Here is a 55,879-nt window from a genome sequence, read left to right as displayed (position 1 = left end):
TTGCAGGGCGCCGGCGACAATCTCCGAAGCCGAGGCGCTGCCGCCGTTGATCAGCACCACCAGCGGCACGCCTTCGCTGGCGTCGGCCGGGTCGGCGGAGAAGCGCAGCTCGGAGTTGGCGATGCGGCCCTTGGTGTAGACGATCAGGCCCTTGGTCAGGAAGTGGTCGGCCACTTCGACCGCCGATTGCAGGACTCCGCCCGGGTTGTTGCGCAGGTCGAGGACCACGCCGCTGAGCTTCTTGCCGTTGTCCTTGCGCAGCTTGGCCAGGGCCTTGCCGACTTCCTCGCCGCTCTTGACCTGGAACTGGGTGATGCGGATGTAGCCGTAGCCGTCTTCGAGCAGCTGGCTCTTGACGCTCTTGACCTGGATGACCGCGCGGGCAATGGTCACGTCGAATGGCGTGCCGCCGTCGCGGACCAGGGTCAGGGTGATCTTCTCGCCGATCTTACCGCGCATCTTGTCGACGGCTTCGGTCATGGTCTGGCCGCGGGTCGGCTGGCCGTTGATCTTGACGATCAGGTCGCCGGCTTCGATACCGGCGCGGGAGGCCGGGGTGTCGTCGATGGGCGAGACCACCTTGACGAAGCCGTCTTCCATGCCGACTTCGATGCCGAGGCCGCCGAATTCGCCGCTGGTGCTTTCCTGCAGTTCCTGGAAGTCTTCCGGGCCGAGGTAGGCGGAGTGCGGATCAAGGTTGCTGAGCATGCCCTTGATGGCATTTTCCAGCAGGGTCTTGTCATCCACCGGTTCGACATAGGCCGCCTTGATGCGGTCCAGGACCTCGGCGAAGGTGCGCAGCTCGTCCAGTGGCAGCGGAGCCTTGGCGGTGACCGTCGTCGGTGCGACCGCCGCCGGCTTGGCGGGCTCGGCCGCGAAGGCCAGGGACGCGCCACTGATCAGGGCAACGGCCAGGGCCAGCGAGGTAAGGCGAGGCGAATGCAGCATGTCGAACGAACTCCTGATCCTGTGTGTGCCCCGTATGGAGCATCGCGTCAGCCGCCAGGCGGCCAGCGCGTGAAATAGAGAGGCGAGACCTATCCCTGGCCACGACACCATTGCGTCGGGTCGGTCGGCCGACCCTGCTGGCGGATGGCGAAGTACAACGCCGGGGTGCTCTGGCCACCGCTGTTGCCAACGGTGGAGATCGCCTCGCCGGCCTTGACGATGTCGCCGGCATCCTTGAGCAAGGTCTGGTTGTGACCGTACAGACTGAGGTAACCGTTACCGTGGTCGAGAATGACCAGAAGTCCGGCCCCGCGCAACCAGTCGGCGAACACCACGCGCCCGCCGTGCACTGCATGAACCTGGCTACCGGCCGATGCACTGATCATCACGCCGTCCCACTTGGCCCGGGCATCATCGCCCCGGGTTTCGCCGAAACGCGCCAACAGTCGACCATTGACCGGCCAGGGAAGTTTGCCCTGTGCCGCAGAAAAAGCCCCGCCGTACACCGCGCCGTCGCTGGAAACCAGCGGGCCAGGCGTGCTTTTCGGTTTTTTCGGGGTGTCATCCTTGCTGTCGCTGGCGGCCAGGGCGGCCTCCTGCTGGCGCTTCTTCTCGGCTTCCTGGGCGGCCAGCAGCGCGCGCTGGCGGGCTTCCTCGGCTTCGCGGGCCTGGCGGGCGAGGGTTTCTTCGATGGTCTTGAGCACGCGGCCCAGCTCGGCCTGGTCTTGCTGGCGGGCGGCGAGCTTCTGGTCGTTGTCTTTCAGGGTGCCGTTGAGCCTGGCGAGGATTTCCTGGCGTTCGGCGCGGGTCTTTTCCAGATCCTGGCGCTGGGCATCGAGGGTGCCTTGCTGGACCAGCAACTGCGCCTGCTGGTGGGCGATGTCCTTCTCGACATTGGCCAGTTGGCGCAGGGTTTCGTTGAAGGCACGCAATTGCGCCAGGCGGGCCTGGCTCAGGTAGTCGTAATAGGTCAGGGTGCGGGCGAATTTTTCCGGATTCTGCTGGTTGAGCAGCAGCTTCAGGTATTCCTCGCGGCCGTTGTTCTGGTAGGCGGAGCGGGCCTGAATAGCGATCAGGCGTTGTTGTTCAGTGCGGGCGGACTGGAGGTTTTTCTTTTCAGTGTCGAGGCGCTCCAGTTCGCCCTCGGTCTTTTTTAGTTCTTTTTGCAGGTCCTCCACCTGCTTCTCCAGCTTGCCGATGTCGGTTTCGGTGCCGCGCAGGTCTTTCTGCACGCCGGATTTCTCCTCCTGCAGTTGCCCGAGCTTTTTCTTCAGCTCGGTGATGTCCTGGCGCGTGGCGTCCAGTTGCTGCTGGGTTTGCGCGCGCTCGTCGGCGAAGGCCGGGCCGAGCAGGCAGGTCAAGGCGATAAGGATCAGGGCGCGAAGCATGGAATGGCGATAACCAGGGGATGGAGACTGGCCTAGTATGCCCGCCGTTGACGCCAAAAAAAACGCCCCGAAGCAACTGCTTTGGGGCGTTGGTCTGGAATTCCGGTGATCTTGGGGCTGCTTCGTCAGCAAGCTCGCTCCCACGAGGCCCTGTGGGAGCGAGCTTGCTCGCGAAGGCCTGCGAAGCAGGCCCTCAGGTTCAGGCTTTGACGAGAATCGTGGTGCCGGTCATTTCCTTCGGAATTTCCAGCCCCATCAGCGTCAGCATGGTCGGCGCCACGTCCGCCAGCACGCCGCCTTCGCGGACCTTCAAGTCACGCTTGCCGTAATAGATGAACGGCACCGGCTCGGTGGTGTGGGCGGTGTGCGCCTGGCCGGTGCACTCGTCTTCCATCTGCTCGACGTTGCCGTGGTCGGCGGTGATCAGGGCTTCGCCACCGACCTTGTCCAGCGCCTCGACAATGCGACCGACGCAGCCGTCCAGTGCTTCGACGGCCTTGACTGCGGCGTCGAAAACGCCGGTGTGGCCGACCATGTCGCCGTTGGCGTAGTTGACCACGATCACGTCATAGCGCTGCTGCTCGATGGCCTCGACGATGCGGTCGGTGACTTCCGGCGCGCTCATTTCCGGCTGCAGGTCATAGGTAGCGACCTTCGGCGACGGGATCAGGATGCGTTCTTCGCCTTCGAACGGCTCTTCGCGACCGCCGGAGAAGAAGAAGGTGACGTGTGCGTATTTCTCGGTTTCAGCGATGCGCAGTTGGGTCTTGCCGTTCTTCGCCAGGTATTCGCCCAGCACGTTTTCCAGGCTGCTCGGCGCGAAGGCGGCAGGCGCGGCGATTTTCGCCGAGTACTGGGTCAGGCCGATGTAGGCGGCCATTTTCGGCAGGCGGGCCCGTGGGAATTCGTTGAATTCGGTTTCGACGAACGCGCGGGAAAGCTCGCGGGCGCGGTCGGCGCGGAAGTTCATGAAGATCACGGCGTCGCCGTCTTCGACCTTCACGGCGTCGCCGATGCGGGTGGCTTTGACGAACTCGTCGCTCTCGCCGCGGGCGTAGGCCGCTTCCAGACCGGCAACGGCGCTGTCGGCGCTGTACTCGGCGGCGCTGTCGACGATCAGGTTGTAAGCGGCGCTGACACGGTCCCAGCGGTTGTCGCGGTCCATGGCGAAGTAGCGGCCGATCAGGCTGGCGATGCGGCCCTTGCCCTGCTTGGCGAAGGCGGCGTCAAGCAGCTCGATGGAGGATTGCGCGCTTTTTGGCGGGGTGTCGCGGCCGTCGAGGAAGGCATGCAGGTAGATACGCTCGGCACCGCGCTGGGCGGCCAGTTCGGCCATGGCGACCAGATGATCCTGATGACTGTGGACGCCGCCGTCGGAAAGCAGGCCGAGGATGTGCACGGCCTTGCCGGCACCGACCGCCTTGTCCACTGCGCCGGTGAGCACGGCATTGCTGAAGAACTCGCCATCGCGAATAGCCTTGGTCACCCGCGTGAAGTCCTGGTACACGACCCGGCCGGCGCCGAGGTTCATGTGGCCGACTTCGGAGTTGCCCATCTGTCCGTCGGGCAGCCCGACATCCATGCCGGAGCCGGAGATCAAGCCATGCGGCTGGTTGGCGCGCAGGCGATCGTAGACGGGTGTGTTGGCGGCAAAGATGGCGTTGTACTCGGGGCTTTCGCTGTGACCGAAACCATCCAGGATGATCAGGACCAAAGGCTTGGGCGTGCTCGTCATCAAAATCTACTCACGGTTGTAGATGAGAAAGACCCGCATTTTAGGGCAAATTGGCCAGCCTTGACGAATTCCGCGCATTGGCGTCCCGACGGACAGTACCGGGAAGGTGAGAATTGCTGTCGACAACAGGGGCAAGCAGGCTTTGGCGGCCCATGGCTGCTGTGTATACTGGCCGACATTTTTAACGGCCCGGAACACCCTCCCAATGGTTGCTCACCTGATTGAATTCGCAACAAATCACTATCTGCTGGTTGCCATCTTCGCCGTTCTGCTGGTTTTGCTGATCGTCACCGAAGCACGCAAGGGCGGCCGCAGCCTGAGCAATGGCGAACTGACCGCACTGGTCAATGGCGACAAGGGCCTGGTGATCGACATCCGTTCGACCAAGGAATATTCCGCAGGTCACATCGTCGGCGCCGTGAACATCCCGCAGGACAAGTTCGCCGCACGCATCGGCGAGCTGGAAAAGCACAAGGCGAACAAGACCCTGATCGTGGTCGACAACATGGGCCAGCACGCCGGCGCCGTCTGCCGCGACCTGCTCAAGGCCGGCTTCACCGCCGCCAAGTTGTCCGGTGGTGTGTCGGGCTGGAAAGCTGACAACCTGCCGCTGGTGAAGTGACATGACCCAGGTCACCGTCTACTCCAGCGATTACTGCCCTTATTGCAGCCGCGCCAAGCACTTGCTGGCGAGCAAAGGGGTGGACTTCGAAGAAATCAAGGTCGACGGCAAGCCTCAGGTACGCGCGCAAATGGCCCAGAAAGCCGGCCGTACCTCAGTGCCGCAGATCTGGATCGGCGGCACCCATGTCGGTGGTTGTGATGACCTCTATGCGCTGGAGCGCGCCGGCAAGCTGGATGCCCTGCTCAACGCTTGAATCCAAAACCCTCTAAAGACCCTGCAAAGAAGGATCTGCCATGACTGAGCAACAGACCAACGGCGCCTCGGCTGCCGACGATAGCGCACCACAATTCTCCCTGCAGCGCATCTACGTGCGTGACCTGTCGTTCGAAGCGCCGAAAAGCCCGGCGATCTTCCGTCAGCAGTGGGAGCCGAGCGTTGCCCTGGACCTGAACACCAAGCAGAAAGGTCTGGAAGGCGACTTCCACGAAGTCGTGCTGACCCTGTCGGTTACCGTGAAGAACGGCGACGAAGTTGCCTTCATCGCTGAAGTGCAGCAGGCCGGTATCTTCCTGATCAAGAACCTCGACGGTGCGTCCTTGAGCCACACCCTCGGCGCGTTCTGCCCGAACATCCTGTTCCCGTACGCTCGCGAAGCGCTGGACAGCCTGGTGACCCGTGGTTCGTTCCCGGCGCTGATGCTGTCCCCGGTGAACTTCGACGCCCTGTACGCGCAAGAAATGCAGCGCATGCAGGAAGCTGGCGAGGCGCCTTCGCTGCAATAAGCGATGGTCTTGCTGGAATGAAAAAGCGCCTCTGAAGGCGCTTTTTTGTTTTGAGGCCAGGGCGGGGCTTCGCGCCGAACCGTCGCGATCAGACGAAACCTTGCTGCCGCCAGGCCTCGTAAACAGCCACGGCGACCGTATTGGACAGATTCAAGCTCCGGCACCCCGGTCGCATCGGCAGCCGCAGGCGCTGGCCGCTTTCCAGCGCATCCAGCACCTCCGCCGGCAGACCGCGGCTCTCCGGCCCGAACAGGAACGCATCGCCCGGCTCGAAGGCGACTTCATGAAACGGCTGCGAACCCTTGGTGGTGAACGCAAACACACGCGGCTGGCCAAGGCTTTCCAGGCACGACGCCAGGTCGCTGTGGCGCTTGAGGGTGGCGTATTCGTGGTAATCCAGGCCGGCGCGCCGTAACCGCTTGTCGTCCAGTTCGAAGCCCAGTGGCTCGATCAGGTGCAGGTCGCAGCCGCTGTTGGCGCAGAGCCTGATAATGTTGCCGGTATTCGGCGGAATTTCTGGTTGAAAAAGGATCACGTGAAACATGCACGGCTCCGAGTTTAAAGATGACGCGCATTCTACTCCTGACGAACCGGACCCGCGTTCGAAATCCTGGCCGCGGGTGCTGTTTTCCCTGGCGCTGTTCGGAATGCTGGTGGGCCTGATGATCGGTCGCCTGACCGCGCCCGAACCACGGGTGCTGGAGCGCGTGGAGATCGTCGCCGGCGGGCTGGACCTGTGGTTCAACGAAGAACCCAAGCTGCACGGCGAGATAGTCGAGGGCACGGTAGCGGTGTTGTTCGAAGCGGAAGGGAAGAGCCAGAAGGGCCAGTTGACCTACGACGGTAAGCCGGTGAGCTGGCGGATACGCAAGAGTGATCAGGGGCTGCTGTTGAGTCTGGTGGCGGCCCGTCCACTGCAGGCCCGCTGGGCGGGTGAGTCAGTGGAGGACCGCTGGCGAGTGCAGGTGAGACTGCACGAATAAAAGAGGGGAATCCCCGGCCTGCCTGTACCAAGGTCCCCAAAACTGGAGATGTCTGTATTAATGCAGGCACCGTGCCAACTTCTCGAAACCCTTTGATCGCAAGGGTTTCAGAACATTTTCATGGGTGTGGCGGGTGATTCGCGGGGTTTTTTGCCTTGAGGCGGTGCGTCGCAGGCTATTTCGGTTCATCAATGGGGCATTCGTGCCTTCACCCGGCTGAAACGACTGCGGGGCAGGCCCTCGTCACAGAAACTCTGTGGGAGGTGCCTGCCCCGCGTCATGTTCAGCGGCGAATCAGGATTCTTCGTCGTCCCCGTCATCCGCGCCATCGACCTTCATGCCCAGCTCCTTGATCTTCCGGGTCAGGGTGTTGCGACCCCAGCCCAGCAGCAAGGCGGCATCGCGACGGCGACCCGCGGTGTGCTTGAGGGCCGTCTCGATCATGATCCGCTCGAAGCTCGGCACGGCGCTGTCGAGCAGGCTCGACTGGCCACGGGACAACGCCTGGTCGGCCCATTGGCGCAGCGCCTGTTCCCAGTTGGTCACCGGCACCGCGTCCTGCGGCAGGCTCAGCAGTTCCGGTGGCAGGTCACCGATGTGCACTTCACGGCCGGAGGCCATGACGGTGATCCAGCGGCAGGTGTTCTCCAGTTGCCGCACGTTGCCGGGCCACGGCAGGTTGCGGATGAATTCCTCGGTCTCGGCCTTGAGCAGTTTGGGCTCGACTGACAGCTCCTGAGCCGCGCGGCCCAGGAAGTGGCGGGCCAGGGTCGGGATGTCTTCGCGACGGTCGGCCAGGCGCGGGATATGGATGCGGATCACGTTCAGGCGGTGGAACAAGTCTTCGCGGAACTTGCCGGCCTGGACCAGGGTTTCCAGGTTCTGGTGGGTCGCGGCGATGATGCGCACATCGACCTTGACCGGCACGTGACCGCCGACCCTGTAGAACTCGCCATCAGCCAGCACCCGCAGCAGGCGGGTCTGGGTGTCGGCGGGCATGTCACCGATTTCGTCGAGAAACAGGGTGCCGCCGTCGGCTTGTTCGAAGCGACCGCGGCGCAGGTTGGCGGCGCCGGTGAAGGCGCCTTTTTCATGGCCGAACAGCTCCGACTCCATCAGGTCTTTCGGAATCGCCGCCATGTTCAGGGCAATGAATGGCGCTGCCGCGCGCGGGCTGTGACGGTGCAGGGCGTGGGCTACCAGCTCTTTGCCGGTCCCGGACTCGCCGTTGATCAACACGGTGATGTTGGAATGGCTCAGGCGCCCGATAGCGCGGAACACCTCCTGCATCGCCGGCGCTTCGCCGATGATTTCCGGGGTGCGGGTCAAGGTCGGTGCCACGTCGCCGCCCTGTTGCTCCTGGGCATGCTGGTTCGCGCGCTTGACCAGCGAGACGGCTTCGTCGACGTCGAACGGCTTGGGCAGGTACTCGAAGGCACCGCCCTGATACGAAGCAACCGCGCTGTCCAGGTCGGAGTGCGCGGTCATGATGATCACCGGGAGCCGCGGGTGTTGCTCGCGAATCTGTGCCAGCAGGTCGAGGCCGCTGGCACCCGGCATGCGGATATCGGAAATGATCACATCCGGCTGCTGGCGGGCCAGGCGGCTCATGACGCCATCGGCACTGTCGAAGCTTTGGGTGGTCATGCCTTCCTGTTGCAAGGCTTTTTCCAGGACCCAGCGGATGGAACGGTCGTCATCGACGATCCAGACAGTTTCACTACGGCTCATGAGGAAGCGGCTCCTTGTTCCAGTGGCAGGAAGATCGAGAAGGTGGTGTGGCCCGGATGGCTGTCACATTCGATCAGGCCCTGGTGCTGGCTGATGATGTTCTGGGTGATGGCCAGGCCCAGCCCGGTGCCGTCCGGGCGGCCGCTGACCATGGGATAGAAGAGGGTGTCCTGGAGTTCCGCGGGGATGCCGGGGCCGTTGTCGATGATTTCGATCTTGGCCACCAGGCGATGGCGGATATGGCCGATGGTGAACTGGCGCATGGCGCGGCTGCGCAGGGTGATGCGGCCCAGGCGCAGTTCGTTCTGCGCGCTGATGGCCTGCATGGCGTTGCGCACGATGTTGAGCACGGCCTGGATCATCTGTTCGCGGTCGATCAGGACGTCCGGCAGGCTCGGGTCGTAGTCGCGCACCAAGGTGATGCCGCCCTGGGTTTCGGCCTCGACCAGGCTGCAGACCCGTTCAAGCACTTCGTGGACGTTGGTCAGCGCGAGCATCGGCAGCTTGTTCGAGCCGAGCATGCGGTCCACCAGGTTCCGCAGGCGGTCGGCTTCTTCGATGATGACGTTGGTGTAGTCCTTCAGTCCTTCGTCGGGCAGCTCGCGGGCCAGCAACTGTGCCGCGCCGCGGATGCCGCCCAAGGGGTTCTTGATCTCGTGGGCCATGCCGCGCACGAGCATCTTGGTGGTTTCCTGCTTGGACAGTTGCGCTTCTTCCTTGGTGATGCGCAGCAAGCGGTCGCGCGGATGCACTTCGAGCAGCAGCAGGGTACGGCCACCGTTGAGGATCGGCGTGACGGCGTAGTCGACGGTCAGGCTCTGGCCGGTCAGCGAGGTGAGCATGGCTTCGCGTTTGGTGAACGGATGCGCGTGCTCTACCGCCTGGCGCAGGGAGTGCAGTGCTTCGGTCGATTCGGTGAACAGTTCGCTGATGAACTGGCCGTGGCTGCGCTGGCCGCTGATGGCAAGGAGCATTTCCGCCGCCGGATTCATGTACTCAAGGCGCAGTTCGGCGTTGAGCAGGATGGTGGCGGTGGTCAGGTTGTCCAGTAGTAATCGGTGCAGTGCATCGCTGATGGTCATGTGGCGTCTTTGACCTCTTTTGGCACATTTCGGGCCTGGTGCTAGCCAGGGGTGCGGGCGCTGGTATTCCGCTGATGCGAGGAAAATGCAAAAAGCAAACCAAGGCTCCGAAAAGAAGCGGAATACCCGGAGAATCACCTGAATCTGCCCGAAAAAGGCCAACAAACGCCTAGGCTTGAAGAATTTATGACCCAAATTGGTGTGAGATGCTCAGGTGCATGCGATTGCATGCACCAATATAGAGCATGTGCGGAATCCCGGTCAGGCGTTACACAGATGGGCGCTGGCGCGAATCAAGGCAAGGTTGCGTTGCGGGCTGAGTTTGCGTTGCTCAATGAGCCTGGACGTCATTCGCGCGCAATGCACGGGCCGTTCGCGGTCCAGAGCGGCAAGTTTTTCCAGTAACTCGTCTTGCAGGGCATCCAGGCGGGGGCGTATCTGCGTGGCGAGGTGCATGCGCGGTATGGGCGGAGCGCCACCGTCGGCGAGCCAGCGCGCCAGTACGCTGTATTGAAGCAGCTTGTTGGCTTCGATCTGGTCATCGAAAAAACCATCGGCCCGTTGCTCGCTCAATCCGAACTGCGCCGCTCTGGTGCGCGCATTGACGATCACTTGGCGCTCGCGGGCAGTGGCTTGTACCGGTTGGCCTTTGTCCCATTTGTTCAGGGCGACTGCTTCGGCGAGGTCGAGGCGTTGTTCGATGCCGTCGAGCAGCGATACCAGCGCTTCGGTTCCGGGTTCCTGGAACTGTTCTCTCGAGTCGGCGGCCTGACTCAGCGGCATTCCCTCGCTGCCTGCGTAGAACACCATCAGTTCGGCGGGCTGACTGCCGGTCTTGCCGCGGTGCACGCCGTCGACGATTTCCGCCAGCGCATCACCCGCTTTCAAGCGTAATGATTGCCCGCCGCCTGGCTTTTCGACCAGCAGTTCGCCCGATATCAGGTAGCCGGCATTGGGGATGGGGTGGCGGTGCCAGTCGAGGGTGGTGTGTGCTGGAATGCGGATTTTCAGCAGGGTCAGTTCGGGCTGACCGTCGGGGTAGCGTGTGTACGGTGAGCCGTCCCAGGCCTGCGTGGTACGCAGCAGTACCCGGGAGTCAATGCCGGCGTGGGGGGTTGGAGCTGCACAGGCGACGAGAGGGGTGAGCAACAAAAGTAACGCAGGTAAACGCATCATGCGGGCCTCGATCAAGGGCGAGACAGCATGGGTGAGGTGTTGCGGCGGGGGGATCAGAGCAGGCTTATTCTGGTGTATGAAATGGAGCTTTCTGGATGAAGGTTGTTACTCATTTGTACTGACGCCCCGCTCAGGCCCGAAGCGTATCGCCCCGGACGGAGCAAAAAAAATGCCCCGGCAAGCCGGGGCATTTTTTGAGGTGAGCGCTACGGGCAGCATTCTCATGCTGCCCGTGGTCACGCTGGAATCAGCAGCTGTAGTACAGCTCGTATTCCAGTGGGTGTACGAAGGTGCGAACCTTGATTTCTTCTTCGGATTTCAGAGCGATGTAGGCATCGATGAAGTCGTCGGAGAACACGCCGCCCTTGGTCAGGAACGCGCGGCCCTTGTCCAGCTCTTCCAGGGCTTCTTTCAGGCTGCCACAAACCTGTGGAATTTCCTTGGCCTCTTCAGGCGGCAGGTCATACAGGTTCTTGTCGGCGGCATCGCCAGGGTGGATCTTGTTCTGGATACCGTCCAGGCCGGCCATCAGCAGTGCTGCGAAGGCCAGGTACGGGTTGGCAGCCGGATCCGGGAAGCGCGCTTCGATACGGCGGGCTTTCGGGCTGGAAACGTAAGGAATACGGATCGAGGCGGAACGGTTACGTGCCGAGTAGGCCAGCATTACCGGAGCTTCGAAGCCTGGAACCAGACGCTTGTAGGAGTTGGTCGAAGGGTTGGTGAAACCGTTCAGAGCCTTACCGTGCTTGATGATGCCGCCGATGAAGTACAGAGCGGTGTCGGACAGGCCGGCATAGCCTTCGCCAGCGAAGGTGTTCTTGCCGTCTTTCCAGATCGACATGTGAACGTGCATGCCCGAACCGTTGTCGCCGTACAGAGGCTTCGGCATGAAGGTCGCGGTGCGGCCGTAGGCATCGGCAACGTTGTGCACGACGTACTTCAGGGTTTGAACTTCGTCGGCTTTCTTCACCAGGGTGTTGAACTTGACGCCGATTTCGTTCTGGCCGGCAGTCGCCACTTCGTGGTGGTGAACTTCGACGGTCTGACCCATTTCTTCCAGTGCGTTGCACATGGCAGTACGGATTTCGTGGTCATGGTCGAACGGCGGAACAGGGAAGTAGCCGCCTTTGACGCCTGGACGGTGGCCTTTGTTGCCGCCTTCGACGTCCTGGTCGGACATCCAGGAACCTTGCTCGGAGAAGATCTTGAACATCGAGCCGGAGATGTCGGACTTGAACTTCACTTCGTCGAAGATGAAGAACTCTGGCTCTGGACCGGCGAATACGGTGTCACCGATCAGGGTGCTTTTCAGGTGCTCTTCAGCGCGCTTGGCGATCGCACGTGGGTCGCGGTCGTAGCCTTGCATGCTCGAAGGTTCGATGATGTCGCAGACCAGGATCAGGGTCGGCTCTTCGGTGAACGGGTCCAGAACGGCGGTATCGTCAACCGGCATCAGGATCATGTCGGAGGCTTCGATGCCTTTCCAGCCAGCGATGGAGGAACCATCGAACATCTTGCCGACTTCGAAGAAGTCGTCATCCAGCGCATCACGGGCTGGCATGGTCACGTGGTGCTGAGTGCCTTTGGTGTCAGTGAAGCGCAGATCAATCCATTTAACGTCATGATCTTTGATGAGTTGAACCGACTTCGACATAGTGTCCTCCGGGTGGGGTAGAGCTTGCCTGTGCAGCCCTTTAATTTGGGTGATGCCGGGCGCGAATACTCGGCCAAGGCAACCTGCCTCACAAGGGAGCAAATTGCATGCCAGTGCCCCGAAGTGGAATTTTTGCCCCAATCTCAAGCGTTTCAGGCGCTCCTGGCGGATTTCCGGCTTTTTTGTGCACTGTTTAGATGCGCAAATTTGTTTCGACGAACCAAAACAGTGCATGGAAAACCTTCTGTACAAAAGTTGGTCAAACCTTGAGCAATTTCCGCTATAATCCGCGCCCCCCTTTTTCGGCTGGCCACTCGCGCGCTGTTTTCATGAAACTAATCGTCAAAGTCTTCCCAGAAATCACCATTAAGAGCCGGCCGGTTCGCAAGCGTTTCATCCGTCAATTGGCCCGCAACATTCGCACCGTGCTCAAGGACCTCGATCCTGCGCTCGCGGTCGACGGTGTCTGGGACAACCTCGAGGTGGTTACCCGCATCGAAGACGAGAAGGTGCTGCGCGAGATGACCGAGCGCCTGAGCTGCACGCCGGGTATTGCGCATTTCCTGCAGGTTGATGAATACCCGCTGGGCGACTTCGACGATATCGTCGCCAAGTGCAAGGCGCACTTCGGCCACCTGCTGGCCGGCAAGCGCTTCGCCGTGCGCTGCAAGCGTGGCGGCCACCACGACTTCACCTCGATGGACGTCGACCGTTATGTTGGCAGCCAGTTGCGCCAGCAGTGCGGAGCCGCCGGCATCGACCTGCGCACCCCAGAAGTCCAGGTGCGCATCGAGATTCGTGACAAGCGCCTGTACGTGATCCACAACCAGCACAAAGGCATCGGCGGTTACCCGCTGGGCGCGCTGGAGCAGACCCTGGTGCTGATGTCCGGTGGTTTCGACTCCACCGTCGCCGCCTACCAGATGATGCGTCGCGGCCTGATGACCCATTTCTGCTTCTTCAACCTGGGTGGTCGCGCGCACGAACTGGGCGTAATGGAAGTTGCTCACTACCTCTGGAAGAAATACGGCAGCAGCCAGCGCGTGCTGTTTGTCAGCGTGCCGTTCGAGGAAGTGGTCGGCGAGATCCTCGGCAAGGTCGACAACAGTTATATGGGCGTGACCCTCAAGCGCATGATGCTGCGCGCCGCCAGCAACATCGCCGACCGCCTGCAGATCGATGCCCTGGTGACCGGTGAGGCCATTTCCCAGGTATCGAGCCAGACCCTGCCGAACCTCGCAGTGATCGACTCGGCCACCGAGAAGCTGGTACTGCGCCCACTACTGGCCAGCCACAAGCAAGACATCATCGACCAGGCCTACGAAATCGGCACCGCCGAATTCGCCAAGCACATGCCCGAATACTGCGGCGTGATTTCGGTGAACCCGACTACCTGTGCCAAGCGTCACCGTGTCGACCACGAAGAGAAGCAGTTCGACATGGCTGTGCTGGAGCGCGCCCTTGAGCGTGCTCGCCTGGTCTCGATCGACAACGTGATCGATGAACTTGGCCAGGATATCCAGATCGAAGAAGTCAGCCAGGCGCTGGCGGGGCACGTGGTGATCGATATTCGTCACCCCGACGCTCAGGAAGACCAGCCCCTGGAACTGGACGGCATCGAGGTCCAGGCCTTGCCGTTCTATGCCCTCAACAGTCGCTTCAAGGAACTGGATGCTACGCGCCAGTACCTGCTGTATTGCGACAAGGGTGTGATGAGCCGGCTGCACGCTCACCACTTGCTGAGTGAGGGACATGCCAATGTGCGCGTTTATCGTCCGACATAAGACGCCCGGGCTGTATGGCGGCAGTATCCGCCACCGCCCTCCCGACCGACGGGTCCGCTGAGCGCCGTTCATTCATATTCGCCACCTAGACTGGGTGGCAACCCGAATCCTCTGATCGAGATACACCACGTGATCGAAAATCTGCGCAACATCGCCATCATTGCCCACGTTGACCATGGTAAAACCACCCTGGTTGACAAACTCCTGCGTCAGTCCGGCACTCTGGAGCGTAACGAGCTCAACGACGAGCGCGTCATGGACTCCAACGACCAGGAAAAAGAGCGCGGCATTACCATTCTGGCGAAGAACACCGCCATCAACTGGAATGGCTACCACATCAACATCGTCGACACCCCCGGCCACGCCGACTTCGGCGGTGAAGTAGAGCGCGTGATGTCGATGGTCGACTCCGTTCTGCTGCTGGTCGACGCTCAAGACGGCCCTATGCCGCAAACCCGTTTCGTGACCAAGAAGGCTTTCGAAGCCGGTCTGAAGCCAATCGTCGTGATCAACAAGGTTGACCGTCCGGGCGCGCGTCCTGACTGGGTTCTGGACCAGATCTTCGACCTGTTCGACAACCTCGGTGCCACCGACGAACAGCTGGACTTCAAAGTCGTCTACGCCTCGGCCCTGAACGGCATTGCCGGTCTGGACCACGCCGAAATGGCCGAAGACATGACCCCGCTGTACCAGTCGATCGTCGACAACGTTCCAGCTCCGGCTGTTGACCGTGACGGTCCGTTCCAGATGCAAATCTCCGCTCTGGACTACAACAGCTTCCTCGGTGTTATCGGCGTTGGCCGTATCGCCCGTGGTCGCGTCAAGCCGAACACCCCGGTTGTCGCTATCGACACCAACGGCAAGAAGCGCAACGGCCGTATCCTGAAGCTGATGGGTCACCACGGTCTGCACCGTGTAGACGTTGAAGAAGCCCAGGCTGGCGACATCGTCTGCATCAGCGGTTTCGAAGAGCTGTTCATCTCCGACACCCTGTGCTCGCCAGATGCCGTTGAAGCGATGAAGCCACTGAGCGTCGACGAGCCGACCGTTTCCATGACCTTCCAGGTCAACGACTCGCCGTTCTGCGGTAAAGAAGGCAAGTTCGTGACTTCCCGTAACATCAAGGAACGTCTGGACAAAGAGCTGCTGTACAACGTTGCACTGCGCGTTGAAGAAGGCGACTCGGCTGACAAGTTCAAGGTTTCCGGTCGCGGTGAGCTGCACCTGTCGGTTCTGATCGAAACCATGCGTCGCGAAGGCTTCGAGATGGCTGTAGGCCGTCCTGAAGTAATCATCCGCGAAGTCAACGGTACCAAGCAGGAACCGTTCGAAAACGTCACCATCGACATCCCTGAAGAATCGCAGGGCAAGGTCATGGAAGAGATGGGTCTGCGTAAAGGCGACCTGACCAACATGTCCCCGGATGGCAAGGGCCGTGTACGTCTGGAATACAACATTCCAGCCCGTGGTCTGATCGGTTTCCGTAACCAGTTCCTGACCCTGACCAACGGTGCAGGCATCCTGACCTCGATCTTCGATCGCTACGACACCATGAAGTCCGGCCACATGTCCGGTCGTCAGAACGGCGTACTGGTTTCGGTCGAAACCGGCAAGGCCCTGACCTACTCCCTGGAAACCCTGCAGGCGCGCGGCAAGCTGTTCGTCGAGCACGGTCAGGAAATCTACAACGGTCAGATCGTTGGTCTGAACAGCCGTGACAACGACCTGGGTGTGAACCCAACCAAAGGCAAGAAGCTCGACAACATGCGCGCTTCGGGCAAGGACGAAACCATCGCCCTGGTTCCGCCGGTTCGTTTCACCCTGGAACAGGCTCTGGAATTCATCCAGGACGACGAGCTGTGCGAAGTGACTCCAAAGTCGATTCGTCTGCGCAAGAAAATCCTGGACGAAGGCGAGCGTACCCGCGCTGCCAAGAAGTCCAAAGCCAACTAATCCTGGCTTGAAATGAAAAAGCCCCCGGTCGAAAGGCCGGGGGCTTTTTTGTTTCTGCTGTTTATTGCCAGGGCTGCGTGAACTGTAGGAGCGAGCTTGCTCGCGAAGGACCGCGCAGCGGTCCCGAACCCTGATACACCAATACTGGCTTGACTGCGGCTCGTGCTGGATGGTTTTGGGACCGCTTTGCGGTCCTTCGCGAGCAAGCTCGCTCCTACACGGAGGGGGGTGTCAGCGAACCATCGGTTTCGGCTTGTACGCGCAATACCCCGGGCGCGGCCCGATCTTCGGGTGGTTGCGGCAGGTGTCCGGACGCTTGTCATAAATGGTGCACAGCCGGCTCTTGCGGTCCAGATAGAGGCAATCGTCGTTGCTCATCCGGGTCAGGGTGAAGATTCCCGACTTCTGGCTGAAGCGCTCGACGATGCCTTCCTTCTGCAGGCGCTTGGCAATGTTCTTCGGTGGCTCGCCCACTTCGAACTCATCGACCACGCCGATGCGGATCAAATCCTTCAACTTGACCTCCACCGGCAGGGTGCAGCAGGTGGACATGCAGCTACCGCACATGTGGCTGGCGTACTTCTGCCACGTCTCGAGACGGTCAAGCTCGGCGGCGGCGATCAGGGTCGGTTTCATCAGGGATCAGGCATATAGGTATAGGAAGGCGCGCGATCATACCGGAGTTGATCAATTTGTGAACAACCAATTGCGCGACAGCCGTCGGCCGGTCCCGCTCTTGCATCTTCTTTTCCCATGAAAGGTGCGAACCAGCGCCTACGCACTGTGTCGAACCGTCTAGGCTGTCAAATCTCCATCCGCAATCGTCATATTTGCCCGAGGACGTCGCATGTCTCAGGAAACAAACAATCGTGACGCAGAGGTGGCCGCGTTTCGCACCGCTGTGCTGGACAAACTGACCTATGCGGTCGGCAAGGACCCCGAACACGCCTTCGACCACGACTGGTTCGAAGCCATCGCCCTGGCCGCCAGGGACCACATGGTCGATCACTGGATGGACCACACCCGCCAGATCTACCGCAAGAGCCAGAAGCGGGTCTATTACCTCTCCCTCGAATTCCTGATCGGCCGTCTGCTCTACGACAGCCTGAGCAACCTCGGCCTGCTGGACGTCGCCCGCCAGGCGCTGGAAGGCCTCGATGTCGACCTGGAACGCATCCGCCTGCTGGAGCCCGATGCGGCGCTCGGTAATGGTGGCCTTGGCCGGCTGGCGGCGTGCTTCATGGAAAGCATGTCGACCCTCGGCATCGCCGCTCACGGCTACGGCATCCGCTACGAGCACGGCCTGTTTCGTCAGGCGGTGGTCGATGGCTGGCAGCAGGAGCAGACCGAGAACTGGCTGGATTTCGGTAACCCCTGGGAGTTCGAGCGGGCCGAGGTGATCTATCCGATCAGCTTCGGCGGCCGGGTCGAAACCGTGCACACTGGCGATGGCGAGCCGCGCCAGGTCTGGTGGCCGGCGGAAACGGTACGCGCGGTGGCGTACGACACGCCGGTGGTGGGCTGGCGCGGTTCCAGCGTCAACACTCTGCGCCTGTGGCGTGCGCGGGCGCTGGAGGAGCTGCACCTGGAGCGCTTCAACGCCGGCGACCACCTCGGTGCCGTGGCGGAAGTGGCCCGGGCCGAGAGCATCTCCCGCGTGCTGTACCCGGCCGACAGCACCGAGGCAGGCCAGGAACTGCGCCTGCGCCAGGAATACTTCTTTGTTTCGGCCTCGCTGCAAGACCTGCTGCGCCGCCACCTGAACATGCACGACACCTTGCTCAACCTGCCCGAGCAGGCGGCCATCCAGCTCAACGACACCCACCCCTCGATTGCCGTGGCTGAACTGATGCGGCTGCTGGTCGACCAGCACGAAGTGCCGTGGGAAACCGCCTGGCAGGTGACGGTGAACACCCTGGCCTACACCAACCACACCCTGCTGCCGGAGGCGCTGGAAACCTGGCCGGTGGGCCTGATGGAGCGCATGCTGCCGCGGCACATGCAGATCATCTACCTGATCAACGCCTTCCATATCGACGCGCTGCGGGCCAAAGGCATCCACGATTTCGACGTGCTGCGCGCGGTGTCGCTGATCGAGGAAGACAACGGCCGCCGGGTGCGCATGGGTAACCTGGCGTTCCTCGGTTCCCACAGCATCAACGGCGTGTCGGCGCTGCACACCAAGCTGATGCGCAGCACGGTGTTCGCCGAGCTGCACAAGCTCTACCCGGACCGCATCAACAACAAGACCAACGGCATCACCTTCCGCCGTTGGCTGTACCAGGCCAACCCGCGGCTTACCGGCATGCTGGTGGATGCTCTGGGCAAGGAGCTGCTGGACGACCCGGAAACCCTGCTACGCGGGCTGGAACCGTTCGCCGACAAACCGGCGTTCCGCAAGAAGTTCGCCGAGCAGCGGCTGCACAGCAAGCGCGTGCTGGCGAGCCTGATCCAGGAGCGGGTAGGGATTACCGTCAACCCCGAAGCGATGTTCGATGTGCAGGTCAAGCGCATCCATGAATACAAGCGCCAGTTGCTCAACCTGATGCACACCGTGGCCCTCTACCAGGCGATCCGCGCCGAGCCGGGCACCGACTGGGTGCCGCGGGTGAAGATCTTCGCGGGCAAGGCGGCGGCCAGTTATCACCAGGCCAAGTTGATCATCAAGCTGGCCAACGACATCGCCAAGGTGGTCAACAACGACCCGACCGTGCGCGGTCTGCTCAAGGTGGTGTTCCTGCCCAATTACAACGTCAGCCTGGCGGAAAGCATCATCCCGGCGGCGGACCTCTCCGAGCAGATTTCCACCGCCGGCTACGAGGCATCCGGCACCAGCAACATGAAGTTCGGCCTCAACGGCGCGCTGACCATCGGCACCCTCGACGGCGCCAACGTGGAGATGTGCGAGCAGGTGGGCGCCGACCACATGTTCATCTTCGGCCTGACCGCCCAGCAGGTGGAGGCGCGCAAGCGCAGTGGCGATTTCGGCGCCGGGGCCGCGCTGGGTGCTTCGCACCGGCTCAACGACGTGCTGCAGGCGATCCGTGGCGGGGTGTTCTCGCCGGACGATCCGGCGCGTTATGTCGGGCTGGTGGACTCGCTGGTGACCTACGACCGCTTCCTGCTTTGCGCCGATTTCGACGCCTACTGGGAAGCCCAGCGTCGGGTCGACGAGCTCTGGCACGAGCCCAATCGCTGGTGGCGCTCGGCGGTGCTCAACACCGCTCGCATGGGCTGGTTCTCCTCGGACCGGACCATCCGCGAATACGCCCGTGAAATCTGGACCGCGCTGGAGTGACCAGCGCCAACCCGGCGGACGGCATGAACTCGCGGGCCGATGTGCCGTCTGATCGGGCAAGCATGTCCTGGTGCTCGCCCGCGCTTCACTCTCCCTGTAAACTGCGTGGGTTTTTCTCTCCCCATTCCTTCGGAGCTATACATGTCCCGCGTTACCCTGAGTCGCTATCTGATTGAGCAGACCCGTAGCAACAGCACCCCTGCCGATCTGCGCTTCCTCATCGAAGTGGTGGCGCGCGCATGCAAGGAAATCAGCCACAACGTGTCCAAAGGCGCCCTGGGCGGCGTGTTGGGCAGCATGGGCACTGAAAACGTGCAGGGCGAAGTCCAGAAGAAACTGGACGTGATTTCCAACGACATCCTGCTCGAAGCCAACGAATGGGGCGGTCACCTGGCCGGCATGGCGTCCGAAGAAATGGACAATGCCTACCAGATCCCCGGCAAATACCCGAAAGGCGCCTACCTGCTGGTCTTCGACCCGCTGGACGGCTCGTCGAACATCGACGTCAACGTTTCCGTCGGCACCATCTTCTCGGTACTGCGTTGCCCGAACGAGTACCTGAGCCAGAACGAAAGCCTGAACGAAAAGGCCTTCCTGCAGCCAGGCACTGAGCAGGTCGCCGCCGGCTACGCGATCTACGGTCCGCAGACCATGTTGATCCTGACCCTGGGCAACGGCGTCAAAGGCTTCACCCTGGACCGTGAACTGGGCAGCTTCGTCCTGACCCACGAGAACATCAAGGTTCCGGAAACCACCGCCGAATTCGCCATCAACATGTCCAACCAGCGCCACTGGGAAGCCCCGGTCAAGCGCTACGTCGGCGAGTTGCTGGACGGTGAGACCGGCCCGCTGAAGAAAAACTACAACATGCGCTGGATCGCCTCGATGGTTGCCGACGTGCACCGCATCCTGACCCGCGGCGGCCTGTTCATGTACCCGCGCGACGCTCGCGAGCCTTCCAAGCCGGGCAAACTGCGCCTGATGTACGAAGCCAACCCGATGTCCTTCATCATCGAACAGGCCGGCGGCGCTTCCACCGACGGCAAACAGCGCATCCTCGACATCCAGCCGGAGAGCCTGCACCAGCGCGTGGCGGTGTTCCTCGGTTCGAAAGAAGAAGTCGAGCGCGTCACCGGTTATCACCAGGAGTAAACAGGTCATGCTCGCACCTTGGCAGCCGTTGCTGGAGTGGTGGTTCGGTTGGGGCACCAGCCCGCAGACCGTGGCTGACGAGAAGAGCACGCTGTGGTTCGGCAGGCAGCACGATGCCGAGGCGCAAGAGCGCTTCGGCGACCTGGTCGAGCAGGCGTTGGCCGGCGGTCTGGACGAGTGGCTGCAAAGCCCGCAGGGCTGGCTTGGCCTGGTCCTGTTGCTGGACCAGTTGCCGCGCATGATCCACCGCGACACACCGCGCGCCTTCGATGGCGACCGGCGTGCCCAGGTGCTGGTGATGCAGGGCCTGGACCGTGCGTGGGACTATCAACTGCTGCCGATCCAGCGGGTGTTCATCCTGCTGGTGCTGGAGCATGCCGAAGTGCTCGACTGGCAGAACATCAGCGTCGAGCGCTACCGGGCCTTGCTGGCGGGCCAGCCGGCCGAGCATCAGCGGTTGTTCGAAGGTTTCCTCGACTATGCCGAGCAGCACCAGCGGGTGATTGCCCGGTTCGGGCGCTTCCCGCACCGCAACCTGCTGCTGGGGCGGCCGAGTACCAGTGAGGAAATGGATTTTCTGCTGGAGCCTGGGTCCAGGTTCTGATCTGAAATCTCTGCTGTTCTTCAGGGCCCTATCGCTGCGGTTCGGCGCCCCGACAAGCCAGCTCCCACAGGTACGGTGCATGCCGATCCTGTGGGAGCTGGCCGGGCGGCGATCCGCTTGCCAGCGATTGAGCCCTGAAGCCCGCCTTAAATCCTGAAACTCCCCACCAGATGCTTCAACCGCTCGACCTGCTGCTCAAGGTCGTTACAGGCACGCAACGTTGCCTGCAGGTTTTCCACCCCTTCCTGATTCAGCGTATTGATCTCGGTGATGTCGACATTGATCGACTCCACCACGGCAGTCTGTTCCTCGGTGGCAGTCGCCACCGACTGGTTCATGCCGTCGATCTCGCCGATGCGCTGGGTCACGCTGCCCAGCCGTTCACCGGCCCGGTTGGCGATGCCGACGCTGTGCTGGCTGTGGTTCTGGCTCTCGGTCATGGTGCTCACCGCCACCTGCGCGCCGGCCTGCAGTTCTTCGATGATCCGTTGCACCTGCTGCGCCGAGTCCTGGGTGCGGTGGGCCAGATTGCGCACTTCGTCGGCTACCACCGCAAAACCACGCCCGGCCTCGCCAGCGCGAGCCGCTTCGATGGCGGCGTTGAGCGCCAGCAGGTTGGTCTGCTGGGAAATGCCGGTGATCACTTCGAGAATCTGACCGATGTTCACCGTGTTGGCGTTCAGCGTCTCGATGTTGCTGCACGAATCGCTGATCCGCGCCGACAGCTGGTTCATCACGTCGATGGTCTGGTTGACCACCTGCTGACCGTCTTCAGCCAGGCTGCGCGCGTCGCTCGAATGCTGCGAGGCGAGGGCGGCGTTCTGGGCGATTTCCTGGGCGGCGGCGCCCAGTTCGTTGATCGCCGCAGCAACGCTGTTGGTGCGGCTGGACTGCTGGTCGGCGTTGTGGATCGAGGCATTGGACGCGCTGACGACCCGCAGGGCGACTTCGTTGACCTGGCCGGTCGCCGAGGACACTTCGCGGATCGATTCGTGAATCCGCTCGACGAAGCGGTTGAACGACTGACCCAGCGTGCCGAATTCGTCGTGGGCATGAATGCTCAGACGCTTGGTCAGGTCACCCTTGCCCTCGGCGATGTCGTGCATGGCCCGGCCCATCACATGCAGCGGCTCCATCAGCACGCGGATCAGCAGGCCAAGCAGACCGATGATGATCAGCACTGCGGCGATGGTCGCCACCACGGCGGTGCTGCGTAGTTCACTGAGCATGGCGAACGCCGCGTCCTGGTCGAGCACCAGCGCGACATACCAGTCCGCCGACGGCACGCCGTCGATGTGGGTGAAGCTGATGAACTGCTTGCGGCCGTCGATCTCGACTTCCTTCAGCCCCTTGCCGATGACCGGCGCGCCCTGTGGATAAGCTTCGGCGAGGGCCTTCAGGGCCAGTTCGTTTTTGGGATGGATCAGGATCTTGCCGTCGCCGTTGACGATGAAGGCGTGGCCGTGGCCGTCGAAATTCAGCGAGTTGATGATGGCGCTGATGGTGTCCAGCGCGGTGTCGGCGCCGGCCACACCGATTGGCTTGCCAGCCTGTTGCACCGGCGTGGCGATGGTCACCACCAGTTTGCCCATGGAGGCGGAAACATAGGGTTCGGTGATCACGGTCTGGCCGGCGCTGCTGGCGCTCTTGTACCAGCCGCGCACGCGCGGGTCGTAGTCGGCCGCGCGGTTGCCGGCCGGCACCGACTGCATGCTGCCGTCCTGACCGCCGAAGTAGGTGAGGGCGAAGTTGCTGGCGTACACCGGCAGCGCCAGGCTGCGGCTCAGCGCGTCCTTGCCTGGGCCGTCGACGGCCACTTGCTGGGCGAAGGAGTTGAGCAACTGGATGCGGCTGTCCAGCCAGGTGCGGATGTTGCCCGCAGTGAGGCTGCCCAGTTCCTGCATCGAGGCTTCGGTGCTGCTGCGCAGCGACTGGCGCTGGCGGTAGTCGTTGAACAGGACGAAGCAGGTGAAGGCCACCACGACCACGAGGGCGGCGGCCAGCAGGATCTTGTGGCTGAATTTCAGGTTTTTAGTCATCGCAAGGTCACGGCAATCTACGAAGGGGGCGCGGCGATCCGCCGCAGCGTCTGTTGTGTCGTCAGGTGTAGGAAAAAGATTAATCGGTTCCGCAATCATTCGACCAATGGCAAAGGATTACGCTGATCTGAAAGCAGGACGCTTCGGGAACCGGAACGGGGTTTTTCCTTCTAAGCTCTCGACAGGCTGTAGTCCTGTCGCCTTTATTTTCAGGAGCACCCTTCATGTCGTTGCGTTCCCTCGCCTTGTTGTCCTTGTGCGTGTTGCTGGCTGCGTGCAGCAAACTCAACCAGGAAAACTATTCCAAACTCAAAACCGGTATGGACAAGGCCCAGGTCGAAGCCCTGCTGGGGAGTCCAACCGAGTGTTCCGGTGCGTTGGGTGTTTCCAGTTGTACCTGGGGTGATGAAAAGACCTTCATCAGTGTCCAGTACGCAGGTGACAAAGTGTTGATGTACGCGGGGCAGGGTCTGAAATGAAACACGTCTATCCACTGCTGGCCTTGTGCGCGGCACTGACACTGGGCGGTTGCGCCACGTCGGTGGCGGACGGGCCGCTGCCGCCGAAGACGGTGGGGCAGGTCGATCTCAAGCGTTACCAGGGCAAATGGTTCGAACTGGCGCGCTTGCCGATGTATTTCCAGCGTGATTGCGCCCAGTCCGAGGCGCACTACAACCTGCGCGCGGACGGCAGTGTCGGGGTGCTCAATCGTTGCCTGACCCTGCAAGGCGAGTGGCAGGAAGCCAGCGGCAGCGCCACGCCGCAAGTGCCGGGCAAGACCGACAAGCTCTGGGTGGAATTCGACAACTGGTTCTCGCGGCTGCTGCCGGGTGTGGCGAAAGGTGATTACTGGGTGCTGTATATCGGTGATGACTACCAGACCGCGCTGGTCGGCAACCCGGACCGCAAATACCTGTGGCTGCTGTCGCGCAAACCGACCGTGACGGCGGTGGAGCGGGAGAGCCTGCTGGCCAAGGCGCGGCAGCAGGGGTATGACACGACGCGGCTGATCTGGCGGGTTTCGGATCGGGATATGGCGCGTAAGCCTTGATCAATCTTCAGGGCCTCATCGCTTGTCAGCGATGAGGCCCTGAAATTCAACCCAGCAATTCCCTCAATACCCCGGCAAACGCCCGCGCACTGTCTTCCTGCCCGTCATGCCGACCCTCCCGTACCACCCAGGCGCCATTGACCATCACATCCCGCACCTGACGATCCCCGCCAGCGAACAGCCAGCGGTTGAGGATGTTGTCGTCACTGGCCGTCGCCAGATACGGGTCCAGCCCATCCAGCACAATCCAGTCCGCTCGTTTGCCCACCGCCAGTTCACCTACTGGTTGCCCCAGCGCCTGGGCGCCACCGCTCAGTGCCGCGTCAAACAGCGTGCGTCCGACCATCGGCTGGTTGGCGCCGTACAAGCGATTACGCCGCTGGTCGCGCAGGCGCTGGCCGTATTCCAGCCAGCGCAGTTCTTCCACCACGCTCAGTGACACATGGCTGTCAGAGCCGATGCCGAGGCGTCCGCCTTCAGCGAGGAAATCCACCGCCGGGAAGATACCGTCACCAAGGTTGGCCTCGGTGGTCAGGCACAAGCCGGCCACCGCGCCGCTGCGGGCCATGAGGCTGACTTCGCCGGCCTCGGCATGGGTCGCGTGGACCAGGCACCAGCGTGGATCGACCTCGACGTTTTCATATAGCCACTGCAACGGCCGGCGTCCGCTCCAGGCCAGGCAGTCGTCGACTTCCTTCTTTTGTTCGGCGATATGGATGTGCACCGGACAGGCGTTGTCGCTGGCCGCCATGACCGTGGCGATCTGCTCCGGCGTCACTGCGCGTAGTGAGTGGAAGCACAGCCCCAGCGTTTGCGCGGGCTGGGCGGCCAGCAGCGGTTTCAACCGGGATTGCAGGTCGAGGTACTGCTCGGTGCTGTTGATGAACCGCCGCTGGCCCTCATTTGGCGCCTGCCCGCCGAAGCCCGAGTGGCTGTAGAGCACCGGCAGCAGGGTCAGGCCGATACCGCTCTGCCGGGCTGCCGCGCTGATGCGTCGGGACAGCTCGGTCGGGTCGGCGTAGACGCTGCCTTGCGGGTCGTGGTGGACGTAATGGAATTCGGCGACCGAGGTGTAGCCGGCCTTGAGCATCTCGATATAGAGCTGGCGGGCGATGATTTCGAGCTGCTCGGGGCTGATCTTGCCGACCAGCCGATACATCAGTTCGCGCCAGGTCCAGAAGCTGTCGTTGGGATTGCCCGCCACTTCGGCAAGGCCGGCCATGGCGCGCTGGAACGCGTGGGAGTGCAGGTTGGGCATGCCTGGCAGCAGCGGTCCGTTCAGCTTTTCGGCGCCATCGGCCTCGGCATTGGCTTGTACCCGGGTCAGCAAACCGTCGGCGCCGACCTCGATTCGGACGTTTTCAGCCCAGCCGCTGGGCAACAGAGCGCGTTCGGCAAAGAAGACGGACATCGACACGACACCTCGTTTTGTTTATTTGTATATACATATACAGACGTTTGCCTGCTGGGTAAACTCCGGCAAGCTACCGTTCATTCAATAGAACAAGGACTTTTCCTGTGCCGAAACCTCCTGTCTCCACGCTGGTTGCCCAGATGGGCGAGGGGCCGGCGCCGCTGTATGCCCGGGTCAAACAGATGATCGTCCAGCAGATCGAGAACGGCACCTGGCCGCCGCACCACCGGGTGCCGTCGGAGAGCGAGCTGGTCAGTGAACTGGGCTTCAGCCGCATGACCATCAACCGTGCCCTGCGCGAACTCACCGCCGAAGGGCTGCTGGTGCGCATGCAGGGCGTCGGAACCTTCGTTGCCGAACCCAAGACCCGCTCGGCGCTGTTCGACGTGAACAACATCGCCGATGAAATCGCCGCCCGCGACCACCAGCACACCTGCCGCGTGGTGACCCTGACCGAAGAAGCCGCCGGTTCCGAGCGCGCCCTGGCGCTGGACATGCGCGAAGGCCAGCGGGTGTTCCATTCGCTGATCGTGCACTACGAAAACGGCGTGCCGGTGCAGATCGAAGACCGTTACGTCAACGCGCAGATCGCCCCCGACTACCTCCAGCAGGACTTCACCCGGCAAACGCCTTACGCCTATCTGTCCCAGGTCGCGCCGCTGACCGAGGGCGAGCATGTGGTCGAGGCGATTCTTGCCGAGCCGGACGAGTGCAAGCTGCTGCAGATCGAGCAGGGCGAACCCTGCCTGCTGATTCGCCGCCGCACCTGGTCCGGCCGCCAGCCGGTGACCGCCGCCCGCCTGATCCACCCAGGTTCCCGCCATCGCCTCGAAGGACGCTTCAGCAAATGACCGAGTTGACCCTGTTACGTGCCGCCGACTACCCGCGCATGCCCTGGAAGAACGGCGGCGGCAGCACCGAAGAAATCACTCGCGATGCCGGCGAAGGCCTCGACGGTTTCGGCTGGCGCCTGTCGATTGCCGATATCGAAGAGTCCGGTGGTTTCTCCAGCTTTGCCGGCTACCAGCGGATCATCACCGTGTTGCAGGGCGACGGTATGGTCCTGCAGGTAGATGGCCAGCAGAGCCGCGCATTGCTGCCGTTCGATGCCTACGTGTTCAGCGGCGAAAGCCAGGTCAGTTGCCGCCTGCTGGGCGATCCGATCCGTGACTTCAACCTCATCTACGCGCCGCAGCGTTACCATGCGCGCCTGCAGTGGTTCAGCGGTTACAGCCGGGTGTTCAGCTCGGCCAGCACGGTGTTGCTGTTCAGCGCCCAGTCCGCGCTGGACGTCGGCATCAGCGGCCATCCGCTGCAAACCCTTGGTCTGTATGACTGCCTTTACCTGCACGACAACACGCAATTGCGCGAGCTGGATATCACCGGCCGTTGCTGCCTGATCGAACTCATTCCTGTTTCCGTGTAACGCACCACGCCCGCACATTTTGTTACCGAATGCCCCAAGGTGGCGCAATGCCGCCTTGGTCCTCGCCCCACCCTCCGCTGTCTCCCAACCTTATCTGCAAGATTTCCTCGCCTTGATCCACAAGGGTTTGAAGCCCCTGCGGGAATTTTTTCATCAAGCGTTTTGCGGACTTGGCAATTCAATTGCATATGCTTGTATGTACAAGTAAAGATGTGTGCGTATGAGTGGATAGGCCGTCCCCTCCACGCTGTTCGTAAAACGGTTATCACCGCTGGCCCACTGCCTGGGTTGGGATTGGATAGATGCTCGAGGAGCCCTTTCGTGACTGACAACAACCTGAACAAATTCCGTGATGTCGAAATCCGTGCACCCCGCGGCAACAAGCTGACCGCCAAAAGCTGGCTGACCGAAGCGCCGCTGCGCATGTTGATGAACAACCTCGACCCGGAAGTGGCGGAGAACCCGAAGGAACTGGTGGTGTACGGCGGCATCGGCCGCGCCGCACGCAACTGGGCGTGCTACGACAAGATTGTCGAGAGCCTGACCAACCTGAATGACGACGAAACCCTGCTGGTGCAATCGGGCAAGCCGGTCGGCGTGTTCAAGACCCACGCCAACGCGCCGCGTGTGCTGATCGCCAACTCCAACCTGGTGCCGCACTGGGCCACGTGGGAACACTTCAACGAACTGGATGCCAAGGGCCTGGCCATGTATGGCCAGATGACCGCCGGTAGCTGGATCTACATCGGCAGCCAGGGCATCGTTCAGGGCACCTACGAAACCTTCGTCGAAGCCGGTCGCCAACACTACAACGGCAGCCTCAAGGGCAAGTGGGTACTGACCGCCGGCCTCGGCGGCATGGGCGGCGCCCAGCCACTGGCCGCGACCCTGGCCGGCGCCTCTTCGCTGAACATCGAATGCCAGCAGAGCCGCATCGACTTCCGCCTGAGCAGCCGCTACGTCGACGAACAGGCCAACGACCTGGATGACGCCCTGGCGCGCATCGCCAAATACACCGCCGAAGGCAAGGCTATTTCCATCGCGCTGCTGGGCAACGCCGCCGAAATTCTGCCGGAACTGGTCAAGCGCGGCGTGCGCCCGGACATGGTCACCGACCAGACCAGCGCCCACGACCCGCTCAACGGCTACCTGCCAGCCGGCTGGAGCTGGGACGAGTACCGCGACCGCGCCAGGACCGAGCCGGCCGCGGTGGTCAAAGCCGCCAAGCAATCCATGGCCGTGCACGTCCAGGCCATGCTCGACTTCCAGAAACAGGGCATCCCGACCTTCGACTACGGTAACAACATCCGCCAGATGGCCAAGGAAGAGGGCGTCGCCAATGCCTTCGACTTCCCAGGCTTCGTGCCGGCCTACATCCGTCCGCTGTTCTGCCGCGGCATCGGGCCGTTCCGCTGGGCCGCGCTGTCGGGCAACGCCGAAGACATCTACAAGACCGACGCCAAGGTCAAGGAACTGATCCCGGACGACGCCCACCTTCACAACTGGCTGGACATGGCGCGCGAGCGCATCAGCTTCCAGGGTCTGCCGGCCCGTATCTGCTGGGTTGGCCTGGGCCAGCGCGCCAAGCTGGGCCTGGCGTTCAACGAAATGGTCCGTCGCGGTGAGCTGTCCGCGCCTATCGTTATCGGTCGCGACCACCTGGACTCCGGTTCGGTATCGAGCCCGAACCGTGAAACCGAGTCGATGAAAGACGGTTCCGACGCTGTGTCCGACTGGCCGCTGCTCAACGCCCTGCTGAACACCGCCAGCGGCGCGACCTGGGTTTCGCTGCACCACGGTGGTGGCGTAGGCATGGGCTTCTCGCAGCACTCGGGCATGGTGATCGTCTGTGACGGTACCGACGAGGCCGCCGAGCGTATCGCCCGCGTACTGACCAACGACCCGGGCACCGGCGTGATGCGTCATGCCGATGCCGGTTATGACATTGCTATCGAGTGTGCCAAAGAGCAGGGCCTGAACCTGCCGATGATCACCGGCTGATCCGCGTCGCGGGGGCCTCTACCGGTGGCCCCCGCCGCGGCGTTTCATGGAAGGGACGACCGGACGCCTGGCTGAAAGGCCGCTGAACTGCCGATATCCACTTTCCTGTTTGGGAGCGTCATGCAATGAAAACCAACAAGACCCTGCTTGCGTCGCTGTGTGCCCTTGGCCTGTTGAGTCTCTCGGGGGGCAGTCAGGCCGCGGGCTGGTGCGAATCCGGCAAACCGGTGAAGTTCGCCGGGCTGAACTGGGAAAGCGGCATGCTGCTGACCGACGTCATGCAGTTCGTGCTGAAGAACGGCTACGGCTGCGAAACCGACAGCTTGCCGGGTAACTCCATCACCATGGAAAACGCCCTGGGCACCAACGATATCCAGGTGTTCGCCGAAGAGTGGGTGGGCCGCAGCGAGGTCTGGAAGAAGGCCGAGACCGCCGGCAAGGTAGTCGGCGTCGGCGCGCCGGTGGTAGGTGCAGTGGAAGGCTGGTACGTGCCGCGCTACGTGATCGAGGGCGATGCCAAGCGCAAGCTCGAAGCCAAGGCGCCTGACCTCAAGGCCATCGCTGACCTGGGCCGCTACGCGTCGGTCTTCAAAGACCCGGAAGAGCCTGGCAAAGGCCGCTTCTACAATTGCCCGGCGGGCTGGACCTGCGAACTGGACAACAGCGAAATGCTCAAGGACTACGGCCTTGAGTCGAGCTACACCAATTTCCGTCCGGGCACCGGCCCGGCCCTGGATGCGGCGGTGCTGTCGAGCTACAAGCGTGGCGAGCCGATCCTCTTCTACTACTGGACGCCAACCCCGCTGATGGGCCAGGTCGACCTGGTCAAACTGGACGAGAAACCCGGCGTCGACAAGACCGTGAGCATCAAGGTCGGCCTGTCCAAGGCGTTCCACGAACAGGCGCCGGAACTGGTCGCCGTGCTGGAAAAGGTCAACCTGCCGATCGACCTGCTGAACCAGAATCTGGCGCGCATGACCAAAGAGCGGATCGAGTCGCCGAAACTGGCGAAAGCCTTCCTCAAGGAACATCCTGAAATCTGGCATGCGTGGGTCAGCGAAGAGGCGGCGAAGAAAATCGACGCAGCGCTCTGAGCTACTCCTTCTACCTGACGAGTGAACCCTATGTTCCCCGAAAACTTTACCTTCTCCATCGCCGACTGGGTCAACGGCTGGGTCGATGCGCTGGTGACCAACTACGGTGATGTGTTCCGGCAGATCTCCGACACCCTGCTCTGGGCCATCGTCAACCTCGAAGGCCTGCTGCGCGCCACGCCGTGGTGGCTGATGCTGGCGATCGTCGGCGCCATTGCCTGGCACGCGACCCGACGCATCCTGCCGACCGTGGTGATCGTCGGCCTGCTGTTCCTGGTGGGGGCGGTGGGGCTCTGGGACAAACTGATGCAGACCCTGGCGCTGATGCTGGTGGCGACGCTGATCTCGGTGCTGATCGGCATCCCGCTGGGGATCCTGTCAGCCCGCAGCAACCGCCTGCGCGCGGTGCTGATGCCGTTGCTGGACATCATGCAGACCATGCCCAGCTTCGTGTACCTGATCCCGGTGCTGATGCTGTTCGGCCTGGGCAAGGTGCCGGCGATCTTCGCCACGGTGATCTACGCCGCGCCGCCGCTGATCCGCCTGACCGACCTCGGCATCCGTCAGGTCGATGGCGAAGTCATGGAAGCGATCAACGCCTTCGGTGCCAACCGCTGGCAGCAACTGTTCGGCGTGCAACTGCCGCTGGCCCTGCCAAGCATCATGGCGGGGATCAACCAGACCACCATGATGGCGCTGTCGATGGTGGTGATCGCCTCGATGATCGGTGCCCGTGGCCTGGGTGAAGACGTGCTGGTGGGCATCCAGACCCTGAACGTCGGCCGTGGCCTGGAAGCGGGCCTGGCAATCGTGATTCTCGCGGTGGTGATCGACCGTATTACCCAGGCCTACGGCCGGGCGCGGCATGAGGTGAGTAAATGAATACCCAGGCGATGAACAAGATCGAAGTGAAGAACGTCTTCAAGATCTTCGGCCAGCGCGCCGACGAAGCGCTGCAACTGATTCGCGAGTCCCACAGCAAGGAACAGGTACTGTCGAAAACCGGCTGCGTGGTGGGGGTCAATGACCTGTCGCTGTCCATCGGCGCCGGCGAAATCTTCGTCATCATGGGCTTGTCCGGTTCCGGAAAATCGACCCTGGTGCGCCACTTCAACCGCCTGATCGACCCCACCAGCGGAGCGATCCTGGTGGATGGCGAAGACATCATGCAGTACGACATGGAAGCCCTGCGCCAGTTTCGCCGGCGCAAGATCAGCATGGTCTTCCAGAGCTTCGGCCTGCTGCCGCACAAGACCGTGCTCGATAACGTCGCCTACGGCCTCAAGGTCCGCGGCGAGAGCAAGCAACTGTGCGCCGACCGCGCCCAGCACTGGATCACCACCGTGGGCCTGAAGGGCTACGAGAAGTCCTATCCGCACCAGCTTTCCGGTGGCATGCGCCAACGTGTCGGCCTGGCCCGGGCCCTCGCGGCGGACACCGACATCATCCTCATGGACGAAGCCTTCAGCGCCCTCGACCCGCTGATCCGCGCCGAAATGCAGGACCAGCTCCTGGAGCTGCAAAAGACCCTGCACAAGACCATCGTGTTCATTACCCATGACCTCGATGAAGCCGTGCGCATCGGCAACCGCATCGCGATCCTCAAGGATGGCCGCCTGATCCAGGTCGGCACGCCGCGAGAAATCCTCCACAACCCCGCGGACGAGTACGTCGACCGTTTCGTCCAGCGCCGCGCCGCCACTGTATGAGGGCTGACATGCAGCAACCAGAGAATGTCGTGATCGCCGACGCGCCGCTGCGCTGGCAGGACATCGTCGCCGTGGCCCGCTACGGGGCGCGCCTGTCGCTGTCCGACAGCGCCTGGGCGCGGATCGAGAATGCCCAGGCCATCGTCCGGCGCATCGTCGAAAGCGGCGAGCGCGCCTATGGCGTCAACACTGGCCTCGGCGCACTGTGCAACGTCGCGCTGGAAGGCGAGCAACTGAGCCGGCTGTCGAGCAACACCTTGCTCAGCCACGCCTGTGGCGTCGGCCCGGTACTGCCGGATGAACAGACCCGGGCGATCATCTGCGCCGCCATCACCAACTACAGCCACGGCAAGTCCGGCATCCAGCGGTCGGTGGTCGAAGCACTGCTGGCGCTGCTTGAGCGCGGCATCACCCCGCAAGTGCCGTCCCAGGGTTCGGTGGGTTACCTGACCCACATGGCCCATGTCGGCATCTGCCTGCTGGGCGTGGGCAAGGTCAGCTACCGTGGGCGGATCGTCGAGGCCGCCGAGGCCCTGGCCGAGGAAGGTCTGGCACCGGTGCAACTGGGTGCCAAGGACGGTCTGTGCCTGGTCAACGGTACGCCGTGCATGACCGGCCTGAGCTGCCTGGCGCTGGCCGATGCCACGCACCTGCTGCAATGGGCCGACGTCATCTCGGCCATGAGCTTCGAAGCCCTGCGCGGCCAGATCGCCGCGTTCGACGCCGAAATCATCGCGCTCAAGCCGCACCCCGGCATGCAGCAGGTCGGCAGCAACCTGCGGGCCTTGCTCGATGGCAGCGAAGTGATCGCCAGCAGCAAGGGTATCCGTACCCAGGACGCCCTGAGCATCCGCTCGATCCCGCAGGTCCACGGCGCCGCCCGCGACCAGTTGGCCCATGCGGCGAAGCAGATCGAGACCGAACTCAATTCCGCTACTGACAACCCGCTGCTGCTGGGCACGCCGGACAACTTCCGGGTCATGTCCCAGGCCAACCCGCACGGCCAGTCCGTGGCCATGGCTGCCGACCTGCTGGCGGTGGCTGTCGCCGAAACCGGCTCGATCGCCGAGCGCCGCCTCGACCGTCTGGTCAACCCGCACGTCAGCGGTTTGCCGGCGTTCCTGGTCGCCGAGCCGGGGGTCAACTCCGGGATGATGATCGTGCAGTACGTCGCCGCCTCGCTGTGCGCGGAGAACCGCCAGTTGGCGCAACCGGCGGTGCTCGACAACTACGTCACCTCGGGCCTGCAGGAAGATCACCTGAGCCTCGGCACCAGCGCCGCGCTTAAGCTGCACCGCGCCCTGGAAAACTGCACGCAGATCCTCGCCATCGAGTACCTGCTGGCGGGCCAGGCCTTCGAATTTCTCAAGGAGCAGCGCTTCGGCGCCGGCACCGGACGCGCCTGGCAGTTGCTGCGCGAACAGGTTCCGGCCTATCAGCAGGACCGTTGGCTGGCACCGGACATCGCCAGCGCGGCCGCGTTGCTCAAACAGCCGCAGTTGCCGCAGCGCGTGCTGCCGGCGCTGCTCTGAACCACGACAAGGAGCCAGAACATGAACCTCTTCACTTTGAATCCCGGCCAGGTCAGCCTCGCCGAATTGCGTGGTATCTATAAAACACCGGTGCGCCTGAGCCTTGCCGCCAGCGCCGGCGCGCAGATCGACGCCAGCGTTGCTTGCGTCGAGCAGATCCTCGCCGAGAACCGCACCGCCTACGGCATCAACACCGGCTTCGGCCTGCTGGCCTCGACCCGTATCGCCACCCACGACCTGGAAAACCTGCAGCGCTCGCTGGTGTTGTCCCATGCCGCCGGCATCGGCCAGCCGCTGGATGACGCCATGGTGCGGTTGATCATGGTGCTCAAGATCAACAGCCTCAGCCGTGGTTTCTCCGGTATTCGCCGCACCGTGATCGACGCGCTGATCGCCCTGGTCAACGCCGAGGTGTATCCGCACATCCCGCTCAAGGGCTCGGTCGGCGCTTCCGGTGACCTCGCGCCGCTGGCGCATATGTCGCTGGTGCTGCTGGGCGAGGGCAAGGCCCGCTATAAAGGCGAGTGGCTGTCGGCGGTGGACGCGCTGGCGGTTGCCGGCCTGAAACCCCTGACCCTGGCCGCCAAGGAAGGGCTGGCGCTGCTCAATGGCACCCAGGCCTCGACGGCTTACGCGCTGCGCGGCCTGTTCGAAGCCGAAGACCTGTTTGCCGCGGCCATCGCCTGTGGTGGCCTGACCGTTGAAGCGGTGCTGGGCTCCCGTTCGCCGTTCGATGCGCGCATCCATGCCGCACGCGGCCAGCGCGGCCAGATCGACGCAGCGGCCTGCTACCGCGATCTGCTGACCGACGGCACCGAGGTTTCCGCTTCCCACGAAAACTGCGGCAAGGTCCAGGACCCGTACTCCCTGCGCTGCCAGCCACAGGTCATGGGCGCCTGCCTGACCCAACTGCGCCAGGCCGCCGAAGTGCTCGCGGTGGAAGCCAACGCCGTTTCCGATAACCCGTTGGTATTCGCCGACCAGGGTGACGTGATTTCCGGCGGCAACTTCCACGCCGAACCCGTGGCCATGGCCGCCGACAACATGGCCTTGGCGATTGCCGAGATCGGCTCGCTGAGCGAGCGGCGCATCTCGCTGATGATGGACAAGCACATGTCGCAACTGCCGCCTTTCCTGGTGGAGAACGGCGGGGTCAACTCCGGCTTCATGATCGCCCAGGTCACCGCGGCGGCGCTGGCCAGCGAAAACAAGGCGCTGTCCCACCCGCACAGCGTGGACAGCCTGCCCACTTCGGCCAACCAGGAAGATCACGTGTCGATGGCGCCGGCTGCTGGCAAGCGTCTGTGGGAAATGGCCGAGAACACCCGCGGCGTCCTCGCCATCGAATGGCTGGGAGCCTGCCAGGGCCTGGACCTGCGCGCCGGCCTGAAGACGTCGGCCAAACTCGAAGAAGCGCGCAGGACCCTGCGTGACCGCGTTCCGCACTACGACAAGGACCGCTTCTTCGCCCCGGACATCGAGATTGCCGTCGAGCTGCTCGCCGAGGGCCGGCTGACCGGCCTGCTGCCCGTCGGCATCCTGCCGAGCCTGACCTGACGGAGACTTGTGGATGAAGACCCTCTGGCACAACTGCCATGTGGCAAGCATGGCCCAAGGCGACTACTCGATCATCGAAGACGCGGCCATCGTCACCGCCGACGGACGTATCGAGTGGATCGGCCCGCGTCAGGCGCTGCCGGACCCGGGTATCGAGCAGCGGGTGGACCTGGGCGGAGCCTGGGTCACCCCGGGCCTGATCGACTGCCACACCCACGCCGTGTTCGGTGGCAACCGCAGCGGTGAGTTCGAGCAACGCCTGCAAGGTGTCAGCTATGCCGAAATCGCCGCCCAGGGCGGCGGCATCGCCAGCACCGTGCGCGCGACCCGCGCGGCCAGCGAGGACGAGCTCTACAGCAGCGCCCTGCGCCGGGTGCGGGCGTTGATGCGCGATGGTGTGACCACGCTGGAAATCAAGTCCGGCTACGGCCTGGACCTGGACAGCGAGCGCAAGCTGCTCAAGGTCATCCGCCGCCTTGGCGAAAACCTGCCGCTGACCGTGCGCGCCACCTGTCTGGCCGCCCACGCCTTGCCGCCGGAATATGCCGGACGCAGCGATGACTACATCGAGCACATCTGCGAAGTGCTGCTTCCGGCGCTGGCCGCCGAGGGGCTGGTGGATGCGGTGGACGCTTTCTGCGAGTACCTGGCGTTTTCTCCGGCTCAGGTCGAGCGGGTGTTCATCAAGGCGCAGGCGCTGGGGCTACCGGTGAAGCTGCATGCCGAGCAGTTGTCGTCTCTCGCCGGATCCAGCCTTGCGGCGCGGTACCACGGGTTGTCGGCGGATCACCTGGAATTCATGACCGAAGACGACGCCATCGCCATGGCCGCCGCCGGTACCGTCGCGGTGTTGCTGCCTGGTGCTTTCTATTTCCTGCGCGAAACCCAACTGCCGCCGATGGACGCCCTGCGCAAGCACGGCGTGAAGATCGCCATCGCCAGCGACCTCAACCCCGGCACCTCGCCGGCGTTGTCGTTGCGGCTGATGCTGAACATGGCCTGCACCCTGTTCCGCATGACCCCGGAAGAAGCACTCGCGGGCGTCACCCTGCACGCCGCCACGGCGCTGGGCCTGGGCGACAGCCACGGCTCGCTGGAAGTGGGCAAGGTCGCCGACTTTGTCGCCTGGGATATCGAGCGGCCAGCCGACCTCTGCTATTGGCTGGGCGGTGACCTGGACAAGCGCGTGGTACGCCACGGCGTTGAACTGACTGACTGAGGCAAGCAACGATGGACAAGGTTTTGAGTTTTCATCAGGGCACGCTGCCGCTGCTGATCAGCATGCCGCATGCCGGCCTGCGTCTGGCCCCGGCGATCGAGCGCGGGCTGGTTGATCCGGCGCGCAGCCTGCCGGACACCGACTGGCACATCCCCCGGCTGTACGACTTCGCCCGCGAACTGGGCGCCAGCATCGTCGCTGCCGAGTACTCGCGCTTCGTCATCGACCTCAACCGGCCGGAAGATGACCAACCTTTATATACCGGTGCGACCACCGGCCTGTTCCCGGCGACCCTGTTCGATGGCCAGCCGCTGTACAAAGAGGGGCAAGTGCCGTCGAGCGCTGACCGCGCTCAGTACCTCGAAGAGATCTGGCGCCCGTACCACGACACCCTGCGGCAGGAGCTGGTGCGGTTGAAGGCGCAATTCGGTTATGTGTTGCTCTGGGACGCCCACTCGATCCGCTCCCACGTGCCGCACCTGTTCGACGGCAAGCTGCCGGACTTCAACCTTGGCACCTTCAATGGCGCCAGTTGTGATCCGCAACTGGCCGAGCGCCTGCAAGCGGTGTGCGGCGAGGCCCATGGCTACAGCCATGTGCTGAACGGCCGCTTCAAGGGCGGGCACATCACCCGGCATTACGGTGATCCGGCCAATGACATCCATGCGGTGCAACTGGAGCTGGCGCAGAGCACTTATATGGAAGAGGTGGAGCCGTTCAGGTATCGGGAGGATCTGGCGCAGCCGACCCAGGTGGTGCTTCGGCAGTTGCTGGAGGAAGTTCTGGCCTGGGGGCAGCGTCGTTATCGCTGACCTCATCGCCGCGGTTCGGCGCCCCGACAAGCCGGCTCCCACAAGGACTTGCTCAGATCACTGTGGGAGCCGGCTTGCCGGCGATAAGGCCATAGGCTTCACAAACCACTACCTCAAGAACACTTGACCCAACAGGGCATGCTCAAAGCGCAATTCGGGTTTATGATGCCCAACGGCAGAATAATTCCCACACGGAGTGCGTAATGCAGACCTTGTACCCGCAGATCAAACCCTACGCCCGGCACGATCTGGCCGTCGAAGCACCGCATGTACTGTACGTCGATGAGAGCGGTTCGCCGGAAGGTCTGCCGGTGGTGTTCATTCACGGTGGTCCCGGTGCCGGCTGCGATGCCCAGAGTCGCTGCTATTTCGACCCCAACGTCTACCGCATCATCACCTTCGACCAGCGTGGCTGCGGCCGCTCCACTCCCCACGCCAGCCTGGAAAACAACACCACCTGGCACCTGGTCGAAGACCTCGAGCGCATTCGCAAGCACCTGGGTATCGACAAATGGGTGCTGTTCGGCGGCTCCTGGGGCTCGACCCTGGCCCTGGCCTACGCCCAGACCCACCCCGAGCGCGTCCATGGCCTGATTCTGCGCGGCATCTTCCTGTGCCGTCCGCAAGAAATCGACTGGTTCTACCAGGCCGGCGCCAGCCGCCTGTTCCCGGACTACTGGCAGGACTATATCGCGCCGATCCCGGTGGAAGAGCGCGGCAATCTGGTCCAGGCCTTCCACAAGCGCCTCACCGGCAGCGATCAGATCGCCCAGATGCACGCCGCCAAGGCCTGGTCGACCTGGGAAGGTCGCACCGCCACCCTGCGCCCGAACCCGCTGGTGGTCGACCGCTTCTCCGAGCCGCAGCGCGCGCTGTCGATCGCCCGGATCGAATGCCACTACTTCATGAACAACGCCTTCCTCGAAGAAAACCAGTTGATCCGCGACATGGAGAAGATCGCCCACCTGCCGGCGGTGATCGTGCACGGTCGCTACGACGTGATCTGCCCGCTGGACAACGCCTGGGAACTGCACCAGGCCTGGCCGAACAGCGAGCTGAAGGTGATTCGCGACGCCGGTCATGCCGCCTCTGAGCCGGGGATCACCGATGCCCTGGTGCGCGCCGCCGACCAGATGTCCCGGCGTCTGCTGGACCTGCCGCTGGACGAAGCATGAAGGGGCTGCTGCAACGCGTGCGTGGCGCGCGGGTAGAAGTGGAGGGCGAAATCGTCGGTTCCGTGGACCAGGGCCTGCTGGTGCTGGTCGCGGTGGAGCCGGGCGACACCCCGGCCCACGCCGACAAGCTGCTGCACAAATTGCTCAACTACCGGGTCTTCAGTGACCCGCAGGGCAAGATGAACCTGTCCCTCAAGGACATCGACGGCGGCCTGCTGCTGGTGTCCCAGTTCACCTTGGCCGCCGACACTCAGAGCGGCCTGCGCCCGAGTTTCTCCACCGCCGCGCCGCCGGCCCTCGGCGCCGAGTTGTTCGACTACCTTTTGGCCCAGGCCAAGGCCAAACATGACACCGTCGCCAGCGGCCGTTTCGGGGCCGATATGCAGGTACATCTGGTCAATGATGGCCCCGTAACATTTATGTTACAAATATGAAGACAAAAAACCCCCTGTTTGCAGGAAAACAATGGGTTTTACAGCAAAAATAGTTGGCTGGCCCTGATGCGTTGTAACGCAGCCTGCTAGATAATCGCGCGCTACGTGGGCCGACGTTCGACGGCCTGTTTCACTCTGATTCGAGAACTGTCCGGAACCGTATGGGGAATCATTAAGCCCTTTCGGAGTCCGAACAGTGCTCGCCAACCCGGCATGTGTAGCTGGCCGTTGGTTCTCTAGATCTGTTTTCGGCGAGGGTTGCTCGTGATTGTAAGTCCCTGTAATGCACCAAGAATGCCTGCCAGCCGGCTGCGCAAGGCCCTGCTCGCAGGTTCGGCGCTGGTGTGCCTGCTCAGCGCCGGCCAGCTCTGGGCGTTCAACCTTGACGACGTAGCGGCCAAGGCGAAAGACCTGGCCGGGCAGAAGTACGAAGCACCAAAGAGCAACCTGCCAGCGGTCTTCCGCGACATGAAGTTCGCCGATTACCAGAAGATCCGCTTCCTGTCGGACAAGGCCGAATGGGCCAACGACAAGACCCCCTTCAAGCTGTCCTTCTATCACCAGGGCATGCACTTCGACACGCCGGTGAAGATCAACGAAGTCACCGCCACCAGCGTCGATGAAATCAAGTACGACCCAACCCGCTTCGATTTCGGCGACCTGAAGTTCGACGCCAAGGCTACCGAGCAGCTCGGTTATGCCGGTTTCCGTGTGCTGTTCCCGATCAACAAGGCGGACAAGCAGGACGAAATCATGACCCTGCTCGGCGCCAGCTACTTCCGCGTCGTCGGCAAGGGCCAGGTGTACGGCCTGTCGGCCCGTGGTCTGGCCATCGACACCGCGCTGCCGTCCGGCGAAGAATTCCCGCGCTTCACCGAGTTCTGGGTCGAACGCCCGAAAGCCAACGACAAGCACCTGGTGATCTACGCGTTGCTCGACTCGCCGCGTTCCACCGGCGCCTACAAGCTGATCCTGCGTCCGGGCAGCGACACCATCGTCGATGTGCAGTCCAAGGTGTTCCTGCGTGATCACGTCAGCCGCCTGGGTATCGCCCCGCTGACCAGCATGTACCTGTTCGGCAGCAACCAGCCGTCGCGAGTACCGAACTACCGTCCTGCGCTGCACGACTCCGAAGGTCTGTCGATCCACGCCGGTAACGGCGAGTGGCTGTGGCGTCCGCTGAACAACCCGAAACACCTGGCCGTGAGCAACTTCAGCGTGGAAAACCCGCGCGGCTTCGGTCTGCTGCAGCGCAACCGCAACTTCAGCTTCTATGAAGACCTGGACGACAACTACCAGAAGCGTCCAAGCACCTGGATCGAGCCTCGCGGTGACTGGGGCAAAGGCACCGTCGACCTAGTGGAAATCCCGACCGCTGACGAAACCAACGACAACATCGTTGCGTTCTGGAGCCCGGAAAAGCTGCCTGAGCCAGGCGTCCCGTTCGAATATGAATACCGCTTGCACTGGACCATGGACGAGTCGGCCTACCATTCGCCGAACCTCGGCTGGGTCAAGCAGACCCTGCGTTCCACCGGCGACGTCAAACAGTCCAACCTGATCCGCCAGCCGGATGGCAGCGTGGCCTTCCTGGTCGACTTCGAAGGCCCGGTCCTTGCGGCCCTGCCGGAAGACGCGGCGGTCCGCAGCCAGGTCAGCCTGGGCGACAACGCCGAGCTGGTTGAGAACAACCTGCGCTACAACCCTGAAATCAAGGGCTGGCGCCTGACCCTGCGGATGAAGGTCAAGGATCCGGGCAAGGCCGTCGAAATGCGCGCCGCCCTGGTTCGCGACGTCCCGGTCGAGCCGGACAAACCCGAGAAGCAGGAAAAACAGGAAAAACCTGCCAAGCAGGACAAGGCCGCCGCTAAAGCCGCGAAGGCCGAGCAACCTGCCGAGCAGCCTGCCGCTGAAGCGGCGCCCACTACTGGGGCCCCGGCGACCACCGAACAGGTGTTGACCGAGACCTGGAGCTATCAGTTGCCAGCCGATGAGTAACTCTTCAGCACGGCCAGAGTCGCTTGCCGAGTACCTGGCCCATCTACCCCTGAGCGACGAGCAGCGGGCGGAACTCGCCAACTGCAACTCGTTCAGCGAGTTGCACCAGCGCCTGTCTGCGCAGCCGAGCGCCGTCGATGCCGAGCCCGCCCAGGGTTCGGTCGGCAGCCGCCTGAGCCTGCTCAGCGCCACCGATATGGAAGAGGCCGAGATGCTCGGCCTCGACGCCAGCGGCCGGGTCTGCCTCAAGGCGACCCCGCCGATCCGTCGCACCCGGGTGATCCCCGAGCCATGGCGGACCAACATCCTGGTTCGTGGCTGGCGCCGTCTGACCGGCCGCACCAACGCCCCGGCCCCTGAGCAGCGTGAGCTGCCCAAGGCCCGCTGGCGCTGGGTTGGCTCGATGCGCCGCTACATCCTGCTGGCACTGATGATCGGTCAGACCATCGTCGCCGGCTGGTACATGAAAGGCATCCTGCCGTATCAGGGCTGGTCGTTCGTCGACCTCGACGAAGTCATGCACCAGCCACTGCTGCAGACCGCTGCGCAGGTCTGGCCGTATGCTTTGCAGACGTCCATCCTGATTCTGTTCGGCATTCTGTTCTGCTGGGTGTCGGCGGGTTTCTGGACCGCCCTGATGGGCTTCCTCGAACTGCTCACCGGGCGCGACAAATACCGCATCTCCGGCAGCAGTGCCGGCAATGAGCCGATCGAGGCGGGCGCGCGTACCGCGCTGGTCATGCCGATCTGCAACGAAGACGTGCCACGGGTGTTCGCCGGCCTGCGCGCGACTTTCGAGTCGGTCGCCGCCACCGGTAACCTCGACCGTTTCGACTTCTTCATCCTCAGCGACACCAACGACCCCGACATTGCCGTGGCCGAGCAACAGGCCTGGCTGGAAGTCTGCCGCGAGGCCAAGGGCTTCGGGCGGATCTTCTACCGTCGCCGCCGTCGCCGTGTGAAGCGCAAGAGCGGCAACCTCGACGACTTCTGCCGCCGTTGGGGCAGCGACTACCGCTACATGGTGGTCCTCGACGCCGACAGCGTAATGAGCGGCGACTGCCTCTCCAGCCTGGTTCGGTTGATGGAAGCCAACCCGGACGCCGGGATCATCCAGACCGCGCCGAAAGCCTCGGGCATGGACACCCTGTATGCGCGCATGCAGCAGTTCGCCACCCGCGTCTACGGCCCACTGTTCACTGCTGGCCTGCACTTCTGGCAACTGGGTGAGTCGCACTACTGGGGGCACAACGCGATCATCCGCATGAAGCCCTTCATTGAGCACTGCGCCCTGGCGCCGTTGCCGGGCAAGGGCGCTTTCGCCGGTGCGATTCTCTCCCACGACTTCGTCGAAGCCGCGCTGATGCGCCGCGCCGGCTGGGGCGTGTGGATTGCCTACGACCTGCCGGGCAGCTACGAAGAACTGCCGCCGAACCTGCTCGACGAGCTCAAGCGCGACCGACGCTGGTGCCACGGCAACCTGATGAACTTCCGCCTGTTCCTGGTCAAGGGCATGCACCCGGTGCACCGTGCGGTGTTCCTCACCGGGGTGATGTCCTACCTGTCGGCGCCGTTGTGGTTCTTCTTCCTGGTGCTGTCCACCGCGCTGCTGGCGACCAACACCCTGATGGAGCCGCAGTACTTCCTCGAACCACGGCAGTTGTACCCGCTGTGGCCGCAGTGGCACCCGGAAAAAGCCATCGCGCTGTTCTCCACCACCATCGTGCTGCTGTTCCTGCCCAAGCTGCTCAGCGTCATTCTGATCTGGGCCAAGGGCGCGACGGAGTTTGGCGGGCGGATCAAGGTCACCCTGTCGATGCTGCTGGAGATGCTGTTCTCCATGCTGCTGGCGCCGGTGCGGATGATTTTCCACACCCGTTTCGTCCTCGCCGCGTTCCTCGGCTGGGCCGCGACCTGGAACTCGCCGCAACGTGACGACGACTCCACGCCGTGGAGCGAAGCGGTCCGCCGTCATGGTCCGCAGACCTTGCTGGGCGTGGCCTGGGCGCTGCTGGTGGCTTGGCTGAACCCGAGCTTCCTGTGGTGGCTGGTACCGATCGTGGGCTCGCTGACCCTGTCGATCCCGGTGTCGGTGATTTCCAGTCGGGTCAACCTGGGCCTGCGCGCCAAGGACGAGAAGCTGTTCCTCATCCCTGAGGAATACGCGACGCCGCCTGAGCTGTTGGCCACCGACCAGTACACCCACGAGAACCGCTGGCACGCGCTGCACGACGGTTTCGTCCGGGCCGTGGTCGATCCACAGCAGAACGCCCTGGCTTGCGCCCTGGCCACCGCTCGCCATGCGGTCGCCGAGCCGATCGAGGCGCTGCGCGCCGAGCGCATCGCCAAGGCATTGCAGGTCGGGCCGTCGGGCCTGGACGGCAATACCCGTCTGGCGCTGCTCAGCGATCCGGTCGCCCTGTCCCGGCTGCACGACCGCGTCTGGGCCGAGCACAACAGTGCCTGGCTGGACGTCTGGCGTCAGTCGATCGACAACGATCCGCACTCGCCGCTGCTGCCTCTGCATCCCGAAGAGGCAGCCCAGCCAACGCTGGCCAATGCCTGATCCCCACGCGGGGCGACATTCGTCGCCCCGCGCTGTTTTTCTGGTATCAATAAGTAACAAAGTCGTCATGGGTGCTAGGTCCCATGCCGCTCATGCGTTAGCATCCCGCCCCGACTATCGCGCGACGTCTGTAGGACTTTTCGCGCAACAATAAAATTAAGCGTTTTCTTGTTGGGGGAACCTGGTGATGTTCAAAAAGTACCTGTCGATGTTGCTGGTCGGCGTCGCCGCCACTGTCGCGGTCAGCACCGCACAAGCCGGCGCCATCGATGACGCGGTCAAGCGCGGCACCCTGCGGGTGGGCATGGACCCTACCTACATGCCGTTCGAGATGACCAACAAGCGTGGCGAGATCATCGGCTTCGAAGTGGACATCATCAAGGCCATGGCCAAGTCCATGGGCGTCAAGCTGGAGATGGTTTCCACCGCCTATGACGGCATCATCCCGGCACTGATGACCAACAAGTTCGACATCATCACCAGCGGCATGACCCTGACCCAGGAACGCAACCTGAAGCTGAACTTCAGCGAGCCCTTCATCGTTGTCGGCCAGACCCTGCTGATTCGCAAGGAACTGGAAGGCAAGATCAAGTCCTATAAAGACCTCAACAGCCCTGAATACCGCCTGACCTCCAAGCTGGGCACCACCGGTGAGATGGTCGCCAAGAAATTGATCGGCAAGGCCCAGTACCATGGCTACGACAACGAACAGGAAGGCGTACTGGACGTGGTCAACGGCAAGGCTGATGCCTTCGTCTACGACGCACCCTACAACGTGGTGGCAGTGACCAAGGTCGGCGCCGGCAAGCTGGTCTACCTCGACGAACCGTTCACCTACGAGCCGCTGGCCTTCGGTCTGAAGAAAGGCGACTACGACAGCATCAACTTCATCAACAACTTCCTGCACCAGATCAAGCACGACGGCACCTACGATCGAATCCACGACAAGTGGTTCAAGAAGACCGAGTGGCTGAAGGACATGGAATAAGCGACAGCTCCAAGCCGCAAGCTGCAAGCTGCAAGAAAAGGCGGATCGCCATCGACCCGCTTTTACTTGCAGCTTGTTGCTTGCGGCTTTCGGCTTAATGGGGAATCCCAACGTGATCAAACACAAGAAATCCCAGTGGCCCTGGCACGGGCTGACCGCGCTGGTCCTGGTCGGACTGGCGATCAGTCTGTATTTCGCCACCTCGATGATTTCCTACGAGTGGCGCTGGAACCGCATCCCGCAGTATTTCGCCTACCAGGCCGAGGAAGCACATCGCGCCTCCGGCTACGGCACGGTGCAGGACATCGTGCGCCAGGGCGACACCGCGCGGGTGACCCTGCGTGACGAAGACGGCACCGAGCAGGTGCTGGACGTCGACCAGGCCAGCCTGCAACTGGCCAAGGGCGATGACGTTGCCGAGGGCGACCTGATCGGCCTGACCCACCACTGGGCGGCCGGCCCGCTGGCCTGGGGGCTGTGGACCACGGTGTGGATTTCCGTGGCGTCCGGGATCATCGGTCTGTTGATCGGTCTGTTCGCCGGGCTGTGTCGTCTCTCCAGCAACCCGACCCTGCGTGACCTGTCCACGGTGTATGTCGAGCTGGTGCGCGGCACGCCGTTGCTGGTGCAGATCTTCATTTTCTATTTCTTCATCGGCACCGTGCTCAACCTCTCCCGCGAGTTCGCCGGGGTTGCCGCGCTGGCGCTGTTCACTGGCGCCTATGTGGCGGAGATCGTCCGAGCGGGCGTGCAGTCCATCGCCAGGGGGCAGGGCGAGGCCGCTCGTTCCCTGGGCCTGAGCGCCGCCCAGTCGATGCGCCACGTGGTTCTGCCGCAAGCGTTCAAGCGCGTGCTGCCGCCGCTGGCCGGGCAGTTCATCAGCCTGGTCAAGGACACGTCGCTGGTCTCGGTGATCGCCATCACCGAACTGACCAAGAGTGGCCGGGAGGCGATCACCACCTCGTTCTCGACTTTCGAGATCTGGTTCTGCGTCGCCGGGCTGTACCTGCTGATCAACCTGCCGCTGTCGCATTTCGCCAGCCGGCTCGAGCGGAGGCTTGCGCAAAGTGATTGAAGTCCGTGATCTGGTAAAAGTCTTCGACACCCGCGGCCAGGTGGTGCGGGCTGTGGATAACGTCAGCACCAACGTCGCTCGCGGCGAAGTGCTGGTGGTGCTCGGCCCGTCCGGCTCCGGCAAATCGACCTTCCTGCGCTGCCTGAACGGCCTGGAGTCGTTCGATGCTGGCAGCGTCGCCATCGACGGTCTGCAACTGGCCGACCCGAAGACCGACGTCAACGCCTACCGTCGTGAAGTCGGCATGGTGTTCCAGCACTTCAACCTGTTCCCGCACATGACCGTGCTGGAGAACCTGTGCCTGGCGCAGAAAGTCGTGCGCAAGCGTGGCAAGGCCGAGCGCGAGGCCAAGGCGCGGGCGCTGCTGGAGAAGGTCGGGATCGGCCAGAAGGCCAACGAGTACCCGTCGCGGCTCTCGGGTGGCCAGCAGCAGCGCGTAGCGATTGCCCGGGCGCTGGCGATGGACCCGAAAGTCATGCTGTTCGACGAGCCCACCTCGGCGCTGGACCCGGAAATGGTCGGCGAGGTGCTGGACGTGATGAAGACCCTGGCCCAGGAAGGCATGACCATGGTCTGCGTAACCCACGAAATGGGCTTTGCCCGGGAAGTGGCGGACCGGGTGCTGTTCTTCGATCACGGCAAACTGCTGGAAGATTCGCCGCCGGAGGAATTCTTCACCACGCCGAAGGACCTGCGGGCCCAGGCGTTCCTGCGTCAGGTCCTGTAATTCTCGCGACGGTTCGGCGTTCCGACAAGCTCGCTCCTACAGGTCTCTGTAGGAGCGAGCTTGCTCGCGAGAGGCCCTCACGTCAGATCCGGAACCGCGCCACCAGCCCCTGCAAATGTGTCCCCAGCCGCGCCAGCTCTACGCTGGACGCCGCCGTCTCTTCGCTCGCCGCGCTGGTCTGATCCGACACGTCGCGCACGCTCATCACACTGCGATTGATTTCTTCCGCCACGGCGCTCTGCTGCTCTGCCGCCGCCGCAATTTGCTGGTTCATCGACTGGATCGACGACACCGTGCGGGTAATGGTTTCCAGCGAAACACCCGCACTACGGGTCAGTTCGACGCTGCTTTCGGTCAGACCACGGCTGTTGTCCATGACGCTGGCGACCTGCTGGGTACCGCTCTGCAAGCCGGCGATCAGTTCTTCGATCTCCTCGGTGGACTGCTGAGTGCGCTGGGCCAGGCTGCGCACTTCGTCGGCGACCACGGCGAAACCACGTCCGGCCTCGCCCGCACGGGCTGCTTCGATGGCGGCATTGAGCGCCAGGAGGTTGGTCTGCTGGGCCACCGACTTGATCACATCGAGCACGCTGCCGATCTTCTCGCTCTCGGACTTGAGCTTGTTCATCGCCGCGCTGGAGTTACCCACTTCCTTGGCCAGGCGCTCGATCTGCGCAATCACCTCGGATACCACGCGGTCACCCTCGCGGGCCTGCTGGTCGGCCATCAGCGCCGCCTCGGAGGCTTCCTCGGCGTTGCGCGCGACTTCATGCACGGTCGCGGCCATTTCGTTCATGGCGGTGGCAACCTGATCGGTCTCGACTTTCTGGCTGTTGACCCCGGCACTGGTCTGCTCGGTAACGGCGGAGAGTTCTTCGGCGGCGCTGGCAATCTGGGTGACGCCGTCGCTGATGCCACCGATCAGCTCGCGCAAGCTGACGGTCATGCGCTGCATGCTGCGCTGCAACTGGCCCATTTCGTCGAGACGCTGGTCGGTGAGGTCGTGGCTGAGGTCGCCGCTGGCGATGCGGTCCACGGCGGTCAGGGTGTGGCGCAGGGGAACGATGATCTGCCGGGTGATGGCCCAGGAAGCGATCACGCCGAACAGCATGGCCAGCACCGTGGCGAGGGCCAGGGTCGACTTGGCGTTCTTCGATTCGGCATCGCGCAGTTGGGTCTGGGACTTGGTCAGTTCCATGCTCAGGTTGAGCAGCCTGGTGCCTTGTTCGCCCATCAGCCGCAGGGCCTGGTCACTGGCTTCCTGGGCGGTGCCGAACTGCACCACGGCGCCGCGATAGACGCCCAGCGATTCGGTGGCGCTGCCGAGGTTGGCGTGGTGCTCGCTTGGGATTTTGCCCGGCAGGGCCTTGAGCAAGGCGACCGCCTGGTCGATGGCGGTCAGCGCGGTCTGCTGGAATTCAGGTTTGGCGCTGTAGGTGTAGCCACGGACCTGGAAGCGTGCCTGCTGTAGCAGTTTGGACACTTCAACGGCGTTGTTGAACAGCACGGCGTCGCCGCTCTGCAGCAGCGCCTGCTCGACCTGGGCAAGCAGTCCTGCGGCCTTGTCGGCGCTGGCGCCGAGTGCGGCACGGGCGGCCTCGCGGGCGTCCGCGGCGGCTTTCAGGTCGGCGAAGTAACGCTGGTAGGCCTGCACGGCGTCGCGCTGCTGTTGCAGGCGCTTGCTGTCTTCGGCCTCGCTGACGCGCTTGCTGACGTTCTGCAGCACACCGTCCAGTGACGCCAGGGCGTTTTCCACCAACGTGGTCGACGCGGCATCGCGGTTGTGTTCGTAGCTCTGGCGGGCAATGCGCAGGACCTGGGTGCCCTGGTACACCTCGGAGATTTCGCCGAGCTTGTCGCCACGGTTGATCACGCCTTCGAGGCCCAGCCAACCGGTGAGGGTGATCACCAGGGTCAGCAGCAGGACGATGCTGAAGCCGATGCCCAGCTTGAGGTTGACGCTCACATTACCCAGGTGCTGGGCCATCCAACGGTACATGGTGTGACTCCACTTCGATCGATCAGGCAGGTTCTTTATTCTGGTGTTCCTGCATCGGCGCGGGGGCACAAAACTGTAGGCGGCAAAAGCGTCTAAACCGGGGCTGAGGGGGTAGCCAATGGTCTTATATAAAGTGTGGGAATTACCTTAGAACAGACGCGCTAGCAGAGCCGTGACGGCGGTTTCCACTCGCAGGATGCGATCACCCAGTTGCACCGGTGCCAGTCCGGCTTTGCCCAGCAGATCGATCTCGTAAGGAATCCAGCCACCTTCCGGACCGATGGCCAGGGTCACCGCTTCGTTCACGCCGCGTGGGCAGGGCGGGTGGTTGCCGGGGTGGCCGACCAGGCCAAGGGTGTTCTGGGCGATGGCAGGCAGGCGGTCTTCGACGAAGGGCTTGAAGCGCTTCTCGATGATGACCTCGGGCAGCACCGTGTCCCGGGCCTGTTCCAGGCCGAGGATGAGGTTCTCGCGGATCGCTGCGGGGTCGAGGAAGGGGGTTTGCCAGAAGCTCTTTTCCACCCGGTAACTGTTGACCAGCACCAGCTTCGCCACGCCCATGGTGGCGACGGTCTGGAACACCCGGCGGAGCATTTTCGGGCGGGGCAGGGCGAGGATCAGGGTCAGCGGCAGCTTGGCCGGTGGCGGCTGGTCGAAGCTCAGCGAGAGCTCCGCTTCATGGCCTTCCAGCCGTTCTATCGTGGCCTGGCCCATCAGGCCACCGAGGCGGCCGACGCGCAGGCTGTCACCCACCGCGACGCGGTGGATGTCCTGCATGTGGGTGAAGCGGCGGTCGCTCAGGACCGCGCGGTCGGCCGCGATGAAGTCGGCCTCTTCGAGCAGCAGCAGGTTCACGCCTGGGTCGCTGGCGGCTGGTCGTCAGGGGTGTCGTTGCGTTCGTCATGCTCCTGGCTGCGCTTGCGGATCAAGCTGCCGAACAGCACGCCGATTTCGAACAGCATCCACATCGGCACGGCCAGCAGGGTCTGCGAGAAGATGTCCGGCGGGGTCAGGATCATGCCGACCACGAAGCAGCCGATGATCACGTACGGGCGGACCTTGCGCAGGTACTGCACGTCCACCACGCCGATCCACACCAGCAGCACCACCGCGACAGGAATCTCGAAGGCAACGCCGAATGCGAAGAACAGCGTCATGACGAAATCGAGGTAACTGGCGATGTCGGTCATCATCGACACGCCTTCGGGGGTCGCGCTGGCGAAGAAACCGAAGATCAGCGGGAACACCAGGAAGTAGGCGAAGGCCATGCCGGCGTAGAACAGGAAGATGCTGGACACCAGCAGCGGAATGGCGATGCGCTTTTCATGGCGGTACAGGCCCGGCGCGATGAAGCCCCAGATCTGGTGCAGGATGAACGGGATCGCCAGGAACAGCGAAACGATCATGGTCAGCTTGAACGGCGTCAGGAACGGCGAGGCCACGTCGGTGGCGATCATCGTCGCGTTGGCCGGCAAGTGCGCGCGCAGCGGCGCCGAGACCAGGGTGTAGATCTGCTGGGCGAAGGAGAACAGGCCGATGAAGATCAGAAAGACCGCCGCGACGCAGCGCAGCAGGCGAGTACGCAGTTCAGTCAGGTGCGAGACCAGCGGCATGGGCTGGTCGTGTTCCGGAATTTCGCTCATGGGGCTCGCGGCGGTTGGGTCGGTTCGGTGGACGCCGGTTGGGGCGCGTCGGCGGGTGCCGTCGGCGCCGCGGGGGCTTCGGAGATTACGGCGGCGGTGGCGGGGGCCACGTGCTCGCTGCCCGGCGTGGTGGACGGATCGGGCGTCACGCTGCTCGGGTTGAGGATACGTCGGGCTTCCTGCTCCAGGGAGAGGATGTGCTCGTTGTGCAGTTGCCGACGGATATCGTCAGCGCCGATCTCGCGCTCTACTTCCTGCTTGATCGCGTTGAAGCTGCGCTTGAGGCGCCCTACCCACAGGCCGGCGGTGCGCGCCGCGCCAGGCAGGCGCTCGGGTCCGAGCACCACAAGGGCGACCAGACCGACGAGCAGCAACTCACTGAAGCTGATCCCGAACATGAGTTCACTCTTTCCTTGCAGGTTCAGCGTCCTGAACCTTCTGCGCCTGGCCGTCGATGGTGTGCGGCTGGTTCAGTGGGGTGCCCTGCGGTTGTACCGGCTGGGAAGGTTGTGCAGTTTGCACGGTCGGCTCGGCAGGCTTGTCGTCTTCGTTCATGGCCTTGCGGAAGCCCTTGATCGACTCGCCCAGGTCGCCGCCGAAGTTCTTCAGTTTCTTGGTACCGAATACCAGTACCACGACGACCAGCAGAACAATCCAGTGTTTCCAGTCAAAAATACCCATGGTGCAGTTCCTCGAATGAATTCAGTTAGGCCGATGGCTGGCGGGCCGCCTTTTCGTCGTGGCCGGACAGTCCGAAACGGCGCTCCAGCTCGTCCAGCACGGCTTGCGGGTGCTGGCCCAGTGCGGAGAGCATGACCAGGCTATGGAACCACAGGTCGGCGGTTTCATAGATGACATCGCTGTAATCTCCGCTGGTGGCGGCGTCCTTGGCGGCGATGATGGTTTCCACCGACTCTTCGCCGACCTTCTCCAGGATCTTGTTCAGGCCCTTGTGGTACAGGCTGGCGACGTAGGAGCTGTCGGGGGCCGCGCCTTTGCGCGATTCCAGCACTTCGGCCAGGCGGGTCAGGGTGTCGCTCATGTCAGTGTCCTGCGCTGTAGATGGCATTCGGGTCTTTGAGGACCGGATCGACGGTTTTCCACTGGCCGTCCTCGAAGACGCGATAGAAGCAGCTTTCGCGGCCGGTATGGCAGGCGATGTGCCCCAGTTGCTCGACCATCAGGATGATCACGTCGGCGTCGCAGTCCAGGCGCATTTCGTGCAGCTTCTGCACGTGGCCGGACTCCTCGCCCTTGCGCCACAGTTTGCCACGGGAGCGCGACCAGTAGATGGCGCGCTGCTCGGCGGCGGTCAGGGCCAGCGATTCGCGGTTCATCCAGGCCATCATCAGCACGCGTCCGGTCTTGTGGTCCTGGGCGATGGCCGGCACCAGGCCGTCGCTGTTCCAGTTGATCTCGTCCAGCCAGTCTTTCATCTTCGACTCCAAAAAAGGCCACGGCCCCACGCCGATGCCGCCCGCTAGTGTGCCAGCCGTTCAACCGGCTGGCTATCGACGCACCACCAGGTAGAGGCCCGCCGCCAGCATCAGCCAGGCCGGCCAGGCACTGGTCGCAGCGAGGTTCTCGGCACCGGCGGCGAGCGTTGCGCCGCCTGCCAGCAAGCCGGCGCCGAGCAGGCGCAGGGCCCAGTGGTCATGCTGCTTCCAGGGTGCTGGAGGGTCGTTGAGGTGGGGTTGCGACATGCGCTCGAGCAGGTCGCGGGTCATGTTGGCGAGGTGCGGCACCTGCTCGACCTGGCTGTGCAGGTTCTGCAGCAGGGTCTTGGGGCTTACCCGGTCGCGCATCCAGCGTTCGAGGAAGGGCTGGGCGGTGCTCCACAGGTCAAGATCGGGATAGAGCTGGCGGCCCAGGCCTTCGATGTTCAGCAGGGTTTTCTGCAATAGAACGAGTTGCGGCTGGACTTCCATGTTGAAGCGCCGCGCGGTCTGGAACAGACGCATCAGCACCTGGCCGAAGGAGATGTCCTTGAGCGGTTTCTCGAAGATCGGCTCGCAGACGGTGCGGATCGCCGCTTCGAATTCGTTGAGCTTGGTCTGCGCCGGCACCCAGCCGGAATCGATGTGCAACTGCGCCACGCGACGGTAGTCGCGCTTGAAGAAGGCGAACAGGTTGCGCGCCAGATAGTCCTGGTCTTCGGGGGTGAGGCTGCCGACGATGCCGCAGTCGATGGCGATGTACTGCGGGCTCCACGGCTTCACGGTGCTGACAAAGATGTTGCCGGGGTGCATGTCGGCGTGGAAGAAACTGTCGCGGAACACCTGGGTGAAGAAAATCTCCACGCCACGCTCGGCGAGCATCTTCATGTCGGTACGCTGGTCGGCGAGGGTGACAAGGTCGGTGACCTGGATGCCGTAGATGCGCTCCATCACCAGCACCTTGGGCCGGCACCAGTCCCAGTAGACCTGGGGCACGTACATCATCTCCGAGCCTTCGAAGTTGCGCTTGAGCTGGCTGGCGTTGGCCGCCTCGCGGAGCAGGTCGAGTTCGTCGTAGATGGTTTTTTCGTAATCGCTGACCACTTCCACCGGGTGCAGCAGGCGGGCGTCGGCGGAGACCCGCTCGGCGCCGCGGGCAATCAGGAACAGCCAGGCCAGGTCCTGGGCGATCACTGGCTTGAGGCCGGGCCGCACCACCTTGACCACCACTTCTTCACCGCTCTTGAGGCGAGCGGCGTGAACCTGGGCCACCGAAGCCGAAGCCAGCGGTTCGACGTCGAAGCGGGCAAACACTTCGCCGACCTTGGCGCCGAGTTGTTCTTCGATCAGCGCCACGGCTTTCTGCGAATCGAATGGCGGCACGCGGTCCTGCAGCAGCATCAGTTCGTCGGCGATGTCCGCCGGCAACAGATCGCGACGGGTGGAAAGCAACTGGCCGAACTTGATGAAGATCGGCCCGAGGTCCTGCAGCGCCAGGCGCAGGCGCGCGCCACGGCTCAGGTCGAGCTGTTTGCGCGGCAGCCAGCGCCACGGCATGAGCAGCCGCAAGGCGGCCAGCCACCAGGGCAGGGGCTGGTCGAACAGCAGGTCATCGAGACGGTAGCGGATCACGACGCGCTGGATGCGCAACAGACGGCGGACGGCAAGCAGCTTCATGCGTTATCGCTGGATTCAAGGGATCGGGCAAGGCGCTCGATGCGCGCCTCGAGGCGTTCAATGTCGAGCTTGAGGGTGTCGAGTTCGCCGAAGCGCGCTTCGGCTTCACGCTGGCCAACCAGCGTGCGGGATTCTTCCGCCAGGTATTCGGAGGCGGTCTGGCTCAGGCTGGTCAGGCTCTGGCGGGTCCACTTCGCGCTGTTGCGCAGGTGGCCGCTGAGCAACTGGGTCGCCACCGGACCGAGCCAGCGAGAGACTTCGTACTCCCAGTCCAGCTCCAGGTCCTGCAGCACGCCAACCAGATCCAGCAACACCGCGCTGTCGCCTTCCAGCTCGACCTGCGGGCTGTGCAGCACGGCGGTCTTGTCCTGGCTCAAGGCCAGTTGCACCAGGCTGGTAGCCGGGGCGCGGAGGGTGCAGTCGGCCGGATTGAGCCACTGGCTGGCCAGCAGCAGACCTTCATCGCTGGGCAGGATGAACAACTGCAGGGCGGGCTGGCGGCAGTCGATGGCAATGACTTTGCCATCGAGCGGCGCCAACCGCGGCAATGCGGTGCTGTCCAGGCGCAGGACACGGTTGAGGCCGTGTTCGACGCTGGCGAGAAGGCCGGCCAGCAGCATCAGGGTTTGATACCGCGGTGCAGGGCGACGATGCCGTTGGTCATGTTGTGGTAGGTGACGCGGTCGAAGCCGGCGTCGACCATCATGGCCTTGAGGGTTTCCTGGTCCGGGTGCATGCGGATCGATTCGGCCAGGTAGCGATAGCTTTCCGAGTCGTTGGTGATCAGCTTGCCGGCCAGCGGCATGAAGGCGAAGGAGTACGCGTCGTAGACCTTGGACATGAAGGTGCTGGTCGGCTTGGAGAACTCCAGCACCAGCAGGCGGCCGCCCGGCTTGAGGACGCGCAGCATCGAGCGCAGGGCATCTTCTTTATGGGTGACGTTGCGCAGGCCGAAGGCGATGGTTACGCAGTCGAAATGGTTGTCCGGGAAGGGCAGCTTTTCCGCGTCGGCCTGGACGAACTCGACGTTGCCGGCCACGCCCAGATCGAGCAGGCGGTCACGCCCGACCTTGAGCATCGAGGCGTTGATGTCGGCCAGCACGACCTGGCCGGTAGGGCCGACCAGATGGGAGAACTTGCGGGTCAGGTCACCGGTACCGCCGGCGATATCCAGTACCCGGTTGCCGCTGCGCACACCGGACAGCTCGATGGCAAAGCGCTTCCACAGGCGGTGCATGCCTACGGAAAGCACGTCGTTCATCAGGTCGTATTTGGCGGCTACGGAGTGGAAAACCTCGGCGACTTTGTCGGCCTTCTGGCTTTCGGGCACGCTCTTGTAGCCGAAATGGGTGGTGGGTTCGGCGTTGTCGCCGTTGCGCTGGTCGTTCATATCGCTTCACCGGGAAAAATTACTGGCCATTCTAGGGCGTGCGGCTGGATTTGTCTTTGGCGGGGTGTGTCGCGGCGCGGGGCGTAGGCATAATGCGCGAGTATGCCCTTGCAGCCAGGATCAAGTGAATGACCCAGATCAGCGTTGAACGTAAACACAGCCTCGGCCGCGATGCCGCCCGTCAGAAGGCTGAGGCCCTGGTGGAAAAACTGTCCAGCCAATACGACCTCAAGGCTGAATGGAAAGGCGACCGGGTCGAGGTCAAACGCAGCGGTGCCAACGGCAGTGTCGAGATCGGCGATGACAGCATTCGCGTCGAACTGAAACTGGGGATGATGCTGTCGATGATGGGCGGCACCATCAAGGCCGAAATCGAACGCGCCCTCGACAAGGCGCTCGCCTGACGGCTCCCCAGCTGCAAGTTTCAAGCTACAAGCCACATGAGGCTACGGTCCTGTCCGCAGCCTCATCTCCACCACAGTCTCTCTTGCCGCTTGAAACTTGCAGCTTGCCGCTGCCGTTAGGGTGCTGATTCTAATTTTTCTCCTTACTTTTACGCTCAGGCCCCCGAATCCGTGGGCAGTTCTTCCATTCCGTCACGAGTGCGAGGTGCAGAGCATGGCCAAAGTGATCCTGAAGAAAAAAGACGATATTCAAAACAGCCTGACAGACGTCCGCGGCTACGCGCGCAAAATCTGGCTGGCCGGTCTGGGTGCCTACACCCGGGTGGGCCAGGAGAGCGCCGGCTACGTCAAGGACCTGATCAAGGCGGGTGAAGTGGTCGAGAAGCGTGGCAAGAAACGCCTCGATCATGAGCTCGATGCCGCCAACGGCGAGATCGATTCGGCGAAGCAAGAACTTCGCAGTGTGAAGGGCAAAGTCGAAGTCCAACTGGACAAAATCGAAAAGGCTTTCGACACACGGGTGGCCAGCGCCTTGAATCGCATCGGCATTCCGTCTAAACATGACGTGGAGGCACTTTCTGCCAAGCTCGATGAGCTGACGGCGTTGCTCGAACGTGTCACGGCAAAAAAATAAGGAGAGCGGGATGGCTGGCAAGAAAAATACTGAAAAAGAAGGCAGCTCCTGGATTGGGGGAATCGAGAAGTACTCCCGCAAGATCTGGCTGGCTGGTCTGGGTATCTACTCGAAGATCGACCAGGAAGGCGCCAAGACGTTCGACGACCTGGTCAAGGAAGGCGAGAAGGCCGAGAAGCAGGCGAAGAAGGGCGTTGACGCCGTGAAAGACGGTGCCAAGGACAGCGCTAAATCCGCCACGTCGCGCGTTACCGATGCGAAGGACCGTGCGCTGGGCAAATGGAGCGAACTGGAAGGCGCATTCGACAAGCGCCTGAACAGCGCCATCTCGCGTCTCGGCGTGCCGAGCCGCAATGAGATCAAGGCGTTGCACAGCAAGGTCGACACGCTGACCAAGCAGATCGAGAAGCTCACCGGTGCATCGGTCACGCCGATTTCCGCGAAGACCTCGACCGCGAGCAAGGCTGCGGCCAAACCGCTGGCCAAGGCTGCACCGAAAGCGGCTGCCAAGCCTGCGGCGAAAACCGCTGCGGCCAAGCCGGCTGCCAAAACTGCAGCGGCCAAGCCTGCAGCAGCCAAGCCTGCAGCAGCCAAGACTGCTGCCGCAAAACCTGCGGCGGCAAAACCGGCTGTCAAGCCTGCGGCGAAACCCGCGGCCAAGCCGGCAGCAGCCAAGCCTGCAGCGGCGAAAAAGCCAGCTGTGAAAAAGGCAGCGGCGCCGAAACCGGCCGCCAAGCCGGCTGCTCCAGCGGCCAGCGCTGCCCCAGTGGCACACGCAGCTCCGGCTGCCAGCGCCGCACCAGCAGCGCCGGCGCCTTCGGCTCCGACCCCGACCAGCCAGACCTGATCACAGGCGACTGCAAGCAAAACGCCCGGCTTAGTGCCGGGCGTTTTGTTTTCCGGAGTAGTGTCTCCTGTGGGAGCGAGTTCACTCGCGAAGGGCTGCGCAGCGGCCCCAAAGCCGGGTTCGACGTTGTGTCAGGC

52 protein-coding genes and 2 pseudogenes (1 of these 54 cut by a window edge) are annotated in these 55,879 nt (G+C 63.0%); 31 read left to right on the top strand and 23 right to left on the bottom strand.

What is annotated here, in order from left to right; genetic code table 11:
* The 3 genes from DM374_RS25285 to gpmI form a co-directional block, all read right to left on the bottom strand.
* On the bottom strand, nucleotides 1-948 hold the 5' portion of the coding sequence (locus DM374_RS25285) for a S41 family peptidase (RefSeq protein WP_110972324.1). The gene continues 384 nt to the left of window position 1, outside the view; only the first 948 of its 1,332 coding nucleotides appear in the window; its start codon is at nucleotides 946-948; its stop codon lies off the left edge, out of view.
* A gap of 89 nt (nucleotides 949-1,037) precedes the next feature.
* Nucleotides 1,038-2,336, bottom strand: coding sequence for a murein hydrolase activator EnvC family protein (locus DM374_RS25280; protein WP_110972323.1), 1,299 nt, complete (start codon nucleotides 2,334-2,336; stop codon nucleotides 1,038-1,040).
* Nucleotides 2,337-2,535: 199 nt separating this feature from the next.
* Nucleotides 2,536-4,071, bottom strand: coding sequence for a 2,3-bisphosphoglycerate-independent phosphoglycerate mutase (gene gpmI / locus DM374_RS25275; RefSeq protein WP_110972322.1), 1,536 nt, complete (start codon nucleotides 4,069-4,071; stop codon nucleotides 2,536-2,538).
* A 205-nt stretch (nucleotides 4,072-4,276) separates the two neighbouring features.
* Here gpmI and DM374_RS25270 point away from each other — a divergent pair, with 205 nt between their 5' ends.
* Genes DM374_RS25270 through secB form a run of 3 tightly spaced genes read left to right on the top strand, consistent with a single transcriptional unit; the run spans nucleotide 4,277 to nucleotide 5,478 of the window.
* Entirely contained in the window at nucleotides 4,277-4,693 is a 417-nt protein-coding gene (locus DM374_RS25270; protein WP_110972321.1) for a rhodanese-like domain-containing protein, read from the top strand.
* A 1-nt stretch (nucleotide 4,694) separates the two neighbouring features.
* Complete coding sequence (gene grxC, locus DM374_RS25265; RefSeq protein ID WP_110972320.1) at nucleotides 4,695-4,949, top strand: glutaredoxin 3; 255 nt, start codon at nucleotides 4,695-4,697, stop codon at nucleotides 4,947-4,949.
* A 40-nt stretch (nucleotides 4,950-4,989) separates the two neighbouring features.
* Nucleotides 4,990-5,478 (top strand): protein-export chaperone SecB, encoded by a 489-nt coding sequence (gene secB, locus DM374_RS25260; protein WP_110972319.1) that lies wholly within the window; start codon nucleotides 4,990-4,992, stop codon nucleotides 5,476-5,478.
* An 88-nt stretch (nucleotides 5,479-5,566) separates the two neighbouring features.
* Here secB and trmL read toward each other — a convergent pair whose 3' ends face one another.
* A complete protein-coding gene (gene trmL, locus DM374_RS25255) occupies nucleotides 5,567-6,022 on the bottom strand; it encodes a tRNA (uridine(34)/cytosine(34)/5-carboxymethylaminomethyluridine(34)-2'-O)-methyltransferase TrmL (protein WP_095155802.1) in 456 nt (151 codons plus the stop codon).
* On the opposite strand from trmL, the gene DM374_RS25250 reads away from it, so the two are divergent.
* Entirely contained in the window at nucleotides 6,021-6,461 is a 441-nt protein-coding gene (locus tag DM374_RS25250; protein ID WP_110972318.1) for a hypothetical protein, read from the top strand. The genes trmL and DM374_RS25250 overlap by 2 nt on opposite strands.
* Nucleotides 6,462-6,755: 294 nt before the next feature.
* Here DM374_RS25250 and ntrC read toward each other — a convergent pair whose 3' ends face one another.
* The 4 genes from ntrC to glnA form a co-directional block, all read right to left on the bottom strand.
* A complete protein-coding gene (ntrC, locus tag DM374_RS25245) occupies nucleotides 6,756-8,192 on the bottom strand; it encodes a nitrogen regulation protein NR(I) (protein ID WP_110972317.1) in 1,437 nt (478 codons plus the stop codon).
* Nucleotides 8,189-9,274: a nitrogen regulation protein NR(II) gene (gene glnL, locus DM374_RS25240; protein ID WP_110972316.1), complete on the bottom strand. Its 1,086-nt coding sequence runs from the start codon at nucleotides 9,272-9,274 to the stop codon at nucleotides 8,189-8,191. The genes ntrC and glnL overlap by 4 nt, the downstream gene beginning before the upstream one ends.
* 261 nt (nucleotides 9,275-9,535) lie before the next feature.
* Nucleotides 9,536-10,450 (bottom strand): gamma subclass chorismate mutase AroQ, encoded by a 915-nt coding sequence (aroQ, locus tag DM374_RS33825; protein ID WP_225422587.1) that lies wholly within the window; start codon nucleotides 10,448-10,450, stop codon nucleotides 9,536-9,538.
* A gap of 247 nt (nucleotides 10,451-10,697) precedes the next feature.
* Complete coding sequence (gene glnA, locus DM374_RS25230) at nucleotides 10,698-12,104, bottom strand: type I glutamate--ammonia ligase (RefSeq protein ID WP_095155806.1); 1,407 nt, start codon at nucleotides 12,102-12,104, stop codon at nucleotides 10,698-10,700.
* A 329-nt stretch (nucleotides 12,105-12,433) separates the two neighbouring features.
* Between glnA and thiI the strand changes: the two genes are divergently transcribed.
* Entirely contained in the window at nucleotides 12,434-13,888 is a 1,455-nt protein-coding gene (gene thiI / locus DM374_RS25220; RefSeq protein WP_095155807.1) for a tRNA uracil 4-sulfurtransferase ThiI, read from the top strand.
* A 129-nt stretch (nucleotides 13,889-14,017) separates the two neighbouring features.
* Nucleotides 14,018-15,841 carry a translational GTPase TypA gene (gene typA / locus DM374_RS25215; RefSeq protein WP_110972314.1) on the top strand — a complete coding sequence of 608 codons (1,824 nt, stop codon included), beginning with the start codon at nucleotides 14,018-14,020 and terminating at the stop codon, nucleotides 15,839-15,841.
* 231 nt (nucleotides 15,842-16,072) lie between these two features.
* On the opposite strand, the gene DM374_RS25210 is transcribed toward typA, so the two are convergent.
* Nucleotides 16,073-16,477: a YkgJ family cysteine cluster protein gene (locus DM374_RS25210; protein ID WP_110972313.1), complete on the bottom strand. Its 405-nt coding sequence runs from the start codon at nucleotides 16,475-16,477 to the stop codon at nucleotides 16,073-16,075.
* A gap of 211 nt (nucleotides 16,478-16,688) precedes the next feature.
* On the opposite strand from DM374_RS25210, the gene DM374_RS25205 reads away from it, so the two are divergent.
* From DM374_RS25205 to DM374_RS25195, 3 genes are all read left to right on the top strand, one after another.
* The gene (locus tag DM374_RS25205) at nucleotides 16,689-19,139 is read left to right on the top strand and encodes a glycogen/starch/alpha-glucan phosphorylase (protein ID WP_110972312.1); all 2,451 of its coding nucleotides are present in this window, start codon (nucleotides 16,689-16,691) and stop codon (nucleotides 19,137-19,139) included.
* Between the two features lie 141 nt (nucleotides 19,140-19,280).
* Complete coding sequence (locus DM374_RS25200) at nucleotides 19,281-20,291, top strand: class 1 fructose-bisphosphatase (RefSeq protein WP_095155811.1); 1,011 nt, start codon at nucleotides 19,281-19,283, stop codon at nucleotides 20,289-20,291.
* A gap of 7 nt (nucleotides 20,292-20,298) precedes the next feature.
* A complete protein-coding gene (locus DM374_RS25195; protein ID WP_110972311.1) occupies nucleotides 20,299-20,895 on the top strand; it encodes a DUF924 family protein in 597 nt (198 codons plus the stop codon).
* A gap of 146 nt (nucleotides 20,896-21,041) precedes the next feature.
* On the opposite strand, the gene DM374_RS34505 is transcribed toward DM374_RS25195, so the two are convergent.
* Both DM374_RS34505 and DM374_RS34500 read right to left on the bottom strand, forming a co-directional pair.
* On the bottom strand, nucleotides 21,042-21,872 hold the full coding sequence (locus DM374_RS34505) for a methyl-accepting chemotaxis protein (protein ID WP_404821379.1): 831 nt from the start codon (nucleotides 21,870-21,872) through the stop codon (nucleotides 21,042-21,044).
* A 24-nt stretch (nucleotides 21,873-21,896) separates the two neighbouring features.
* Nucleotides 21,897-22,934, bottom strand: a pseudogene (locus DM374_RS34500) (HAMP domain-containing protein); the annotation flags it as partial.
* Between the two features lie 224 nt (nucleotides 22,935-23,158).
* Between DM374_RS34500 and bamE the strand changes: the two are divergent.
* Both bamE and DM374_RS25180 read left to right on the top strand, forming a co-directional pair.
* Nucleotides 23,159-23,413, top strand: coding sequence for an outer membrane protein assembly factor BamE domain-containing protein (gene bamE / locus DM374_RS25185; RefSeq protein ID WP_095155814.1), 255 nt, complete (start codon nucleotides 23,159-23,161; stop codon nucleotides 23,411-23,413).
* Complete coding sequence (locus DM374_RS25180; RefSeq protein WP_110972309.1) at nucleotides 23,410-23,985, top strand: lipocalin family protein; 576 nt, start codon at nucleotides 23,410-23,412, stop codon at nucleotides 23,983-23,985. The genes bamE and DM374_RS25180 overlap by 4 nt, the downstream gene beginning before the upstream one ends.
* Nucleotides 23,986-24,031: 46 nt before the next feature.
* Here DM374_RS25180 and DM374_RS25175 read toward each other — a convergent pair whose 3' ends face one another.
* On the bottom strand, nucleotides 24,032-25,396 hold the full coding sequence (locus DM374_RS25175) for a formimidoylglutamate deiminase (RefSeq protein WP_110972308.1): 1,365 nt from the start codon (nucleotides 25,394-25,396) through the stop codon (nucleotides 24,032-24,034).
* 143 nt (nucleotides 25,397-25,539) lie between these two features.
* Between DM374_RS25175 and hutC the strand changes: the two genes are divergently transcribed.
* The 17 genes from hutC (at nucleotide 25,540) to DM374_RS25090 (ending at nucleotide 45,712) form a co-directional block, all read left to right on the top strand.
* On the top strand, nucleotides 25,540-26,250 hold the full coding sequence (hutC, locus tag DM374_RS25170; RefSeq protein WP_177431605.1) for a histidine utilization repressor: 711 nt from the start codon (nucleotides 25,540-25,542) through the stop codon (nucleotides 26,248-26,250).
* Nucleotides 26,247-26,825: a HutD/Ves family protein gene (locus DM374_RS25165; RefSeq protein ID WP_110972307.1), complete on the top strand. Its 579-nt coding sequence runs from the start codon at nucleotides 26,247-26,249 to the stop codon at nucleotides 26,823-26,825. Before hutC ends, DM374_RS25165 begins: the two co-directional genes overlap by 4 nt.
* A 321-nt stretch (nucleotides 26,826-27,146) precedes the next feature.
* Nucleotides 27,147-28,826, top strand: coding sequence for a urocanate hydratase (hutU, locus tag DM374_RS25160; RefSeq protein WP_110972306.1), 1,680 nt, complete (start codon nucleotides 27,147-27,149; stop codon nucleotides 28,824-28,826).
* A 125-nt stretch (nucleotides 28,827-28,951) separates the two neighbouring features.
* Nucleotides 28,952-29,920: an ABC transporter substrate-binding protein gene (locus DM374_RS25155; protein WP_110972305.1), complete on the top strand. Its 969-nt coding sequence runs from the start codon at nucleotides 28,952-28,954 to the stop codon at nucleotides 29,918-29,920.
* 30 nt (nucleotides 29,921-29,950) lie between these two features.
* Nucleotides 29,951-30,802 carry an ABC transporter permease gene (locus DM374_RS25150; protein WP_095155821.1) on the top strand — a complete coding sequence of 284 codons (852 nt, stop codon included), beginning with the start codon at nucleotides 29,951-29,953 and terminating at the stop codon, nucleotides 30,800-30,802.
* Nucleotides 30,799-31,629, top strand: coding sequence for a quaternary amine ABC transporter ATP-binding protein (locus DM374_RS25145; protein ID WP_110972304.1), 831 nt, complete (start codon nucleotides 30,799-30,801; stop codon nucleotides 31,627-31,629). The genes DM374_RS25150 and DM374_RS25145 overlap by 4 nt, the downstream gene beginning before the upstream one ends.
* A gap of 8 nt (nucleotides 31,630-31,637) precedes the next feature.
* Nucleotides 31,638-33,161 carry an HAL/PAL/TAL family ammonia-lyase gene (locus DM374_RS25140; RefSeq protein WP_110972303.1) on the top strand — a complete coding sequence of 508 codons (1,524 nt, stop codon included), beginning with the start codon at nucleotides 31,638-31,640 and terminating at the stop codon, nucleotides 33,159-33,161.
* A 21-nt stretch (nucleotides 33,162-33,182) separates the two neighbouring features.
* The gene (gene hutH, locus DM374_RS25135) at nucleotides 33,183-34,718 is read left to right on the top strand and encodes a histidine ammonia-lyase (RefSeq protein WP_110972302.1); all 1,536 of its coding nucleotides are present in this window, start codon (nucleotides 33,183-33,185) and stop codon (nucleotides 34,716-34,718) included.
* Between the two features lie 13 nt (nucleotides 34,719-34,731).
* Complete coding sequence (hutI, locus tag DM374_RS25130) at nucleotides 34,732-35,937, top strand: imidazolonepropionase (RefSeq protein ID WP_110972301.1); 1,206 nt, start codon at nucleotides 34,732-34,734, stop codon at nucleotides 35,935-35,937.
* An 11-nt stretch (nucleotides 35,938-35,948) separates the two neighbouring features.
* The gene (gene hutG, locus DM374_RS25125; protein WP_110972300.1) at nucleotides 35,949-36,749 is read left to right on the top strand and encodes an N-formylglutamate deformylase; all 801 of its coding nucleotides are present in this window, start codon (nucleotides 35,949-35,951) and stop codon (nucleotides 36,747-36,749) included.
* Nucleotides 36,750-36,952: 203 nt separating this feature from the next.
* Nucleotides 36,953-37,924, top strand: a complete 972-nt coding sequence (pip, locus tag DM374_RS25120) for a prolyl aminopeptidase (protein ID WP_110972299.1) — start codon at nucleotides 36,953-36,955, stop codon at nucleotides 37,922-37,924.
* Nucleotides 37,921-38,358, top strand: a complete 438-nt coding sequence (dtd, locus tag DM374_RS25115) for a D-aminoacyl-tRNA deacylase (protein ID WP_110972298.1) — start codon at nucleotides 37,921-37,923, stop codon at nucleotides 38,356-38,358. The genes pip and dtd overlap by 4 nt, the downstream gene beginning before the upstream one ends.
* A 264-nt stretch (nucleotides 38,359-38,622) precedes the next feature.
* Nucleotides 38,623-40,356, top strand: coding sequence for a glucan biosynthesis protein G (locus DM374_RS25110; protein WP_318531819.1), 1,734 nt, complete (start codon nucleotides 38,623-38,625; stop codon nucleotides 40,354-40,356).
* Nucleotides 40,349-42,922, top strand: coding sequence for a glucans biosynthesis glucosyltransferase MdoH (mdoH, locus tag DM374_RS25105; RefSeq protein WP_110972296.1), 2,574 nt, complete (start codon nucleotides 40,349-40,351; stop codon nucleotides 42,920-42,922). The genes DM374_RS25110 and mdoH overlap by 8 nt, the downstream gene beginning before the upstream one ends.
* A 187-nt stretch (nucleotides 42,923-43,109) precedes the next feature.
* Nucleotides 43,110-43,910: a transporter substrate-binding domain-containing protein gene (locus DM374_RS25100; RefSeq protein WP_110972295.1), complete on the top strand. Its 801-nt coding sequence runs from the start codon at nucleotides 43,110-43,112 to the stop codon at nucleotides 43,908-43,910.
* A 112-nt stretch (nucleotides 43,911-44,022) separates the two neighbouring features.
* Nucleotides 44,023-44,985, top strand: a complete 963-nt coding sequence (locus DM374_RS25095) for an amino acid ABC transporter permease (RefSeq protein WP_110972294.1) — start codon at nucleotides 44,023-44,025, stop codon at nucleotides 44,983-44,985.
* On the top strand, nucleotides 44,978-45,712 hold the full coding sequence (locus tag DM374_RS25090; RefSeq protein WP_110972339.1) for an amino acid ABC transporter ATP-binding protein: 735 nt from the start codon (nucleotides 44,978-44,980) through the stop codon (nucleotides 45,710-45,712). Before DM374_RS25095 ends, DM374_RS25090 begins: the two co-directional genes overlap by 8 nt.
* A gap of 82 nt (nucleotides 45,713-45,794) precedes the next feature.
* On the opposite strand, the gene DM374_RS34495 is transcribed toward DM374_RS25090, so the two are convergent.
* The 11 genes and pseudogenes from DM374_RS34495 to ubiE form a co-directional block, all read right to left on the bottom strand.
* Nucleotides 45,795-46,499, bottom strand: coding sequence for a methyl-accepting chemotaxis protein (locus DM374_RS34495; protein ID WP_404821378.1), 705 nt, complete (start codon nucleotides 46,497-46,499; stop codon nucleotides 45,795-45,797).
* 198 nt (nucleotides 46,500-46,697) lie between these two features.
* Nucleotides 46,698-47,699: pseudogene (locus DM374_RS34490) on the bottom strand (methyl-accepting chemotaxis protein); the annotation flags it as partial.
* 159 nt (nucleotides 47,700-47,858) lie between these two features.
* Nucleotides 47,859-48,566, bottom strand: a complete 708-nt coding sequence (locus DM374_RS25080; protein WP_110972292.1) for a 16S rRNA (uracil(1498)-N(3))-methyltransferase — start codon at nucleotides 48,564-48,566, stop codon at nucleotides 47,859-47,861.
* Complete coding sequence (gene tatC / locus DM374_RS25075) at nucleotides 48,563-49,354, bottom strand: twin-arginine translocase subunit TatC (protein ID WP_110972291.1); 792 nt, start codon at nucleotides 49,352-49,354, stop codon at nucleotides 48,563-48,565. Before tatC ends, DM374_RS25080 begins: the two co-directional genes overlap by 4 nt.
* A complete protein-coding gene (tatB, locus tag DM374_RS25070; RefSeq protein WP_110972290.1) occupies nucleotides 49,351-49,752 on the bottom strand; it encodes a Sec-independent protein translocase protein TatB in 402 nt (133 codons plus the stop codon). Before tatB ends, tatC begins: the two co-directional genes overlap by 4 nt.
* A gap of 4 nt (nucleotides 49,753-49,756) precedes the next feature.
* Complete coding sequence (locus DM374_RS25065; RefSeq protein ID WP_110972289.1) at nucleotides 49,757-50,035, bottom strand: twin-arginine translocase TatA/TatE family subunit; 279 nt, start codon at nucleotides 50,033-50,035, stop codon at nucleotides 49,757-49,759.
* A gap of 25 nt (nucleotides 50,036-50,060) precedes the next feature.
* Nucleotides 50,061-50,396: a phosphoribosyl-ATP diphosphatase gene (locus tag DM374_RS25060; protein ID WP_110972288.1), complete on the bottom strand. Its 336-nt coding sequence runs from the start codon at nucleotides 50,394-50,396 to the stop codon at nucleotides 50,061-50,063.
* Nucleotide 50,397: 1 nt separating this feature from the next.
* On the bottom strand, nucleotides 50,398-50,790 hold the full coding sequence (hisI, locus tag DM374_RS25055; RefSeq protein WP_110972287.1) for a phosphoribosyl-AMP cyclohydrolase: 393 nt from the start codon (nucleotides 50,788-50,790) through the stop codon (nucleotides 50,398-50,400).
* Nucleotides 50,791-50,862: 72 nt separating this feature from the next.
* A complete protein-coding gene (gene ubiB, locus DM374_RS25050; RefSeq protein WP_110972286.1) occupies nucleotides 50,863-52,467 on the bottom strand; it encodes a ubiquinone biosynthesis regulatory protein kinase UbiB in 1,605 nt (534 codons plus the stop codon).
* On the bottom strand, nucleotides 52,464-53,087 hold the full coding sequence (locus tag DM374_RS25045) for a ubiquinone biosynthesis accessory factor UbiJ (RefSeq protein ID WP_095155843.1): 624 nt from the start codon (nucleotides 53,085-53,087) through the stop codon (nucleotides 52,464-52,466). Before DM374_RS25045 ends, ubiB begins: the two co-directional genes overlap by 4 nt.
* Nucleotides 53,087-53,857, bottom strand: coding sequence for a bifunctional demethylmenaquinone methyltransferase/2-methoxy-6-polyprenyl-1,4-benzoquinol methylase UbiE (gene ubiE, locus DM374_RS25040; RefSeq protein WP_095155844.1), 771 nt, complete (start codon nucleotides 53,855-53,857; stop codon nucleotides 53,087-53,089). Before ubiE ends, DM374_RS25045 begins: the two co-directional genes overlap by 1 nt.
* Before the next feature lie 128 nt (nucleotides 53,858-53,985).
* Between ubiE and DM374_RS25035 the strand changes: the two genes are divergently transcribed.
* The 3 genes from DM374_RS25035 (at nucleotide 53,986) to DM374_RS25025 (ending at nucleotide 55,742) form a co-directional block, all read left to right on the top strand.
* A complete protein-coding gene (locus tag DM374_RS25035) occupies nucleotides 53,986-54,261 on the top strand; it encodes a polyhydroxyalkanoic acid system family protein (RefSeq protein ID WP_095155845.1) in 276 nt (91 codons plus the stop codon).
* A 214-nt stretch (nucleotides 54,262-54,475) separates the two neighbouring features.
* Nucleotides 54,476-54,895 carry a phasin family protein gene (locus DM374_RS25030; RefSeq protein WP_095156108.1) on the top strand — a complete coding sequence of 140 codons (420 nt, stop codon included), beginning with the start codon at nucleotides 54,476-54,478 and terminating at the stop codon, nucleotides 54,893-54,895.
* Between the two features lie 10 nt (nucleotides 54,896-54,905).
* Nucleotides 54,906-55,742 (top strand): phasin family protein, encoded by an 837-nt coding sequence (locus DM374_RS25025; RefSeq protein WP_110972285.1) that lies wholly within the window; start codon nucleotides 54,906-54,908, stop codon nucleotides 55,740-55,742.
* Nucleotides 55,743-55,879 lie beyond the last annotated feature (137 nt).

It is taken from the genome of Pseudomonas huaxiensis, assembly GCF_003231275.1.
GTDB classification, from domain to species: Bacteria; Pseudomonadota; Gammaproteobacteria; order Pseudomonadales; family Pseudomonadaceae; genus Aquipseudomonas; species Aquipseudomonas huaxiensis.
This window is presented reverse-complemented; position numbering and strand designations above follow the sequence as displayed.

What these genes read in the sequence shown, in the direction of transcription:
- DM374_RS25280 (WP_110972323.1), bottom strand. Translation starts at nt 2,336, where the DNA reads ATGCTTCGCGCCCTGATCCTTATCGCCTTGACCTGCCTGCTCGGCCCG.
- gpmI (WP_110972322.1), bottom strand. Translation starts at nt 4,071, where the DNA reads ATGACGAGCACGCCCAAGCCTTTGGTCCTGATCATCCTGGATGGTTTC.
- DM374_RS25270 (WP_110972321.1), top strand. Translation starts at nt 4,277, where the DNA reads ATGGTTGCTCACCTGATTGAATTCGCAACAAATCACTATCTGCTGGTT.
- grxC (WP_110972320.1), top strand. Translation starts at nt 4,695, where the DNA reads ATGACCCAGGTCACCGTCTACTCCAGCGATTACTGCCCTTATTGCAGC.
- secB (WP_110972319.1), top strand. Translation starts at nt 4,990, where the DNA reads ATGACTGAGCAACAGACCAACGGCGCCTCGGCTGCCGACGATAGCGCA.
- DM374_RS25250 (WP_110972318.1), top strand. Translation starts at nt 6,021, where the DNA reads ATGCACGGCTCCGAGTTTAAAGATGACGCGCATTCTACTCCTGACGAA.
- trmL (WP_095155802.1), bottom strand. Translation starts at nt 6,022, where the DNA reads ATGTTTCACGTGATCCTTTTTCAACCAGAAATTCCGCCGAATACCGGC.
- ntrC (WP_110972317.1), bottom strand. Translation starts at nt 8,192, where the DNA reads ATGAGCCGTAGTGAAACTGTCTGGATCGTCGATGACGACCGTTCCATC.
- glnL (WP_110972316.1), bottom strand. Translation starts at nt 9,274, where the DNA reads ATGACCATCAGCGATGCACTGCACCGATTACTACTGGACAACCTGACC.
- aroQ (WP_225422587.1), bottom strand. Translation starts at nt 10,450, where the DNA reads ATGATGCGTTTACCTGCGTTACTTTTGTTGCTCACCCCTCTCGTCGCC.
- glnA (WP_095155806.1), bottom strand. Translation starts at nt 12,104, where the DNA reads ATGTCGAAGTCGGTTCAACTCATCAAAGATCATGACGTTAAATGGATT.
- thiI (WP_095155807.1), top strand. Translation starts at nt 12,434, where the DNA reads ATGAAACTAATCGTCAAAGTCTTCCCAGAAATCACCATTAAGAGCCGG.
- DM374_RS25210 (WP_110972313.1), bottom strand. Translation starts at nt 16,477, where the DNA reads ATGAAACCGACCCTGATCGCCGCCGCCGAGCTTGACCGTCTCGAGACG.
- DM374_RS25205 (WP_110972312.1), top strand. Translation starts at nt 16,689, where the DNA reads ATGTCTCAGGAAACAAACAATCGTGACGCAGAGGTGGCCGCGTTTCGC.
- DM374_RS25200 (WP_095155811.1), top strand. Translation starts at nt 19,281, where the DNA reads ATGTCCCGCGTTACCCTGAGTCGCTATCTGATTGAGCAGACCCGTAGC.
- DM374_RS25195 (WP_110972311.1), top strand. Translation starts at nt 20,299, where the DNA reads ATGCTCGCACCTTGGCAGCCGTTGCTGGAGTGGTGGTTCGGTTGGGGC.
- bamE (WP_095155814.1), top strand. Translation starts at nt 23,159, where the DNA reads ATGTCGTTGCGTTCCCTCGCCTTGTTGTCCTTGTGCGTGTTGCTGGCT.
- DM374_RS25180 (WP_110972309.1), top strand. Translation starts at nt 23,410, where the DNA reads ATGAAACACGTCTATCCACTGCTGGCCTTGTGCGCGGCACTGACACTG.
- DM374_RS25175 (WP_110972308.1), bottom strand. Translation starts at nt 25,396, where the DNA reads ATGTCCGTCTTCTTTGCCGAACGCGCTCTGTTGCCCAGCGGCTGGGCT.
- hutC (WP_177431605.1), top strand. Translation starts at nt 25,540, where the DNA reads ATGGGCGAGGGGCCGGCGCCGCTGTATGCCCGGGTCAAACAGATGATC.
- DM374_RS25165 (WP_110972307.1), top strand. Translation starts at nt 26,247, where the DNA reads ATGACCGAGTTGACCCTGTTACGTGCCGCCGACTACCCGCGCATGCCC.
- DM374_RS25155 (WP_110972305.1), top strand. Translation starts at nt 28,952, where the DNA reads ATGAAAACCAACAAGACCCTGCTTGCGTCGCTGTGTGCCCTTGGCCTG.
- DM374_RS25150 (WP_095155821.1), top strand. Translation starts at nt 29,951, where the DNA reads ATGTTCCCCGAAAACTTTACCTTCTCCATCGCCGACTGGGTCAACGGC.
- DM374_RS25145 (WP_110972304.1), top strand. Translation starts at nt 30,799, where the DNA reads ATGAATACCCAGGCGATGAACAAGATCGAAGTGAAGAACGTCTTCAAG.
- DM374_RS25140 (WP_110972303.1), top strand. Translation starts at nt 31,638, where the DNA reads ATGCAGCAACCAGAGAATGTCGTGATCGCCGACGCGCCGCTGCGCTGG.
- hutH (WP_110972302.1), top strand. Translation starts at nt 33,183, where the DNA reads ATGAACCTCTTCACTTTGAATCCCGGCCAGGTCAGCCTCGCCGAATTG.
- hutI (WP_110972301.1), top strand. Translation starts at nt 34,732, where the DNA reads ATGAAGACCCTCTGGCACAACTGCCATGTGGCAAGCATGGCCCAAGGC.
- hutG (WP_110972300.1), top strand. Translation starts at nt 35,949, where the DNA reads ATGGACAAGGTTTTGAGTTTTCATCAGGGCACGCTGCCGCTGCTGATC.
- pip (WP_110972299.1), top strand. Translation starts at nt 36,953, where the DNA reads ATGCAGACCTTGTACCCGCAGATCAAACCCTACGCCCGGCACGATCTG.
- dtd (WP_110972298.1), top strand. Translation starts at nt 37,921, where the DNA reads ATGAAGGGGCTGCTGCAACGCGTGCGTGGCGCGCGGGTAGAAGTGGAG.
- mdoH (WP_110972296.1), top strand. Translation starts at nt 40,349, where the DNA reads ATGAGTAACTCTTCAGCACGGCCAGAGTCGCTTGCCGAGTACCTGGCC.
- DM374_RS25100 (WP_110972295.1), top strand. Translation starts at nt 43,110, where the DNA reads ATGTTCAAAAAGTACCTGTCGATGTTGCTGGTCGGCGTCGCCGCCACT.
- DM374_RS34495 (WP_404821378.1), bottom strand. Translation starts at nt 46,499, where the DNA reads ATGGCCGCGACCGTGCATGAAGTCGCGCGCAACGCCGAGGAAGCCTCC.
- tatC (WP_110972291.1), bottom strand. Translation starts at nt 49,354, where the DNA reads ATGAGCGAAATTCCGGAACACGACCAGCCCATGCCGCTGGTCTCGCAC.
- tatB (WP_110972290.1), bottom strand. Translation starts at nt 49,752, where the DNA reads ATGTTCGGGATCAGCTTCAGTGAGTTGCTGCTCGTCGGTCTGGTCGCC.
- DM374_RS25065 (WP_110972289.1), bottom strand. Translation starts at nt 50,035, where the DNA reads ATGGGTATTTTTGACTGGAAACACTGGATTGTTCTGCTGGTCGTCGTG.
- DM374_RS25060 (WP_110972288.1), bottom strand. Translation starts at nt 50,396, where the DNA reads ATGAGCGACACCCTGACCCGCCTGGCCGAAGTGCTGGAATCGCGCAAA.
- hisI (WP_110972287.1), bottom strand. Translation starts at nt 50,790, where the DNA reads ATGAAAGACTGGCTGGACGAGATCAACTGGAACAGCGACGGCCTGGTG.
- ubiB (WP_110972286.1), bottom strand. Translation starts at nt 52,467, where the DNA reads ATGAAGCTGCTTGCCGTCCGCCGTCTGTTGCGCATCCAGCGCGTCGTG.
- DM374_RS25045 (WP_095155843.1), bottom strand. Translation starts at nt 53,087, where the DNA reads ATGCTGCTGGCCGGCCTTCTCGCCAGCGTCGAACACGGCCTCAACCGT.
- ubiE (WP_095155844.1), bottom strand. Translation starts at nt 53,857, where the DNA reads ATGAACGACCAGCGCAACGGCGACAACGCCGAACCCACCACCCATTTC.
- DM374_RS25035 (WP_095155845.1), top strand. Translation starts at nt 53,986, where the DNA reads ATGACCCAGATCAGCGTTGAACGTAAACACAGCCTCGGCCGCGATGCC.
- DM374_RS25030 (WP_095156108.1), top strand. Translation starts at nt 54,476, where the DNA reads ATGGCCAAAGTGATCCTGAAGAAAAAAGACGATATTCAAAACAGCCTG.
- DM374_RS25025 (WP_110972285.1), top strand. Translation starts at nt 54,906, where the DNA reads ATGGCTGGCAAGAAAAATACTGAAAAAGAAGGCAGCTCCTGGATTGGG.